Genomic DNA, 55052 nt, shown 5'->3' with positions numbered 1-55052 from the left:
CGGCCGGCATCGACAGCACGCCGCACTCGTCGTCGAGGAGGTAGCGCACGCCGAGGCGCTCGGCCTCGTCGAACAGCGCGCGGGTGTTGCCCGGCTGCGAGATCCCGACGACGACGTAGTCGAGCCTCCGTCCGGCGGCCTCCTCAGCGATCGCCATCTGCCGGAACGGCGTGCCGGAACTGGGCCGCGGCGCCACGCGAAGATCGAAGTGCGCGTCCAGGTTCAGGACGCCGAGGCGCCCGCCGTCGGCGACGATCCGCGAGTCCGCGATGCCCAGATAGCTGCCGTAGGCGACCTCGTGGCCGCCGCCGAGGACGACGGGGAGGCCGCCGTCGTCGAGGACGGACGTCACCGCGGCGCCGAGCCGCGCCTGCCCCGCCTCGAGATCGTGGTCGCCGGTGACGATCACGTCGCCGAGGTCCGTGACCGCGAGATCCGCCGCGAGAGACAGTGTTCCGAGCGCTCCGCGCAGCGCGGCGGGGCCCGCGGCGGCCCCGGGCCGACCGAGGTTGCGCACCACGCCGGCGTCGCTCGAGAAGCCGATCAGCGAGGTCGCGCCCGGGACCGGACCGGAACCCATGGCGGAGTGCCAGCGCAAGTGCTCCGGGCCGGGACCGTCGTCGCGTCCCGTCCAGGCCGACGGTGCCCGGTCCGTCATCGCCCGACTCCGGCCGAGAACACCTGGGATACCAGCGGCACGCCGGGCCGGTAGGCCAGGTGCAGGTGCGACGGGGCGTCGAGCACCGTCAGGTCGGCCCGCATGCCGACGCGCACGGCCCCGACGTCGGTGCGCCGCAACGCGGCCGCGCCGCCGGCGGTAGCGGCCCACACGGCCTCGTCCGGGCTCATGTGCATCTCCCGCACCGCGAGCGCGATGCAGAACGGGATGCTCGTGGTGTAGCTCGTGCCCGGGTTGCAGTCGGCCGCCAGGGCGACGGTGACGCCCGCGTCGAGCAGCGCCCGCGCGTCGGGGTACTTGTTGCGGGTGCTGAAGTCCGCGCCCGGCAACAGCGTCGCCACGGTGCTCCCGCCCGCGAGGGCCTCGACGTCGGCGTCGGTGGTGTAGGTGACGTGATCCACCGAGGCGGCGCCCAATTCGACCGCGAGCCGCACGCCCGCGCCGTACGAAAGCTGGTTGCCGTGCACGCGCGGCACCAGTCCCGCGGCCATGCCGGCCGTGAGCACCGCGCGGGACTGCTCCTCCGTGAAGGCGCCCTCCTCGCAGAAGACGTCGATCCACTTGGCCCGCGGCGCGCACGCCGGGATCATCTCGTCGATGACCATCGCGACGTAATCATCCTGCCGCCCCGCGTATTCGGGCGGCGCGACGTGCGCGGCGAGCAGGGTCACCTCGTCGGAGACGCCCGCCGCGACGTCCAGGCTCCGCGACTCGTCGAGCACCGTCTGGCCGTACCCGGTCTTGATCTCCAGCGTGGTCGTGCCCTGCGCCCGCGCCTCGGCCGCGAGCCGCGCGGCGTTGGCCGACAGCGCCTCGTCGGACGCGGCGCGGGTCGCGGCGATCGTGGTGCGGATGCCGCCGGCGCCGTACGCGGCACCGGTCATCCGGGCCGCGAACTCCTCCGCCCGGTCGCCACCGAAGACGGTGTGCGAGTGGCTGTCCACGAATCCCGGGAGCACGGCGCGGCCCTCGACGTCGATCCGCGTGCCGGCGGCACCGTCGGGCACGCGGGCCGACGGGCCGACCCACTGGACGGCACCGTCGCCGATGACGACGGCGGCGTCGCGGATCAGCCCGAGCCGCCCCTCCCCCGTCTCGGGGTCGTTGGTGACGAGGGAGCCGATGCCGTCGACGACGGTCCAGCCGGACGACATTAGCTCTCCTGCATGGGGATGCGGACGCCGCGCTCGCGGGCGACCTCGTTCGCGTACTCGTAGCCCGCGTCGGCGTGGCGGATCACGCCCATGCCCGGGTCGTTCGTGAGCACGCGCTCCAGCTTCTGCGCGGCGAGATCGGTGCCGTCGGCGATGCACACCTGGCCGGCGTGGATCGAGCGGCCCATGCCGACGCCGCCGCCGTGGTGGATGGACACCCAGGACGCACCCGACGACGTGTTGACCAGCGCATTGAGCAGCGGCCAGTCGGCGACGGCGTCGGTGCCGTCGGCCATGGCCTCGGTCTCGCGGTAGGGCGAGGCGACGGAGCCGGAGTCGAGGTGATCGCGGCCGATGGCCAGGGGGCCGATCTCGCCCGCGGCGACCATCTCGTTGAACTTGACGCCGGCGCGGTGCCGCTCGCCGTAGCCGAGCCAGCAGATGCGGGCGGGCAGGCCCTCGAAGTGAACCTTCTCACCGGCCATCGTGATCCACCGCTTGAGGTGCTCGTTCTCGGGGAAGAGCTCGAGGATCGCCTTGTCTGTCTTGGCGATGTCCTCCGGGTCGCCGGAGAGCGCGGCCCAGCGGAAGGGGCCGAGGCCCTCCTCGAACAGCGGCCGGATGTAGGCGGGCACGAAGCCGGGGAACTCGAAGGCGCGGTCGTAGCCGCCCTTCCGTGCCTCGTCGCGGATCGAGTTGCCGTAGTCGAAGACCTCGGCGCCGGCGTCCTTGAACCCGACCATCGCCTCGACGTGCGCGGCCATCGACTTCTGCGACTCCTCCGTGAAGTACGCGGCGTCCTTCTCCGCCATCTTCTGCCAGTCCTCGACCGCGATGCCGACGGGCAGGTAGGACAGCGGGTCGTGCGCGGAGGTCTGGTCGGTGACGATGTCGATCGGGGCCTTACGCGCGAGCAGCTCCGGGAACACCTCGGCGGCGTTGCCCACCAGGCCGATCGACAGCGGCTCGCGGGCGTCGCGCTTGGCGATCGCCAGCTCCAGCGCCTCGTCGAGGGTGGCGGCCTTGGTGTCGAGGTAGCCGTGGGCGATGCGGCGGTCGATCCGCGACTCGTCGACGTCGACGCAGATCGCGACACCGTCGTTCATGGTGACCGCGAGGGGCTGCGCGCCGCCCATGCCGCCCACGCCGGCTGTGAGGGTGATGGTGCCCGCGAGGGTGCCGCCGAAGCGCTTCTTCGCGACGGCGCCGAAGGTCTCGTAGGTGCCCTGCAGGATGCCCTGGCTGCCGATGTAGATCCACGAGCCGGCCGTCATCTGGCCGTACATCATCAGGCCCTCGGCCTCGAGGTGCCGGAAGTGCTCCCAGTTCGCCCAGTCGCCCACCAGGTTCGAGTTGGCGAGCAGGACGCGCGGCGCCCACTCGTTGGTGCGGAAGACGCCGACGGGCTTGCCGGACTGGACCAGCAGGGTCTCGTCGTCGGCGAGGGTCTTGAGGGTGGCCACGATGGCGTCGAAGGCCGCCCAGCTGCGGGCGGCGCGGCCGGTGCCGCCGTAGACCACGAGGTCGTCCGGGCGCTCCGCCACCTCGGGGTCGAGGTTGTTCATGAGCATGCGCATCGCGCCCTCCTGCTGCCAGCCGCGGCAGGAGAGCTCGAGGCCGTGCGGGGCGCGCACGGGACGGGCGCCGGCGGAGAAGTCGTGAGTCATGGAGGCGAGTCCTCTCGAGGGGACGGAAGTGCTGTCGTGATCCATGACACACGGCATCCACCCACTGCGGCCAGGCACGGCACCGTCGCGTCTCGCATCCGAGACACCATCTGCGGGGAAGCCCGCCGGGTAGTGTGCTCACCGAGGAGGTTCCACGGTGACGATTGCGGACACGGAGGTCGCTTCGCTCTATCGTGCGCAGCGGCTCCCCGGGCCGGCGTACCGCCGCCTCAAGGAGCTCGTCGTGGAGCAGATCGCCAACGGGCACTGGACAGAGGGCCAGCAACTGCCCGCCGAGACCCTGCTCGCCACGTCGCTCGGCCTGTCCCGGATGACGGTGAACCGCGCGCTGCGCGAGCTCACCGCCGAGGGCCTCGTGGTGCGCACCGCCGGCGTCGGCTCCTTCGTGGCGAAACCGAAGGCCAGTTCCGCGCTGTTCGAGGTGCACTCGATCGCCGACGAGGTGGCGGCGCGCGGGCACCGGCACCGCGCCGATGTCCTCACCCTGACAGCCGAATCCGCGGACCCCCGCGGCGCCGCGGATCTCGACGTCCCCGAGGGCGCCGAGGTCTTCCACTCGGTGCTGGTGCACTTCGAGGACGACCGCGCGATCCAGCTCGAGGACCGGCTCGTGGTCGCCGCGGAGGCCCCCGACTACCTGAGTCAGGACTTCACCCACCGCACCCCGCACGACTACCTCATGGAGATCGCACCGCTGATGCGCGGCGAGCACGTGGTCGAGGCGGTCACGCCGACCGCGGAGCAGGGCCGCCTGTTGCAGCTCGGCGAGAACGAGGCCGGCCTGATGATCCGCCGCCGCACCTGGTCCCGCGACCGCGTCGTCTCGGTCGCCCGACTCCTGCACCCCGGCACCCGGTACCGGCTCGAGGGCGTCTTCGACGCGTAGCCGCGACTACTCCGGCGCGCGCCCGGAGATCCTGGCCGTCAGCCGGGCCGCGCCCTCCCGCAGGACCTCCCCGACGGTGCCGGGCTCTGGGAGGGCGAGGTGCCGTCGCCACGTGGTGGAGAGCGCCGCGACGGGATGCCCGCTGTGGTCGAAGACCGCGGCACCCACGGACCGGAGCCCCGGCGTCACGTCCTCCACCTCATCGGACCAGCCGCGCTCCCGCGTGTCCGCGAGGAGCCGGCGCAGCTCCGCAAGCGTGCGCGGACCACGGCCGGTGCGGCTGACCAGCGCCGACGACCGCGTGTACAGGGCCGCCACCTGAGCGTCCGGGAGCGCGGCGAGGATCGCTCGGCCGTTGGCGGTGAGGTGCGCCGGGAGCCGTACACCCACGTCGGTGATGAGTGAGACTTCGGCCGCCGGACCCGAGGAGGGCCGCTCCTTGAGCAGGTACAGGGTCTCGTTGCCGTGCAGTACGCCGAGGTGCACGGCCTGCCCGAGCTGGATCGCCAGCCGGTGCAGGATCGGCTGCGCGAGCCGCTCCAGCGGGGCGTGCCGCAAGTAGGCCGAGCCGATCTCGAAGGCGGTGACGCCCAGTCCGTAACCCTGTTGCTCGGGCAGATGCACCACGAAGCCGCGGTCCTGCAGGACCGTGAGGATGTGGTACACCGACGACCGCGGCAGGTCGAGCTCCCGCGCCAGGACGGCCGCCGACACCGGCCCCGGCTTGCCGGCCAGGAGCAGCAGGATGTCGAGGGCGCGGCCCACCGCGGGCGAGGCGCTCATGCCCCGGCGCTCACTCCGCCGCCGGCCCCTCGGCGACCGGCTCCTCGGCGACCGGCTCCTCGGCCGACGGTGGCCGCACCGCGTCCGGGCCCTCCGTCAAGAGGGTGGTGAAGCCGTCCTCGTCGAGGATCTGGACGCCCAGTTGCTCCGCCTTGTCGGCCTTGGAACCGGGCGCGTCGCCGATCACGACGAAGGCCGTCTTCTTCGAGACGCTGCCCGCGGCCTTGCCGCCGCGCACCAGGATCGCCTCCTTGGCCTCGTCTCGCGAGTAGTTCTGGAGCGAGCCCGTGACCACGATGGACAGGCCCTCGAGGGTGCGCTGCACCGACTCGTCCCGCTCGTCCTCGAGGCGCACGCCGGCGGCGCGCCACTTCTCGACGATCTCGCGATGCCAATCGACGGTGAACCAGTCGATCACGGCCTCGGCGATCGTGCGCCCCACCCCGTCGACCTCGGCGAGCCGGTCGACGTCGGCCTCCGCGATCGCGTCGAGGCTGCCGAACTCCTGTGCGAGGGCCCGGGCGGCCGACGGACCCACGTGTCGGATGGACAGGCCCACGAGGACGCGCCACAGCGGCTTGTTCTTGGCCACATCGAGATTGGTGAGCAGGCGCACCGCGTTCGCCGAGAGGGTGCCGCCGTCGTTGGTGAACAGCGGGACCTGCAGCAGGTCTTCCTCGGTGAGCCCGAAGACGTCGCCCTCGTTGTGCAGCACCGGCGACGCGGTGAGCGCGGAGGCGGCCTCGTAGCCCAGCCCCTCGATGTCGAAGCACGTGCGCCCGGCGAGGTAGAAGAGCCGTTCGCGGAGCTGGGCCGGGCAGGTCTCCGTGTTGGGGCACCGGATGTCGGCGTCGCCCTCCTTCGACGGGGCGAGGGTGGCCCCGCACTCCGGGCAGGTGACGGGCATGACGAAGGCCCGCTCCGTGCCGTCGCGCAGGTCCACGACCGGGCCGAGGACCTCGGGAATCACGTCACCCGCCTTGCGGATCGTGACAGTGTCGCCGATGAGAACGCCCTTGCGCTCCACCTCGGAGGGGTTGTGCAGCGTTGCGAATTCCACCGTCGAGCCGGCGACGGTGACCGGCGCCATGTAGGCGTACGGCGTGACCCGTCCGGTGCGCCCGACGTTCACGCGGACGTCGAGCAGCTTGGTCGTCACCTCCTCCGGCGGATACTTGTAGGCGATGGCCCAGCGCGGCGCGCGGGAGGTGGCGCCGAGGCGGCGCTGCACGGAGATCTCGTCGACCTTCACCACCAGGCCGTCGATCTCGTGCTCCGGGTCGTGCCGGTGCTCGCCCCAGTAGAAGACGCGCTCCACCACTGCGTCGGCTCCCGACACCTGCTTGGTGTGCGCCGACACGGGCAGGCCCCAGGCCGCGAGCGCGCGGTAGGCGTCGTGCAGCGAGGTCGGCGACCACTCCCCCTGGATCCGCCCGAGCCCGTGGCAGATCATCCCGAGGCGGCGCCGCGAGGTGATCTGCGGATTCTTCTGGCGCAGCGACCCGGCGGCGGAGTTACGGGGATTGGCGAAGGGCGGCTTGCCCTCCGCGACGAGACCGGCGTTGAGCTCCTCGAAATCGGCGAGGCGGAAGAAGACCTCGCCGCGCACCTCGAGCACCTCGGGGATCGGGAACTCGCCCGACGGGGTGAGCACGTGCGGCACGTCCCGCAGGGTGCGCGCGTTGAGCGTGACGTCCTCGCCGGTGCGGCCGTCGCCACGGGTGGCCCCGCGCACCAGGGAGCCGTTCTCGTACACCAGGTTGAGGGCGACGCCGTCGATCTTCAGCTCGGTGAGGAAGACGACCTCGCCGCCGACGTCCTTCTGCACGCGGGCGATCCAGTCGCGGAGCTCGCCCTCGTCGAAGACGTTGTCGAGGCTCATCATCCGCTCGAGGTGGTCGACCGCGGTGAACTCCGTGGAGAAGCCGCCGCCCACCAGCTTGGTGGGCGAGTCCGCGACGGCGAGCTCCGGGAACGCCGACTCCATCTCCTGCAGGCGGCGCAGCAGCGCGTCGAACTCCCCGTCGGACAGCACGGGCGCGTCCTGCACGTAATACCGGAACTGGTGCCCGCGCACCTCCTCCGCGAGTTCCTGCCATGCGCGGCGGTCGTCCTCGGTCAGCTCCTTCGACATGCCCTGAAGATTAGTCGCTGGCACTGACGAGTCGTCGCGGCTCCACGCCGGTCGCCGGTCCCGTCGTCAGCCGGCCGCGGTCAGCCGGCCGCTGCGCCGACGGCGTCGGCCAGGCGGCGGAGGTACTCGCCGGCGGCGGCCTCGTCGGAGTCGACCGCGGGGTACAGCACGTCGGTGACTCCGGCCTCACCCCAGCGGGCCAGCCGGTCCCCGTCGGGACGGCCGTCGAGCGCGACGATGCGGGGCGCACCGTCGCGCCCGTGCTCCCGCCACACCTCGGCGAGCCGGCGGGCGGCGTCGGTGATACCCCGGTCCTGCGGGGTGGTGATCCAGCCGTCGGCGTTCTTCGCGATCCAGGTGAAGTTCTTGTCGGTGGCTCCCGCACCGACGAGCACGGGCACCGATCCGGTCGGCTTGGGCCACGCCCAACTGGGGCCGAAGGAGACGAACTCGCCGTCGTACTCCGCCTCCTCGTCGCGCCACAGCGCACGCATCGCCTCGAGGTACTCGCGGAGCATGGTCCGGCGCCGGCCCGCGGGCACGCCGTGGTCCGCGAGCTCGTCGAGGTTCCAGCCGAAGCCGACGCCGAGCGAGACCCTCCCGTTCGAGAGGTGGTCGACGGTGGCGATCGTCTTGGCGAGCGTGATCGGATCGGCCTGCACGGGAAGCGCGACGGCCGTCGCGAGCTCGATCCGCTCGGTGACCGCCGCGGCCGCCGCCAGTGTGGTCCACGGGTCGAGGGTGCGGAGGTAGCGGTCGTCGGGGAGCTCGGCCGTGCCCGTGCCCGGGTGCGCCGCATCGCGCCGGGTGGGGATGTGCCCGTGCTCCGGTACGAAGTAGGACGTGAAGCCGGCCGCCTCGATCAGCGGCGCGAGCCGCTGGGGCGTCAGGCCCCGATCTGAGGTGAACTGAACGATCCCCGTGCGTACGCCGTGTTCCCGCATCCTCGAATTAGAACATGTTTCACTCCGCGAGTGCACAGAAGTCCGATGGATTCACCACGACGACGTTCAGACTCGCCAGAGTGCCAATCGGGAGAAATCGTGACACAGATCACGCCTTGCGTTAGCGTCCCCACTGACAGCGTCTGTTGTCGCCACCAACGAACTGGGTAGTTTCAAGAACGAGGAAGCCCACATGATGATCGATAATTCACCAGCTTCGCCGACCCAGCAACCGAACCGGGCCGCCCGCCGCGCACGCCGCGTGGCTAGTCATCGGATGATTCGCCGACGGACCGGTTGGCGCACCGGGGTGGTCGCCGTCGCCGCGACCGCATCACTGGTGGGCACCGTCGGAGCGCCTGCGGCGTCCGCCGCGGAGACCCGAGCGCCGTTCGACATCACGATCGGCGGCACGAGCCTGCGCGACCTGGGCATCGACATCACCAAGCTCGACCCGTCGAACCCCGATCTGAGCGGGATCGACTTCCAGAAGGTGCTGGGGCTGCTCGACAACCCGGCGGTCGCCAAGCTCGTCGAGTCCTGCCGCACCGGCGCCCTCGGCACCGGCGGCGGCGGAGCGAACGTCGACTGCGGTGGCGCGACCGGCACCGGCGCCGCCATGATCCTCCCCGGACGCATCGATCTCGCCAGTATCGCCGATCAGGTGACGATCGACCTCGGCCCTCGCGCCGGCGCGCTGGGCTTCTACGTGCCCATGGGCGTACAGACCCCGTTCGGGATCCTCAGCGTGCTCGCGGCGAAACCCACCGGACTCGCTGCGATCGGCCTGGGGTTGGCAGGGCTGAGTGACATCGACCCGTTCGCCATGGGCCGCTACCAGACCCTGGACCAGATCAAGGCCGCGGCCGCGCTGCCGGTCGTCATGCAGGGCATCTTCATCCGGACGGACAAGAACCTGGCGGCGCGCACCGAGGCATTGAAGATCGCTAGCCTGCTCACCGGCGTCACCTACGACTACACGAAGCCCACGATCATCGACGCGGCCCTGCCGAACCTCATCGGGAAGTCGACCATCCTCGGCGACGGATTCACCTTCGCACTCGCCATGAACGGCGGCACTGCCCTGGCCCGGACCAAGAACAAGCTCGCCCTCGCGCTCGCCGGGGCCGACGGCGTCGACGCGACCTCGAACGCCTACGCCGACCTCGGCCTGGCCCTGGCGCTCAACATGAACACCAGCAAGGTGGGCCTCGACTGGTTCGGCACGCCGCTGAGCTTCGACAAGATCCAGGACTCGAAGGTCATCGAAAGGGTCCTCACCTTCGCGAAGAACCTCAATATGCTGCCCGCCGGGCTGAACATCGACGCCGCCACGATCAACGAGTTGATGGACACCGTCGACAAGCTCAAGCTGCCGGACCTGAAGGAGGTCAGCTGCCTCGGCGTGGGCACGTCCGCCTCCTCGTCCGGGCTCGGCGAATGCAGTAACACCCTGGGCCTGTTCGACTACTACAAGGACCTCCGCACCGCGAAGGACGGCCAGAGCCGCCAGACCCAGTGGGGCCTCACCGATCCGACGTCACTGTTCCTGGGCAAGGGCAACGCGCTCAGCCAGGTCCTCACCCCCGGCGTACTCCAGCTGCTCACCGCCGTCGCCGGCGGCGATCTCAGCAAGGTCCCCTTCACCGAGCTCACCGGCCTGATGGAGAACCCGTTCGTCAAGGACGCCATCGCCGCTCTCCTCTCCGAGGAGAAGCGCCTCAAGGTGACCAACGACTTCCTCCGGCTGACCAAGGACGTGCGCACCACCGAGACGTCCCACGCGGTCGTCGACGAGAACGGCGCCCCGGTCCTGGACGAGAACGGCAAGCCGCGGGTCGACGTCAGCTCGACGACGACGACCAGCTACCTACTCACCAGCGACTACGGACTGCGCTCGCCGATCACCGTGGACTGGATGGGCTACCGCCTCACCGTGTTCCCGTCCGCGGAGGTCAACGGCACCGTGCGGCCGAACTACCTCGGCCTGCCCACGATCACCAAGATCGATGGTGCCGCGCCGAGCCTGCTCCCCCGCGTCGGACTGATCGAGCTGGCCAACCCCTTCGGCCTCGGCACCATCCCGATCACGCCGCTCGCGCCGTTCACCGCCCTCGACAGCTGGATCAAGAGCGTGACCATCAAGGACGACGTCGAGCGGATCGGCACGCTCATCCCGCTGGCGCAGCAGGCGCTCGGCGGCCGGACGCCGGCCGCCGCAGAGCCCGCAGCACCCGAGGCGCCGGTCGCTGCCGCGGCGCTCGCAGCCCCGGCCGACGACGCCCCGGGGACCGTGGTGACCTCCGGCGGGGCGCCCGCAAATCCCGCCATATCGGCGGAGTCCGGGCCGACGGTCACCCCTGCCGCCGAGGCGTCCGAGACGGGTGCTCCCGACGCCCCGTCGACCGGATCCACGACGCCGCCGGAGACGGAGACGTCCCCGGAGCCCGCCGCCGAGGCCCCCGCGACGGCGGCGGAAGCCACCGTCGAGCCGGAGACGGCGGAGGCGGACACCGTCGACACCGACACCCTGGAGACCACCGACGCGGCCTGACCGGGTCCGAACACGCGGATGGGGCATGCCGCCGAGCGCTACGCTCGGCGGCATGCCCCATCCGATCATGTTCTCCGACGACGATCCGGCGCTCGCCCGGGTGCGGGAGATCGCGCTCGCGTTCCCGGAGGCGACCGAGAAGATCGCCCACGGACGCCCGACCTTCCGGTGCGGCAAGATGTTCGCGGTGTACGGCGGCGGCACGAAGAAGACCGCCACGCGGCCGCACGAGCAGCGCAACACCAGTGTGCTGTTCATCGCCGATCCCGCCGAACGCACCGCGCTCGAACAGGACGAGCGCTTCTACCTCCCCGCGTACATGGCGTCCGCGGGCTGGCTCGGCGTGGACCTGACGATCGGTGCCGTCGACTGGGACGAGGTGCGCGAGCTCGTCGACGCGAGCTTCCGGCAGATCGCGCCGAAGCGCGCGATCGCCGCCCTCGACGGGGACTGAGCCCCGGTCAGAGCCCCGGGCCCTGCTCCCGCAGGTCGTCGACGTCCTTCATGGCCTGCCGCAGCTGCCCGAGCCAGTCCTCCGTGTGCTCGCCGACGAGCCGCACGCACCAGGCCAGCGCGTCGGCGCGCGAACGCGCCACCCCGGCATCGACCAGCGTGTCCAGCACCAGGCGCTCGGGCTGCCGCAGCCGCGTCATCACCGGGATCGCCTGGTGGGTGTAGAGGATCGTCTCGGATCCGGTGTCCACGCCCCAGGAGACGCGCCGCTGGTACCGCTCCTGCGCCTCGTCGGCGATGCGCATCCGCTTCTCGCGCGTCTCCTCGCGGAACCGCGCGGCGCGGCCCTCCCGCTGCGCGGTGGAGTCCTCGCCGCCGGCCGGCAGCGCGCCGACCACGACGATCTCCTCGCGGTCGACGGTGACGGTCGGCGGACCGTCGAACCAGCCCTCCGGGAGTCGTCCGGCGAACCATTCGCCCGCGTCCTTCGCGTCCGGCACCGCTCCGCGCGGTCCTCGTCCTGCCATCATGGGAGACCTCCTCAGTCGGTCCTGATTACATGATTACATGATTACTCAGGGCGTGGCAGGCTGTCGAGGAAGATCGCCGAGAGCGGAACGCGCCTACCGGCGCGTGAGCGTGATCGAGGGCAGGCGCAGCTCGTCGCCCTGCAGCGTGGCCGTCTCGCTCGACCCGCGGCGGTCGCGGAGCACCACCTGATCCCCGTTCACCGTGTAGTTCCCACCGTAGGCGTTGACCTGGCCGCGCAGGTCCTCCTCCCACGTCCCGTCGGCGGCGAGCCGGACGACCCAGTCGCCGTTCGCGTACGTGCCGGGGACGTGCGCGGGGATCGCCGCGGCCGACTGCGGGGGCACCGAGGCGGAGGAGGACGCGGGGGCAGGGGTGGAGGCCGCGTCCGAGCCCGAGTTCGAGGAGCATCCGGCGAGCGCGCCCGCGGCGATCAGGGCAACGACGAGGGCGGTGAAACGGTGCGATCCGGTCATAGCGGCACGATACCTTTGCGGCAGCATCAGCGTCCGGGTTCGAGCCGCCCGCCGCGCACCACGTAAAAGTCGTAGGCGGACTCGGCGTGCAGGCCGTCGTCGAGGCCGTCGGCCTCGTGCTGCGGGTCGGCCCGGAGCCCGATGGTCGCCTTGAGGGCCAGTCCGATGAGGAGGGTGACCACCATCGCGTAGCCGAGGACCGCGATCACCGCGACGGCCTGCCGCCACAACTGGTCGACGCCGCCGCCGTACAGCAGGCCGTCGCGCCCGGCCGGGGCGGAGGCGCTGCCGACCAGACCGATCATGAGCATGCCGACGACGCCGCTGACCAGGTGCACGCCCACCACGTCGAGCGAGTCGTCGTAGCGCCAGCGGTACTTCAGCTCGATCGCGTACGAGCTGATCGCCCCGGCCGCGGCGCCCACCGCGAGCGCGCCGATCGGCGTCACCGCCGAGCATGACGGCGTGATCGCCACCAGCCCGGCCACCACGCCGGACGCGGCACCGAAGGACGTCGGCTTGCCGTGCCGCACCTTCTCGACCACCAGCCAGGACACCATCGACACCGCGCCGGCCCCGAGGGTGTTCACCACGATCAGCGCCGCCGCGCCGTTCGCCGCCAGCGTCGAGCCGGCGTTGAAGCCGAACCACCCGAACCACAGCAGACCCGCCCCGAGCATGACGAAGGGCAGGTTGTGGGGTCGCATCGGATCCCGCGGCCAGCCCGCGCGGCGCCCCAGCAGGAGCGCCATGACCAGCGCCGAGGCGCCGGAGTTGACCTCCACCGCGGTGCCGCCGGCGAAGTCGATCGCCTTGAGGTGTTCGACGATCCAGCCGCCGTGCTCGGCCGTGAGGCCGGGGACGGAGAACACCCAGTGCGCGACCGGGAAGTAGACCAGCGTCGCCCACAGCGCGGCGAAGACGAGCCAGGAGACGAACCGCATGCGGTCGGCCACCGCGCCGGCGATCAGGGCGACGGTGACCATGGCGAAGCCCGCCTGAAAAGCGACGAACAGCAGCGCGGGAACCTGCCCGACCAGCGGCACCGCGCCCGCGTCCGAGCCGTCGGCACCGAACGCACCGAGCAGGCCGCGCAGGCCCGCGAACGTGGTCGGGTCGCCCACGACGCCGCCCCGGTCGGGGCCGAAGGTCATCGAGTAGCCGAAGGCCACCCACAGCAGCCACACCACCGGGATGGCGGTGAGGCACATCATCATCATGTTGAGCACGCTCTTGCTACGGACCATGCCGCCGTAGAACAGGGCGAGGCCCGGGGTCATCAACAGCACGAGCGCGAACGCGGCGAGCAGCCAGGCGGTATCTGCACCATCGACTGCCCCGGTGGTCGGGAACATCGCCGAAGTGTAGCGGGCTACTCCGCCGAAGCCTCCGCCAAGACGGCGCGAATCTCCTTGCAGGCGTCGAGAATCGGTCGAATTCCGGGCGAACCGGGCGAACCGCACACGGGGGTGACGGTGGCGCGGGTGAGATCGCGGCGCGGCAGGCCGACCTCGTCGTAGAGGCGGATCGCCGGGGCGGCCAGGTCGGCGGGCGAGCGACGACGCGGCGCCGGTGTCGCCGGTGCGAGGCCGAGCCCCACGACCGTGCGCGACTCGGCGAGCTCGCCGAAGCCCTCGTAGTCGGTCGCCGTCAGGCGGGTCGCGTCGAGCAGCGCACCGTCGATGGGGACGCGCCGCACGACGTCCCAGTCGATCCGGCCGCAGAGGTGCAGAAGGACGGGCGCATCGACGGCTTCGACGACGGACGCGAGGATCTCGGCCGCCTCGGGCGCGGGGACGGCCCGCACCGGATCGAGCTTGGTGAGCGCGGGGACCGTCCCGTGCACGACCGACCACAGCGACGGCTCGTCGAGCTGCAGCACCACGTCGGCGCCGAGGCGCCGACGCAGGTCGGCGACGTGGCGGACGAGGCCCTCCGCGAGGGAGGCGGCGACGTCGCGCATCGCCCCGCGGTCCCGGGCCACGCGGTGCCCGTTCGGCAGCTCCAGCCCGGCCGCGAGGGTCAGCGGGCCCGCGACCTGGGTCTTGACCAGGCCACCACCCCGCCGCCGCGCGACCTCGTAGGCCTCCTCGAGGGCGTCCAAGTCGCGCTCCAGGTAGTCGGCGGTGAGCCGCGCGACGCGCCCGTCGGGGACGCCGATCCGGTACCCGGTGGTGGAGACGTCGAACCCGATGTCGACCAGGAGCCCGGCGCCGCGGCCGATCATGTCGGCGCCGATCCCCCGGTTCGGTAGTTCGGGCAGGAAGGGCACCTCCAGCTCGCCCACGACGGTGGCGGCCGCCTCGCGCGGGTCGGTGCCCGGTACCGAGCCGATCCCCGTCACTCCCCCGACCAGCGGCGCGAGGGGATCAGACATGCGCGGCGTCGTGCGCGGTCGAGCGGATCGTGCCCGACCCGAGGACCAGGTCGCCGCGCTCGGCGTCCGGCGCGTACAGCACCGCGGCCTGCCCGGGGGCCACGCCGCGCAGCGGCGTCGCCAGGTCCATGACCAGCCGGTCGCCGTCGGCGGACACCGTGACCGGGGCGAGCCCGCCGTGCGCGCGGACCTGCACCATCGCCTCGACGGGACCCGACGGTGCGCTCCCGGACGTCCACACGGCACCGTCGGCGACGATGCGCGTGACGTCGAGGCGCTCTCCGCGCCCCACGGTGACGTCGCCGGTGGTGGCGTCGATCGCCGTGACGTAACGGGGCTCGCCGTCGCGGGCGGGGCCGGGCAGGCCGAGGCCCTTGCGCTGGCCGATGGTGAACTCGTGGACGCCGGCGTGCTCGCCGAGGCGCTCGCCGGTCTCGCCGTCGACGACGGCGCCGGGCCGCACGCCGATGCGGGCGCCGAGGAAGGCCTGGGTGTCACCGGACGGGATGAAGCAGATGTCGTGGCTGTCGGGCTTGTCCGCCAGGGCGAGGCCGCGGCGGGCGGCCTCCTCGCGGATCAGCGGCTTCGGGGTGTCGCCGACCGGGAACAGCGCGCGGGAGAGCTGCTCGGCGGTGAGCACCGCGAGCACGTAGGACTGGTCCTTGTCGGCGTCCACGGCGCGGCGCAGCTCGCCGCCGGACAGGCGCGCGTAGTGGCCCGTGGCGACGGCGTCGAAGCCCAGCGCGTAGGCCCGCTCCGCGAGCGCGGAGAACTTGATCTTCTCGTTGCAGCGCAGGCACGGGTTCGGGGTCTCTCCCGCGGCGTAGGCGGCGACGAAGTCGTCGATCACGTCCTCGCGGAAGCGGTCGGCGAAGTCCCACACGTAGAACGGGATGCCCAGCACGTCGGCGGCGCGGCGGGCGTCGCCCGCGTCCTCCTTGGAGCAGCAGCCCCGCGAGCCGGTGCGCAGGGTGCCCGGCGCCTCCGACAGCGCGAGATGCACGCCGACCACGTCGTGACCGGCCTCGACGGCCCGCGCCGCGGCGACGGCGGAATCCACGCCGCCGCTCATCGCGGCCAGCACGCGCATCAGCTGGCCCCCGTGAAGCTGAGCCCGGCGGCGCGGGCGCGGTCGACGACCTGGCCGAGCAGGTCGAGCACCGCGTCGACATCGGTCTCCGTGTTCTCGGGGCCGAAGGAGAAGCGCAGCGAGCCCCGCGCGACGCCGGGATCGGCGCCCATGGCCTCGAGGACGTGGCTGACGCGCGCGACACCCGCGCTGCACGCGGAACCCGTGGCGCACTCGATCCCGCGGGCGTCGAGCAGCATGAGTAGGGAGTCGCCCTCACAGCCGGCGAAGGAGACGTGGGCGATGCCCGGCAGCGCGGGGATCCCGTGCGCGGCACCGCCGTTGATGACGGCGCCCTCGAATCCGCGGACGCCCGCGATGAGGCGATCGCGCAACGCGGCGCGACGCGGCGACTCCTCGTCCATCCGGCCGATCGCGACCCTGAGCGCGGCCGCCATGCCGGCGGCGCCGGCGACGTTCGGCGTGCCGGAGCGCAGGTCGCGCTCGTGGCCGCCGCCGTGGGCCAGCGGCACGAGGACCACGCTGCGGCCGATGAGCATGGTGCCCACGCCCTGGGGGCCGCCGAACTTGTGCGCGGCGTTGGTGAGCACGGCGAGACCGCTGGCGTCGAAGTCGATGGGCACGTGTCCCGTGGCCTGAGTGGCGTCGGAGTGCATCGGGACGCCGTCGCGGGCGCACTCGGCGGCCAGCTCGGCGATCGGTTGCAGCGTGCCGACCTCGTTGTTGGCCCACATGACGCTGACCAGCGCGACGGTGCCGGCAGCCTCGTCGAGCGCGGCGCGCAGGTCCGCGGGGTCGACCAGCCCGCGGTGGTCGACGGGCAGCAGGCGCACCACGGCGCCTTCGTGCTTACCGAGCCACTCGATCGCGTCGAGCACGGCGTGGTGCTCGATCGCGGAGGCGATCACGGTGACCGCGGCGGGGTTCTCGGCGCGACGGGCCCAGTACAGGCCCTTGACGGCGAGGTTCACGGCCTCGGTGCCGCCGCCGGTGAAGATCACCTCGGAGGGGCGGGCGCCCAGGTCTCGAGCGATGGACTCGCGCGATTCCTCGAGGATGCGGCGGGCCCGGCGGCCGGAGCCGTGCTGCGAGGAGGCGTTGCCCGGCCGGGCCGCGGCCTGCGCCATCGCCGCCAACGCCTCGGGCACCATCGGGGTGTCCGCGGCGTGGTCGAGGTAGACGGGGTTCTCGCGGTCGGGAGTCATCGCGTCCCAAGAATACGCGCGACGACGGCGCCACCGATATCGGCGGTCCTCCACCTCTCCGCGCTCAGGCCGCGAGCGGCAGCGGCGCGGCGGCGTTAGAGAACTCGGCGTCGGCGAAGACGGCCGCCTCGGCCCGCGCCGCGAGCGCCCCGCGGCCCGCGGGCACCCACTGACCGGCGTCGATCACCTCGGTCGCGTGCACCCGCACCGCGACGCCGCGCGCCGCGATCACGCGGGAGAGCGTGCCGATCTCGGTGTCGGACCCCACGTAGGCCGCGACCGTGCTCTGCCGCGCGCCGCGCGCGGGACCTGGCAGCCGCATCGAGTAGCGCAGCGAGACCGGCACCACGTCGGCGCGGGCGTCGATCGCCGCCTGGAAGAAGGCCGGCCGGAACTCACCGCGGTGGGCCCCGCAGTAGGTGGTGCCCTCCGGGAAGAGGGCGACGGTCCCGCCCCGTCGGAGCAGGTCCGCGACGTGATCGACGGTGGCCGGTAGCTCCCGCAGTCGCTCGCGCCGCAGCGGGATCGCGCCGAAGGCGCGCATCAGGGCCGCGATCGGCCGGACGTCGAAGATGTCGGCCTTGGCGACGAACGCGGCGGGCGCGATGGAGGCGATGGCGACGATGTCGAGCAGCGACTGGTGGTTGGCGACCACGAGGGAGCGCAGCGGCACGTTGCCCACGGGCTCGACGCGCATGCCGAGCGAGAACAACATCGCCCGCGCTCCGCCGCGAATGACGACGCGGCGGGCGGTGGCGCCGCAGGGGTACGCGAGCGCCAGCGCGAGCAGGCCGGCCACCATCACCGCGACGAGCGCGGCCCAGCGCACGGCCCGCAGCCAGGCCGCGGTTTCTTGCGGCTCCCCGGCGGAGCAGGCCCCGTCGCACGGAGACGTCTGCTGCCAGGGGTGCCGGGTCAGTTCCGCGACGGGAATCATCGCTAGAGGCTTCCCGCCGCCTGCTGCAGGCGTTCGAGGTACCGCACGTTGAACCGGGTGCGGTCGATGATCATCGGGAAGTCGGCGACGTCGAAGACCGGGTCGAAGCTCGGGGCGCCGAGGATCTCCGCGTTCATCCGCAGGTAGCCGGTGACGAGCGGCGGGAAGGTCCGGCGGGAGGCGGGCTCCGCGGTGATCTCCTCGACCGGGGTACGCGGGGTGACGACCCACTGGGCGCGATGCTTGGCGTCGACCAGCTCGCGGACCGCGCGGACCGTCGCGCCGCGGCCGTAGCCCTCGTACTGCATCGGGACGCTGACCGCGCCCATCGCGTAGCGGATGCCGCGCAGGTCGCTGTAGGCGAGCAGGCCGGCCCACATGAGACACAGGACGCCGCCGGTGCGGTGGTCGGCGCGGACGCAGGCGCGCCCCATCTCCAGCGTCTCCGGGCGGATGTGGTCGAGGGCGCCGAGCTCGAACTCGGTGGCCAGGTACAGCCCGCCGGCGGCGATCGCGCCGGGCGGCGGAAGGATCCGGTAGCAGCCGACGATCGCGTCGCTGGGCTTGTGGCGGATCACGAGGTGGTCGCAGAACTCGTCGAAGCGGTCGGCGTCGCGGCCGTCGACGACGCCGGCCATCGAGGCCTCGAAGCCCGGCTCCGAGCCGAAGACCTCGTAGCGCAGCCGCTGCACCGTGTCGACGTCGTCGGCGCGGGTGGTGAGCACCACCTCGTACTCGGCGCCGTGGATCAGGATCTCGCGTGCGGGGGTCCGGCCGGTGAGCAGTGTTCCCGGTGTACTCATGACCTCACAGTGGGCCGGTCAGGCGACCTGCCGGTGAACCGCGACCGAGCGGGTCGGTGAATCCTGTGAGAACGCGGGTGAATAGCGGGCTACGCGCCGGTGCCGGGCGCCGCCGTCAGAGCGTGGGGCGCGGGATGTTCGCCGGCATCGACGCGACGTACTCCGCGGCCTCCGCGAACTGCAGGGAGTCGATCGCGCCGCCGAGCGGCAGCTCGGGCTCGACCGGCTCGATCACGCGCTCCTCCGCGAGCAGCTCGGCGACGGTGCGGTGCTCGGCCACGGCCCGCAGCTGGGACCAGGTGGGCGGCAGCAGGAAACAGCGACCGGCGGACCAGTCCGCGAGGGCCTGCGCGGCGGTCCGCCAGCCGGCCTCCTCGACCTCGCTGGTGCGGTCGTCGGCGCGCTGGCCGGCGGGCAGGGCCGCGAGGAAGAAGCGGGTGTCGTAGCGGCGCTTCTCGTTCTTCGGCGTGATCCAGTGCGCGAACGGCCGCAGCAGGTCGGCGCGCAGCACGAGCTCCTCGTCGCGGAGGAACTGCGCGAGCGAGAGTTCTTTGGCCTCGAGCCGGGCGCGGGCGGGCGCGAGGGCCGCCACGTCGGGCGCGCCGCCGTCGGCCGCGGAGACGAGGAGGACGCCGCACTCCTCGAAGGTCTCGCGCACGGCGGCGCACACCAGCTGGCGGGCGTCGCGCTCGGTGGCGCCGAAGCGCTCGGCCCACCACGGGGCGGCCGGGCCCTGCCAGGCGAGGTCGGCCTCGCCGTCCCGCGGGTCCACGCCCCCGCCGGGGAAGACCGTCATCCCGCCGGCGAAGGCCATTTGCTGCACGCGGCGCTGCAGGAAGACCTCGATCCCGTCCGCTCCGTCGCGGACGAGAACGACGGTGGCCGCGTCCTTCGGCTGGGGCGGCGCCGCGGGAGATTCGATGTTCGAAGACATTCGCTCACCGTATCCGACCCGCCCGCGCCGATGTCCGGTTCGGTCGGGCCCGCTCAGGCGATGCCGAGTGCCCGTCCGAGGGCCTGCGCGCCGGCGGCGATGTCCCGGGTCAGGGCCGCGAGGTCCGCCGCGGCGCGCGGGTCCGACGGTGCGCCGTGGGCGGCGCTGTCGAGCCGCAGGACCGCGCGACGGAAGGGTCGCTCGAAGCCCGTGCCGTAGAGGTCGGGCGGTCCCGCGCCGCCGGACGCCGCTCCGACCGCGCCGTCGGGCGACGGCGACGGGCCCGCGCCGAGGGCGGTGGCGAGCTGCGCGATCCGGCCGATCAGGTCGTCGGTCAGCCCGCCGACGGTGCGATTCCCGGCGGGTGCCTCGAGGTCCGCCGCCGCGGCCTCCGAGAGGACGGCGACGTACTCCCGCGCGGCACGGTCCAGGTCCGCTGTGTCCATGAGGCCTCCACGTAGGTTCGAGTATCGACGGCACGGCTCTACCGTGCACCACGGTAGACGATATTCATGCACCACGGTAGAGGAAATGGAGGAATCGTGGTCACAGACGACCCCACCCCCGGCCCCGACCTCGCCGAAGCGGTCGGCGTCCTCGGGCACCGCCTGCTGGCACTGGAGGAGCCGATCCTGCGCGACACCGGGGTATCCATGTGGGAGTACGCCATCCTCACCACACTGCTCCGGGGCGGCGCGGTCTCCCAGGTCGAGCTGTCACGGCGGACAGGGCGCGACACCACCCGCCTCGGGAAGCACCTGGGCGACCTCGAGTCGCGCGGCCTCGTCGCGCGGGAACAGGCGGATGACGCGCGCCGCCGCACCGTGACCGCGACCGCCGAGGGCGCGGCGGTGCAGAGCCTGGCTCAGCAGCGGATCCGCGCCGCGGAGGACGAGCTCCTCAGCGCACGGCTGTCCGACGAGGAGGCGGCCACGCTCCGCCGCCTGCTCGCCCGGCTCCTGCCGGAGTAGCCGGACGCCCGCTACGCGGGCGGCGGCGCGAAGGTGCGGAGACGGCGGATGAGGCTGGTGAGCCGCTCGACGGTGGCGTTCTCCGGATCCGTCAGGTGCAGGCACAACAGCTCGCACGCGGTCGCGTGCACCACGCGCGCCAGGTATTCGGGATCCTCGATGCCCGGGAAGGTGTTCCGCAGGCTCAGCTCCATGAACGCGACCACGGCGTCCCGCGATTCGGCGAGGCGCTCATGCAGGGCGGGCGGCGCCCCCTCGGGCGGCAGCAGAAAGAGCCGCCACCCGGTCGGGTTCCCGTCGATGGCGCGGACCGCCCCTTCGAAGGCGGAGACGAAGGGATCGTTCCCCGAGTCCGGCGCCACCTCCGCCACGGCCTCGAGGTACTGCGCGCCGATCCGGTCGGCCTCGCGGTCGATGAGGGCGACGAAGAGCCCCGCGAGATCACCGAACTGCTGGTAGAGCACCGTCCGCGTCACGCCGGCGTCGTCGGCGATGCGCTTGGGCGTGGCCGCGTGGAAGCCCTCCGCGGCGACGATGCCGTGCGCCACGTCGAGGATCTGCTCGCGCCGCTCGGTGGCGCTCATACGAGTTCGCGTCATTCCCTTGACAGGGTAACTTACACCCTGTCATGGTCGTACTTACGGAATGAAAGTTAAGGAGCGTTCCCATGCGGCACTACCCCGGACTCGATGAGCGGGTGCGTTCCCAGGCGGCCCTGCAGCCCGGCCTGTACGGCACGATCGACTTCACCGAGGCGCCCTACCGGCACACCGCGGACCCCGAGGTCCGGTCCACCCTGCGCCCGCGGCTGGGGCGCCGCGCGCGAACGCTCGACGACGAGCGGACCGTCGAACTCATCGCGACCACCACGCTCCTCGGCGACGTGGTCGCGGATCCGTACGCCTCGCTCGAGCCGCGCTACGGCACGAAGACACTGGTGGCGATGCTGCGCCGCGCCTGCCGTGAGGGGATCGACGCCGTGCCGGACGCGCCGGAGGAGCTGCGCGCCTTCCTCGCCGCGATGGAGGACACCCCCTCCTGGGTCGACATGGACCTCGTCGAGGACGGCGCGCGCCTCGCGCGCATCGGCTCCGCCCTCACGGCGCCGTTCATCACCCGCGGGGTCTTCCTCGCCACCTTCCTCAACACCTACGCCGCGCTGCCGATGGCCCTGACCGGCGCACTCTCCGGCACCCGCGCGGCGCGCCGGATCAACGAGACCGCGAACTTCTTCGCCGTCACCACGCTGCCCGGCGCTCTGGAACGGCACCGCGAGGGTTTCGAGGCCGCCGCGATGGTGCGCCTCATGCATTCGATGGTGCGCTTCCACGCGCTGACCAGGCCGGGCGCCTGGGACCGCGAGGTGTACGGCATCCCCATCCCGCAGGTGGACCAGATGCCGGCGGGCACCGTCGGCAGCTATCTCATCGCGATCAAGGCGCTCCGCGCGAAGCGCGGCTTCGGCCCCGGCGAGCGCGCGATCGTCGAGTTCAACCGCTACCGCTGCTTCCTCCTCGGGCTCCCGGAGGAGCTGCTGCCGACCACCCCCGAGGGCATCGTCGCCGTCTTCAACGGCCGGGCCGCCCTGCTGCGCGACGACTTCGACGACAAGACCTGCGGCGCCCTCGTCCGATCGTCGATGGAGGCCTACCTCCGGCCGGGGCGCACCCCGTTCGACCGGGCCGCGGAACGGGTGGAGAAGGCCTGGAGCAAGACCGCCTTCGCGATCGCCTTCTGCGACTTCAAGCCGTCCGAGGCGGCGCGCCTGGGCGTCGACTTCTCGGCGGTCGACGTCGGCATCGTCGCACTCACCTACCCGTTCCTCGCTGGGCGCCTCCTCGTGTGCGAGCGCGGCGTGAAGGTCCCGTTCCTGCGGGACGGGATCGACCGGTATCTCACCGCGCTCGTGCGGCGGCGCCTCGCCACCTACGGTCATCCCGAGTTCGTCTCCGACGGTGCCGATTACGCGCGGGCATGATCCGCAGGGTTCCGCACGGTCGCGAAGGCGACCGCGCCGCCGATCACGCACAGCGCCGCCGAGACGAGCATCGCCCGGCCGAAGCCGCTCTCGAGTGACGGCCCGTTCGGATCGGTGATCCCCACCGCGAGCGGGAGGACCGCCACCGCGAGCAGGCTCGCGAACCGCGAGATCGCGTTGTTCGCCCCCGACGCCGCGCCGACGTATTCCGCCGGCACCGCGGCGAGCACCGTCGCCGTGAGCGGCGCGACCGTCATGGCCATGCCCAGCCCGAAGACGAGGATGCCGGGGAGCACCCCGCCCCAGTAGGTCGCGCCGGGCATGACGCGGACCAGGAGCGCTAGGCCGAGCCCGGCGACCAGAGGCCCCGCCGTCATCAGAGCGCGGGGCCCGGTCCGCTGCGCGAGCGCACCCATCCGGCCGGACAGGACCAGCATGATCGCCGTGAAGGGGACGAACGCGAGGCCGGCCTGCAGCGCGCTGTAGCCGAGGTTCGCCTGCAGGTGCAGCGACAGCAGGAACAGCGCCCCGCCGAGCCCGGTGTACACCGCGAGCGTGACGATGTTCGTCCCGCTGAACTGCGGCGAGCGGAACAGCCGCAGCGGGACGAGGGGATCCGCGGCGCGGTGCTCGATGAACGGGAACACCGCGATGGCGAGCGCCCCGACGACGAGCGCCCCCACGACGGTGGGCGTCCAGCCCTGGACCGGCGCCTCGATGAGCGCGAAGGTCACCCCGCCCAGGCCGATCGTCACGGCGGCCGCGCCGGCCACGTCGAGCGGCCCCCGCACGCGCGCGTCCCGGATCCGCGGGACGTGCCGGATCGTGAGCACCAGGGCGACCGCCGCCAGCGGGACGTTGATGAGGAAGACCCACCGCCAGGAGGCGGCGTCGACCAGCCACCCGCCGACGAAGGGCCCGATCGCGGACGAGACGCCGCTGAGCCCGGCCCAGAGCCCGATCGCGCGGCCGCGGTCCTCCGCCCGGATGACCGTCTCGATCATGGCGAGACTGCTGGGCACCAGCAGCGCGCCGCCGATGCCCTGCACGATGCGCGCCACGATCAGCACCTCCCCGGTGGGGGCGAGGCCGCACCCGACGGAGGCCACGGTGAAGACCACCAGACCGATCAGGAAGACGAGGCGCCGGTCGTACCGGTCGCCGAGCGCGCCCCCGAGCAGCAGCAGGGCGCTGAGGGTGAGCAGGTACCCGTCGAGCACCCACTGCAGCATCGACAGCCCGCCACCGAGGTCCCGTCCGATCGCCGGCAGCGCGACGTTGACGACCGAGCCGTCGAGGAAGGCGACGCCCGAGCCGAGGGCCGCGGCGGCGATCAGCCAGCGGCCGGAGGCCGACGCCAGCGCAAGGCGCGGGGCTGCGCCGTCACCGCCGGACGTCATGTCGCGCGACCGTGCACGCCGCGCTGCACCAGGGCGGCCAGGCCGAAGGACCCGGCGAGCCCACCGGCGAGCATGGCCGCCGCGCCGGGCAGCAGTCCGGCCGCGGGCCGCCGCACGCCCTCCCGCGCGAGCCGCGACGACGCCCACAGCCAGAAGGGCAGCACCGCGATCGGCGTCGTGGCGACGCCGGGCGCGTAGCCGCCGCACCGTGCCGCCATCGCCAGGTGGGAGACGCCGTGCAGGCCGTAGGCCAGCAGCGCGGCCTGGTACCAGGCCGATCGCCCGCCCGTGCGGGCGCCGTCGAGGGCGGCGGCGCCGACCGCCACGCCCATCGCACCGATCGCCGTGCGCGCCAGACCGTCCGAGACCGGCAGCCCGCGCTCGCGCGCCCAGGGGCCGATCGTGAACCACTCCTCCGCGTCGTGGATCGCCCACGCGACGAACAGGCCGGCCGTCGCCGCCACGGGCACGGTTCCCCTGCGTTCCGTCATACGACGAAACTAGACCGAGCACCGCGACTCGCGCGCGACCGGCACTGCAGAGGGTGTGGGTCAGCGAACGTCGAAGGAACCGCTACCCGGCGTGGGTGCCAGCACGACCGCCACGGTGCCGGAGCTGACGAAGCGTGCGGTGTAGGCGACCCGGCCGGTACCCGTGTTCGCCACGGCCGTGTTCGGCACCTGACCGAGAGCGAACGGCTTCACCGTGACCGATCCCCGCGCGCCGGTCCGCAGGTTGCGAAAATCGATGCGCACCAGCGACATGTACGAGTTGTAGCCGACCGAGCTGTGCGCGGCGAGTCGCACCTCGCCCGGCCGGCCGGTGGTATCGGCCCCGATCCGGGTGGTGAACGGCTGCGGGATGCCAAGGCCCGCGACCTGGGTGGCGGCCAGCGGTACCTGCGGCACGGCCAGCGGCGCGGCCTGCGCAGGCACGGCGCCGATACCGGCGACCAGGCCCGCGGTGGCGATACCCGTGACGAGCGTCTTCTTCAGCATGAGCGTCCTCCGATTCGTCCGGGCCACAGGGCGTTGCGGCGCGAAGGTTCTTCAGACGTGACGTCGGCCCCGCCCTTGCGATCGTTACACCGGAATCCCGTCGCCCGCCGCGGTCAATGCCCGCCGTGCGACCCCGCGGGCGCGGAGGCCCCGGACGACGAGGGCATGGACATCCCCGGCATCCCGGGCATCTCCAGCCGGGTGGGCGCAGTCTGCCCCTTCCCCGCCACCACGAACTGGCCCATCATGCCGCGGTCCTCGTGGTAGAGCAGGTGGCAGTGGTACATGTACGGCATCGTCAGGTCGGTGTAGTCGGTGAAGCGCATCGCGAGGGCGCAGCTGTCGCCGGGCGCGAGGTAGACGGTGTCCTTCCAGCCGCGCAGGTGCGCGGGCGGGGTCTTCCCGTTGAACGAGGCGACCTGGAACTGCACGTCGTGGATGTGGAAGTTGTGCGGCCAGTTGTCCTTGTTGCGCACCGTCCACACCTCGGTCGTGTCGACGACGGGCGCGAGGTCGATGCGGCTCATGTCCATCCGCTCGCCGTTGATCATGTACCACTGCAGGTCGAAGGCCCTCGCCGCCGGCGACGGTGCCGTCGCGCCCGCGGCGAGCGGCGCGATGGCGCCGAGGTCGCGGGGCACGGCGCCGGCCCCGGCGGCGAGGGTCTCGGCCCCGACCAGCTCGAGCACGTCCAGAGTGTCCTCCTGCCCGTACTCCCGCGCCGTCTCGCCGGAGATCCTGCCGCGCTGCGTGATCGGATAGGAGCGCAGCATCGTGCGCTCGCCGGCGGCGACGCGGACCACGATCTCGGCCCGCTCACCCGGGCTGAGCATGAGGCGATCGAGGGACACCGGCGCGGCGAGCAGCCCACCGTCGGAGGCGATCATCTCGAACCGGCGGCCGTCGGCGAAGCCGAACTCGAAGCAGCGCGCGGACGCGCCGTTGAGCAGGCGCAGCCGCATCCGGTCGCGGCGCGCCACGAGGCTCGCTCCGGCGATGCCGTTGGTGATCACGGTCGGGCCGATGAGCCCGGTCTCGCCCGGTGCCGTCTCGTCCAGTTCGCCCGCGGGCGTGAACTTCCGGTCCTGGACGACGACGGGGACGTCGTCGACGCCGTACTCGGACGGCAGGCCCAGCGCGTCCTGCGCGTCGTCGTCGACGAGGAAGAAGCCGGACAGCCCGCGGTAGACGTGCTTCTCGGTCACGCCGTGCGGATGCGGGTGGTACCAGAGCGTCGAGGCGCGCTGCCGCACCGTCCATTCCGCCTTCCACGTGGCGCCCGGCTCGACCATCTGGTGCGGGCCGCCGTCGGCACGGGCCGGGACGTGCATGCCGTGCCAATGCACGCTGGTCGCCTCCGCGAGACCGTTCCGCACCGTCACCGCGACCTTCTCGCCGTCCCGGGCGCGCAGCGTGGGGCCGAGGATGTCGCCGTTGAATCCCCACGTCGCGCTGCGCCGGCCGGCGACGATCTCCGTCGATCGGGCCTGCGTGACGAGGTCGAACCGGCGCACGCCGTCGGCGCCCACGACGGACCGCGCGAGCGGAGGGATCGGCAGGGCCCTGCGGCCGCCCGGCAGGACCGGCGCGCCGGGGCCCGACGGTGCCGCCGTCGCACGGCATCCGGCGACCGCGGCACCCGCGAGCGGGGCGGCGATCAGGGCGGTGAGGAAGCGGCGGCGGTTCGTGCCTGCGACGGTTCGTGGCCGCGCGGCGGTATCGGTGATCATGTTCTCCAGCGTCGTCGGCGGCGCCCGCGCGCGACTCCGCCCTTCGGACACGGAAACCGGGTCCGGGACTGGCCGGGAGGGGGTTGACAATCCCCTGACCCGACGCTATGTGCGCAGGTCACGGCTTCTCCCGCGGCCCCGCGGTGCCGTACGGTGCTGCCATGTCGCGCACCAGATGGACCGTCGGGGTCCGGGTCGGTCCCCTCGTGGTGGTGCCCGTGCTGCTCGCGGTGAGCGTGTACCCCGGACGCTTCCACGCCTCGCCCGCCTACATCGCCGGATCGATGCTCGCCGCCGCCCTGTTCGCCCTCGGGGGCCGCGCGCCGTTCGCCGTCTCGCTCGCCCTGTCCGTGCTGTGCGGCGGCCTCCTCTCCGCGGAGGCCTGGGGGCCGGCAGGCCTCGTCCCCTACCTCGCCGCGCTCGCCCTCGCCGAGCTCGCGGCCTCGCAGCGGCCGCGGTGGCAGGTGGTCACGGCGACGCTCGTGTGGGCGGCCTGCTACATCACCGGATCCCTGTTCGACAACGAGCAGCACACGCTGATCCGGGTGCTCGCCGAGACGCTCAGCTTCGTCGGGCTCCCCGTCGTGGGCGGGCTGTACATGCGGGAGCGGTTCGCGCAGGCGGAACGCGAGCGGCGCGCGCTCGCGGAGGAGGCGCTCCAGGCCCGCCGCGACGAGCGCGCCGCCCTCGCCCGCGAGCTGCACGACCTGATGGCCCACCACATGTCGGCGATCTCGCTGCGCGTCGGCGTCGCGCGCACCGTCTACGCCGGCATCGATCCCGGCCTCGACGAGGTGCTCGCGGACATCCACGGCACGGCGACGGACTCCCTCGCCGACATCCGGCGGCTGCTCGCCGCGATGCGGGCACGGGAACCCGTGCAGGACCGGACGATCGACGACACCGACGCCGAGCTGCGGCGGGCGGTGGAGCGCACCGTCGACGCGGGCTTCGACGTCCGCGCGCGCATCGACCTGGGCGAAGCCGGCCCCGCCGCGATCGACGCCCTGACCCTGGTGCGGGTCGTGCAGGAGGCGCTGACGAACGTCATGAAGCACGCGCCCCGCGGCGCGGCGGTCACCGTCGACGTGGGGCGCTCCGCCGGCGCCTGGGAGGCCCGGGTGGCGAGCCCGCTCCCCGCGCACGGGCACCGCGGCCACGGGTACGGCCTGACCGGGATGGCCGAACGCGCGGAGCTCGCCGGCGGGGCCGTCACGGCGGGCCCCGACGGCGATCACTGGGTGGTCGCGCTGTCGGTACCGGTCCGCGCGTCCTAGCGGGCGGAGCCGCTACCGGGACGCGAAGCGCGCCAGCTCGACCCGCGACCCGGCGCCCGTCTTCTGCCGCAGGTTCGCGATGTGCGCCTTCACGGTCGACTCGGCGACGTGCAGCCGGGCCGCGATGGCCGCGTTCGCCAAGCCCTCGGCGACGAGCGTGAGGACGTCGCGCTCGCGGTCGGTGAGCGGCACCGCGGGCTCCTCGGCCGCCGGCGCCGGGGCGGCGGACCGGGCGCGCAGGGCCTCGTCGAGCACCCGGCGCGCGGGGCCGGGCGACATCGGCACCTCCCCGCCCAGCGCGCGCCGCAGGCCGTCGAGCAGCGCCTCGGGGGCGATGTCCTTGACCAGGAAGCCCACGGCGCCCGCGGCGAGAGCGGGGTACATGTGCTCGTCGTCGTCGAAGGTGGTGAGCACGACGATCCGCGCGGACGGGTCCGCGGCGATGATCCGCTCGATGCCGTGAACCCCGTCGGCGCCGGGCATCCGCAGGTCCATGAGCACGACGTCGGGCCCGAGCTCGAGGTAGGCGCGGACGGCCTCGTCGCCGTTGGTCGCCTCCCCCGCGACGGTGAAGTCCGGCGCGGCGGTGAGCAGCATCTTCAGCCCATCGCGGATGAGCCGCTGGTCGTCGACGATCAACACACTGCTCACGACGGACGATCCTAGACGCGGACGCGCCCACCCCCGGCCCCGTCGGTGACGTCAGCCCTGCGCCTCGCGAACGGCACGCTCGATGCGTTCCCCGATCCCCTGGTCGATCCGGCGCCAGTAGTCGAAGGCGCGCTGGAGCACGGGCTCGCTCACCCCGTCGAGCAGGTGGCCCGAGACGTTCGACACCAGCCGCTCGCGCTGCGCGTCGTCCATCACGTCGCGGACCAGGGTGCCGGCCTGGCCCCAGTCGTCGTCCTCACGATGCGCGACGTACGCCGCCCGCACCAGCTCGCCGTCGGCCGCCCACTGCGGCTCGGGCTGCCCGGGGTAGTCGGCGGCGGGGCCGCCCTTGGAGTTCGGGGCGTACACCGGATCCCGGACCGGTTCGATTCGCATCGCGCCGTCCTTGGAGTAGCTGCGGACCTCGGTGCGCGGCCGGTTCACGGGGATCTGCTTGTAGTTCGCGCCGAGCCGCGCGCGGTGCGCGTCGGCGTACGCGAAGACACGACCGAGCAGCATCCTGTCCGGGCTGAATCCGATACCGGGGACGATGTTGCTGGGCTCGAACGCCGCCTGCTCGATCTGGCTGTGGTTGTCGGTGGGGTTGGTGTGCAATGTCATCCGACCGACCTCCTGCAGCGGGTAGTCGGCGTGTGGCCACACCTTGGTCAGGTCGAACGGGTTGAACCGGTAGTCGGCCGCGTCGTCGAAGGGCATCAGCTGGACCTTGAGCGTCCAGCTCGGGTGCTCGCCGCGGGCGATGGCGTCGAAGAGGTCGCGCACGTGGAAGTCACCGTCGGCCCCCGCCAGCCGATCGGCCTCGTCCTGCGTGAGCGTCTCGACGCCCTGGTCCGACACGAAGTGGTACTTGACCCAGTGCTTCACGCCCTCGGCGTTGACCCACAGGTACGTGTGCGAGCTGTAGCCGTTCATGTGCCGCCACGACTTCGGGATACCGCGATCGCCCATCAACCAGGTGACCTGGTGCGCCGACTCCGGCGACAGGGTCCAGAAGTCCCACTGCATGTCGTGATCGCGGAGGTTGTTGTCGGCGCGGCGCTTCTGCGAGCGGATGAAGTGCTGGAACTTCATCGGGTCCTTGATGAAGAACACCGGGGTGTTGTTGCCGACCATGTCGTACACGCCCGCCGAGGTGTAGAACTTCAGGGCGAAGCCCCGCGGGTCGCGCCAGGTGTCGGGGCTACCCCGCTCCCCCGCGACGGTCGAGAACCGGGCCATCATCTCCGTCTTCGCGCCGGGCGCGAACACCTCCGCGCACGTGAACCGCGAGACGTCGCCCGTCGTCTCGAACGTGCCGAAGGCGCCGCTGCCCTTGGCGTGGGGCTGGCGTTCGGCGATCCGTTCCCGGTTGAACTGCGCCATCTGCTCGATCAGGTAGTGGTCGTGCAGGGCGATGGGGCCGGCGGCGCCGACGGTCAACGAGAGCTCGTCACTCCCGGCGGGCGCTCCCGAATCGGCAGTGGTGAAGTTCGCGTTCTCGGACATGGCTGTTCTCCTCCGCGTATGTGGTTGTCGTTCAGGACCGTTCGCGCCCGTCGGACTGAACGTCGGGCGGAAGCGGGGTCCTCTCCCCACGGTAGCGAAGACGAACGAGCCCCGCCCGGACGGATCCGGACGGGGCTCGCGTACAGCGTGCTGCGATCAGCCCTTGTGAGCCTTGACGGCCGCGGTGAGCTGCGGGGCGACGTCGAACAGGTCGCCCACGATGCCGTAGTCGGCGATCTCGAAGATCGGGGCCTCTTCGTCCTTGTTGACGGCCACGATGGTCTTCGAGGTCTGCATGCCGGCGCGGTGCTGGATGGCGCCCGAGATACCCAGGGCGATGTACAGCTGCGGCGACACGGTCTTGCCGGTCTGGCCGACCTGGAACTGGCCCGGGTAGAAGCCCGAGTCGACGGCGGCACGCGAGGCGCCGACAGCGGCACCCAGCGAGTCGGCGAGCTCCTCCACGACCGAGAACTTCTCGGCCGAGCCCACGCCGCGGCCGCCGGAGACGACGATCGACGCCTCGGTGAGCTCCGGACGGTTGCCGCCCTGGATCGGCTGCTTCGAGATGACCTTCACCGCGTTCTCGGCCTCGGCCGGGACCGCGACGTCCACGATCTCACCGGCGCCGGCGACACCGTCGGCCTCGACGGCGCCGGGGCGCAGCGACGCGACGGGGGTGTCGCCACCCGCGGTGGCCTCGACGGTGAACGCGCCACCGAAGATCGAGTGGGTGGCGGTGCCACCGGGGCCGAAGGCGATCGCGTCGGCGATCAGGCCGGAGCCGAGGCGCGCGGCGACGCGGCCGGCCACCTCCTTGCCCTCGAACGTGGCGGCGGTGAGGATCGCGGCGGCGCCCTGGCTCTCGGCGAGCTCGGCGAGCACGCCGACCTTCGGGGTCACCAGGTGGGTGTCGGCCTCGGCCGACTCCGCGCGGTAGATCTTGGCGGCGCCGGCGGCCTTGAGCTGCTCGGCGACGGCGTCGGTGGTGCCGGGGGCGCCCACGACGACGGCGGCGGGCTCACCCAGCGCCTTGGCGGCGGTCAGCAGCTCAGCCGTGACCTTCTTCAGCTTCCCGTCGACCTGCTCGACGAGGACGAGTACGTCTGCCATAACGGCTTCTCTCCTTATGAGGGGATTCGAGGGGTCCTAGATGATCTTCTGGCCGATGAGGAAGGCCGCGACCTTGTCGCCGCCGTCGCCCTCGTCCACGACCTTCTCGCCCGCCTCCTTGGGCGGCTTCGGGGTGACAGCCGTCACGGTGGTGCCGGCGTTCGCGCCGCCGACCTCGTCGAGCTCCACGCCGATCTCCGCGAGGGAGAGCACGTTGATCTCCTTCTTCTTCGCGGCCATGATGCCCTTGAAGGAGGGGAAGCGGGGCTCGTTGATCTTCTCGTTGACCGAGACGATGGCCGGGAGCGAGGCCTCGAGCTCGAAGATGCCCTCGTCGGTCTCGCGCTCGCCCTTGAGCGAGTCGCCGTCGACGACCAGCGTGCGCATGTGGGTCAGCTGCGGCAGGCCCAGGTACTCGGCCAGGATGGCCGGGACGGCGCCGACGCGACCGTCGGTGGCCTCGTTACCGGCGATGACGAGCTCGACGCCCTCGATGGTGCCCAGCGCGCGGGCGATGACCCAGGAGGTCTGGATCGCGTCCGAGCCGTGCATCGCGTCGTCCTGGACGTGGACGGCCTTGTCGGCGCCCATGGACAGCGCCTTGCGGATGGCATCGGTGGCGCTAGCGGGGCCGACGGTCAGGACGGTGACCTCGCCGCCGTGGGCCTCCTTGATCTGCAGCGCGGCCTCGACGGCGCGCTCGTTGATCTCCTCGAGCCACGGGTCGATCGACCTGTCGACCGTGAAGTCATCGGACAGCTTGCGCTCGGACCCGGGATCGGGAGCCTGCTTGATCAGTACGACTACGTTCGTCATTGGTCTTCGTCGACCTCCATCGATGATCGGGATACTCGTAGGGCACATTCTCACACTGCCGCGAGGTACGGAAAATCGTCCCCACCGCAGTCTCTGCGAGTAGAACGTAGCACCGCCTCACCACACTGTTTAACGCCAGAGTAAGTTACCGGACGGTAACTGTCCATGTGGGATGGCCCACCCCCGTCGACGACTAGGCTGAGAAGAATGTGTGACCCGCTGCCCCTGACCGGCGAGCGAACCGTTCCCGGGATCCCCGAGGAGAACTACTGGTTCCGCCGGCACGAGATCGCCTACCTCGCGGTCGTCGACCGCTACGCCGGCAAGTCGGTCTTCGAGGCCGGCAGCGGCGAGGGCTACGGCGCCGCGATGCTGGCCGACGGCGGCGCGAGCGTGACGGCCCTCGACTACGACGAGGCGGCCGTCGCGCACGTGCGCGCCGCGTACCCGGCGGTGACCATGCTGCACGGCAACCTCGCGGAGCTGCCGCTGGACGACGCGTCCGTGGACGCCGTCGTCAACTTCCAAGTGATCGAGCACCTGTGGGACCAGCCGCAGTTCCTCCGCGAGGTGGCGCGCGTCCTGCGCCCGGGCGGCGAGCTCGCGATCTCGACCCCCAACCGCGTCACCTTCTCCCCCGGCCGCGACACGCCGCTCAATCCCTTCCACACCCGCGAGCTCAACTCGGCGGAGCTGGTCGAGCTGCTCGAGGACGCCGGGCTGGAGGTCACCGAGAAGCTCGGCGTGTACCACGGCGCGCGCCTGGCAGAGCTGGACCGCCGCCACGGCGGCAGCTTCATCGACGCGCAGATCGAGCGCTCGCTCGCCGGCGAGCCCTGGCCGGACGAGCTGTCGAACGACGTCGCCGCCGTCGCGGCGCAGGACTTCGACCTGCGCGCCGACGCCCCGGACAGCCTCGACCTGTTCTTCTACGCGAGGAAGCCGTGACCGCCGGGCGCGAGCCCGGGATGATCGCCTTCGTCCTGCACTCCCACCTGCCGTGGCTCGCCCACCACGGCGCGTGGCCCGTCGGCGAGGAGTGGCTGTACCAGTCGTGGGCGGCCTCCTACCTTCCGATGGCGGAGATGCTCGACCGGCTCGCTGCCGAGGGCCGCACCGACCAGCTCACGCTCGGCGTGACCCCCGTGCTCGCCGCGCAGCTCGACGACCCGTACTGCCTCGAGGCCATGCACCACTACCTCGGCAACTGGCAGCTCCGCGCCCACGAGGCCGCCCTCTCCGGCCGCCCCGCCGCGGCCGAACTCGGCGCGCGCGAGCACCGCAACGCCGCGCATGCGCTCGAGCTGTTCGAGACCCGCTGGCGCCACGGCGGCACACCCGTGCTGCGCCGGCTCGCCGACGCGGGCACCGTCGAACTCCTCGGCGGCCCCCTGGCGCACCCCTTCCAGCCTCTGCTCCACCCCCGCCTCCGCGAGCTGTCGCTACGCGAGGGCCTCGCCTACGGCACGTCCCGCCTCGGCTCCCCGGCCCGGACCGGGATCTGGGCGCCCGAGTGCGCCTACAAGCCCGGCATGGAGACCGGCTACGAGGCCGCGGGCGTCACGCACTTCATGGTCGACGGGCCCACCCTCGGGGGCGATACGGCCCTCGCGCGCCCGGTCGGCGAGTCCTCCGTCCTCGCGTTCGGCCGGGACCTGCCCGTGAGCTACCGGGTGTGGTCGCCCAAGTCCGGGTACCCCGGCCACGCCGCCTACCGCGACTTCTACGCCCACGACCACGCCACCGGCCTCAAGCCGAGCAGGGTGACCGGCAAGAACGTCGCCGAGGCCGACAAGGCCCCGTACGACCCCGCGCGCGCCGACGCCGCGATCGACAAGCACGTCGCCGACTTCGTGGACACCGTCGTGGCGCGCGTCCGCTCCGAGAGCACGCGCATCGGCCGCGACGCCCTCGTGGTCGCCGCCTTCGACACCGAGCTCTTCGGCCACTGGTGGTACGAGGGCCCGATCTGGCTCGAGCGCGTCCTGCGCGCCCTGCCGGAGGCCGGCGTCCGCGTCGGCACCCTGCGCTCCGCCGCCGAGGCCGGGTACGTGGGCGCGGCCCGCGAGATCCCGGCCAGCTCGTGGGGCTCGGGCAAGGACTGGCACGTCTGGGACGGCCCGCTCGTGCGCGAGTTCGTCGAGCTCAACGAGGAGATCACCACGACGGTGCTGCGCGTCCTGGACAAGCGGGCCGGACGCACGCGCGACGTGGTGAGTGACCAGGTACTGCAGGAGGCACTCCTGTGCCTGCAGTCCGACTGGCCGTTCATGGTCTCCAAGGACACCGCCGCGGCGTACGCCCGCGACCGTGCCTACAAGCACGCCCACGCCCTGCGGGAGATCGCCGAGGCCGCCGAGCGCGGCGACGAGGCCCGCGCCGTCGCGCTGGCCCGCACCTGGCGGCTGGCCGACGATCCGTTCCCCGGCCTCGACGCCCGGCGCCTCCCCGCGCCGCTGGGAGGGTTCTGACATGCGCGTCCTGCTCGTCTCCTGGGAGTACCCGCCCGTCGTGGTGGGCGGCCTCGGCCGCCATGTGCACCACCTCGCGCTGCAGCTGCGCGACCAGGGCCACGAGGTGGTCGTCGTCTCGCGGCAGCCCACCGGCACCGACCCGCGCAGCCACCCCACCTCGGACGCCGTGGTCGACGGGATCCGCGTCATCATGGCGGCCGAGGATCCGCTGGCCCTCGACTTCGGCACCGACATGATGCCGTGGGTGCTGTCCATGGGGCACTCCATGCTCCGGGCGGGCCTGCGGCTGGCCGGGTACAACCCGACCGCCGGCGAGGACGCCCTGCACGGCGCCGGCACCGTCGGCCGGCCCTGGGTGCCCGACGTGGTGCACGCCCACGACTGGCTCGCCGCGCACGCGGCCGTCGGCCTCGCCGAGGCATTCGACGCTCCCCTCGTCGCGACGATCCACGCCACCGAGGCGGGTCGGCACAGCGGCTGGGTCTCCGGGCCGGTGAACCGGCAGGTGCACTCCACCGAGTGGTGGCTCGCCAACGAGGCCGATGCGGTGATCACCTGCTCGCGCTCGATGTCCGACGAGGTGAACCGCCTCTTCGGACCCGGCCTCGCGCAGCTGCACACCATCGCGAACGGCATCGACGCCACCGCCTGGCGCTACCGGGACCGGTCCCGCACCGCCGCCCGACGGGGCGCGCCCCGTCTGCTGTACGTCGGCCGGCTGGAGTACGAGAAGGGCGTCCAGGACCTCATCGCCGCGCTCGCCCGGGTGCGCCGCACGCACCCCGGGACCACGCTGACGGTGGCCGGCGACGGGACGCAGGCCACGTGGCTGCGCGAGGTCGCGCGGGAGCAGCGGGTGCTGCGGGCCGTCGAGTTCACGGGCGCGCTGGACCACGAGGAGCTGGTCGCGCAGCTGCACTCGGCCGACGCCCTCGTGATCCCGTCCCGCTACGAGCCCTTCGGCATCGTCGCGCTCGAGGGTGCCGCGACGGGCATCCCCGTCATCGCGACCACCGCCGGCGGCCTGGCGGACTTCATTCGCACGGGCGAGACGGGCCTGTCGGTCGAGCCCGCCGACGTGCCCGCCCTCACTGCCGCGATCCGCGCCCTGCTCGACGATCCGGCGTCGTCGTACGCGTGGGCTGCGGCAGCGCGCGCCGAGGTGGAGGAGCTCACGTGGGAGGCCGTCGCCCGCGAGACGACGCAGGTCTACCTCGCCGCGAAGCGGCGTCCGCGCACCCCGCTGGGGCGGCGCGTGATCGACGAGCGGCCGCTCCCCGAGCGCGACCCCACGAATCCGCTCTAGTTCCGCCCGGGCTCCCGACCTGCGCGATGTGCATCATCGCGAATCCTGTGGCACGGTCGATTCATGACAGTACGACCGTTCGGCCTTCTTCCCATCCACGATCGGGGCCGGACGTGTTGATCCGTAACGAGACGCCGGAGGATCACGCCGCGGTCGCGGACGTGCACCGGAGCGCGTTCGCCCCCATGACGCCGCCCGGGCGCACGGAGCCGCTGGAGGTCGTTCTGGTCGAGGCGCTACGGCTCAGCGGTGCCTGGATCGACGAGCTCTCCTTCGTCGCCGAGGACGACGAGGGCGCCGTGATCGGCCACGTCTGCCTCACCCGTGCTGCGGTCGGCGAGACTCCAGTGCTCGCCGCGGGGCCGCTGGGCGTGCGCTCCGAGGTGCAGGCCCAGGGCACCGGCTCGGCGTTGATCCTCGCCGCGCTCGGCGCCGCCGACGCCCTCGGCGAGCGGCTCGTCGCGCTGCTCGGCCACAAGGACTACTACCCGCGCTTCGGCTTCGTCCCCGGCACCGAGGTCGGCATCGAGCCCGACGTCGCGGAGTGGTCCGGAGACTCGTTCATGGTGCGCACGCTCGGCGCGTACACCCCGGACGTGCGGGGCCGGTTCCGCTACGCCCGCCCGTTCTACGTGCTGTAGATCGTCGGTGGGCGCACCGCGTGGATCATTCCGCGGGGAGCCCGCGGGCCTCGGCCTTCTTGCGCTCGATGTCGGCGAGCGCGCGCTCGAGCTCGGCGCGCTCGGCGACGTTCGCGTCCCACATGTCCTTGCGGTTCTTGACCACCTTCGCGGGCGAGCCCACCGCGATCGAATAGGGCGGGATCTCCCCGCGCACCACGGCGTGCGCGCCGAGCACGGTGCCGTGGCCGATGAGGGTGTTGCGGGTGACGGTGACCTTGGTGCCGACCCAGGTGTCGCCGCCGATGCGGACGGGGCCCTTGACGATGCCCTGGTCCTTGATGGGGATGTGGATGTCGTCCATCTTGTGGTCGAAGTCGCAGATGTAGCACCAGTCGGCGACGAGCGAGGCGGGCCCGAACTCGATGTCGAGGTAGCAGTTCACCACGTTGTCGCGACCGAAGACCGACTTGTCGCCGATGCGCAGCGAGCCCTCGTGGCAGCGGATCTTGTTCGAGTCGCCGATGTGCACCCAGCGGCCGATCTCCATCCGGCCGAGGCCGGGCGTCGCGTGGATCTCGACGTTCTTACCGAGGAAGACCATGCCCTTGAGGACGATGTGCGGGTTCGCCACCCGGAACTTCAGAAGGCGGAAGTACCGCACCAGGTACCAGGGCGTGTACGCCTTGTTCTTGAGGACCCAGCGCAGCGATGCGGGCGTGAGGAATCGCGCCTGCTGATCGGCCTGCCGCGCGTGCCGCCACCGCGACCGATACGGGGCGTTCCACATGCTCGTCATGCCGGGGAGCCTATCCGGCGGGTGCGCCCCGCCGGTCCGGTACCGCCGCCGCGCTAGTCTGTGGGGCGATCGTGGCAGTCGATAGTCGAGGGAGACACATGCGGTTGGGTAGGCGCGCGCTCACACTGGGCGCGACGGTGGCCGCCGCCGCGGTGCTGGTCTCCTGCACGCCCGACAACACCTGGGTGTACGCCGACGACTCCGCCTCCTGGCCCGGCATGTACGGCGACTCGCGCAACAACTCCTACGCCGAGAAGGACGCCGCGTCCTCGCTGGTGCCGGCCTGGAACCGGGACCTGGTCGGCCCCAACACCGTGCAGCCCGCGATCTCCAACCGCGGCATCGTGTCCGTGACCGCCCGCACCGAGACGGGCTGCAGCACGTTCAACCTCGAGCTCACCGTGGGCCGCAAGACCTACTGCCGTCGCGACGCCGCGGGCGCCGACCTGCAGGCCCCTCTGGTGGACCAGTTCGACTACACCTACCTCGGCATCCCCGGCTGGGTGTACAGCTTCAACGCGGACAACCAGGTGCGCTGGCGCTACCCCACCGCGGGCACCCCGCTGTGGATCAAGCTCGCCGGCGACAACACCGTGCTCGCCGTGACGCACCTCGGCCAGATGGTTCTCGTCGACACCCACGACGGGGACGCCGCCGGCGCCGCGATCGGGCTGTTCCCGCAGGTCTCGGCCAACGCCAACGGCGCCGGCCTCGAGGACTGCGCGACCAACGGCCCCGGGTGCCCGGTGTCCGGGCCGCCCGCCGTCGACACGCAGGCGGAGCGCGCCTTCGTCGTCGTCGGGGCGAAGGGCGGACCGTCGAAGGTGATGGCGGTCGACTACGACAAGAACGGCGGCGACCGGCACGACCTGCGGTACGCGTGGGAGCGCGCGGACCTGCCCGACGGTGCGATCGGCTCGCCCGCGCTGTCGGCGGACCGGTCGACGCTGTACGTGAACCTGCGGGGCGAGAAGCTGGCCGCACTCGACGCGAAGACCGGCGCCACGAAGTGGACGCACGACCTCGGGTACCAGAGCACGCTGCCCCCATCGGTCTCGCCCGACGGGACGATCATCCCCGCCGCGCCCGGCCTGCACCGCGCCTCGTTCGTCGCGCTCAAGGACGAGGGCACGAGCGTGCGCGAGGCCTTCAAGCGCACCGACGTCGCGATGGTCTCCCCCGCCACGCAGATCCGCGGCGGCGTCGGCTACGCGGTGGTCCGGTCCTGGGCGGCCGTGCAGTCGCAGCTCATCGAGTTCCGCACCGACACCGGAACCACGCTGCGCACCTTCGACCTGCCGGACTCGGTGAAGTCCGCCTCGGGCGTCTCGATCGGGCCCGACGGCGAGCTGGTCACCGTCGGCGACGACGGGACCGTCTTCGCGTTCACGTCGGGTCGCCGCACGGGCGACAGCGTCGCCAAGAACTGACGCGCGCGGGCACCGTCTCACGACGGTGCCGGACGCCCGGGTCAGCGGTACGAGAGGCCGCGGTACGCGGTCAGAGCAGGGTGACCGGCAGCAGGTCCCGGAGCTCGTCGAGGCTCGTGCCGAAGGTCTCGAGCACGCGGACGCCGTCGGGTCCGGTCTCGAAGACCGCGACGTCGGTGTAGACCCGGTTGACGCAACCCAGCCCGGTGAGCGGGTAGGTGCAGGCCGGGACGAGCTTGGACTCGCCGGACTTGCTGAACAGCGACATCATCACGTACACCTGCTTCGCCCCGATCGCGAGGTCCATCGCGCCGCCGACGGCGGGGATGTCGCCCTCGCGACCGGTGTGCCAATTGGCGAGGTCGCCGCGCTCGGAGACCTGGTAGGCGCCGAGCACGCACACGTCGATGTGCCCGCCGCGCATCATGGCGAAGGAGTCGGCGTGGTGGAAGTAGGCCGCGCCGGCCTTCTCGGTGACGGGCACCTTGCCGGCGTTGGTGAGGTCCGGATCGACGGCGTCGCCCGTGGCCGTGGGCCCCATGCCGAGCATCCCGTTCTCGGTGTGGAGCACCACCTCGCGCTCGTCCGGCAGGTGGTCGGCGACCTTGGTGGGCTGGCCGATGCCGAGGTTGACGAACGCGCCCCGCGGGATGTCGCTCGCGATGCGGGCGGCCAGCCGGTCCATCGTCATGCGCTGCTGCGTGGTCATCGTGCACCCTCCACGGTGTAGTGCCGAGCGGCGACCGGAACGATCCGGTCGACGTAGATGGACGGCGTGACGACCGCCTCGGGATCGATCGCGCCGAGCGGGACGACCTCTTCGACCTGGACGATCGTGGTCGCGGCGGCCGTCGCCATGACGGGCCCGAAGTTGCGGGCGGTCTTGCGGTAGAGCAGGTTCCCCCACGGGTCGGATCGGTGGGCGGCGATGAGCGCGTAGTCGCCCCGGATCGGGAACTCGAGCAGATACGTGCGCCCGTCGATCACGCGGGACTCCTTGCCCTCGGCCAGCGGCGTGCCGACGGCCGTCGGACAGTAGAAGCCGCCGATGCCCGCGCCCGCGGCGCGCATCCGCTCGGCCAGGTTGCCCTGCGGGACGACCTCGAGGTCCACCTTTCCCGCGCGGTAGAGCTCGTCGAAGACGTAGGAGTCGCTCTGCCGGGGGAAGGAGCAGACGACCTTGCGGACGCGGCCGGCCGCGAGCAGCGCCGCGACCCCGACGTCGCCGTTGCCGGCGTTGTTGGAGACCACGGTGAGGTCGGTCGCGCCCTGCCGGATGAGGGCGTCGATGAGGTCGAAGGGCATGCCCGCCAGGCCGAAGCCGCCGATCAGGACCGTCGAACCGTCCTCGATGCCCGCGACGGCGTCGTCGACGGTTCCGTGCACCACTGCCGTGCTCATGCGTCTGCCTCCGTGTTCTCCGAGACGTTCTCCAGGACGACGGCGAGGCCCTGGCCCACGCCGATGCAGATGGCCGCGACGCCGTAGCGCTCGCCGCGCTGCCGCAGGGCCTTCGCGAGGGTGCCGAGCAGGCGTCCGCCGGACGCGCCGAGCGGGTGCCCGAGCGCGATGGCGCCGCCGTAGGGGTTGACGATCGCGGGGTCGATCCCCCACGCGTCGACGCACACCAGCGACTGCACCGCGAAGGCCTCGTTGAGTTCGACGACGCCGACCTCGTCCCAGGAGATCCCGGCGCGGGCGAGGGCCCTGTTCGCCGCCTCGACCGGGGCGTACCCGAACAGCTGGGGCTCCAGCGCCGCGGCGCCGCGGCCCGCGATCCGGGCGACGGGGTCGAGCCCGATCGTCTCCGCCGCCGCGCGCGAGCCGAGGAGGACCGCCGCAGCGCCGTCGCTGAGCGGGCTGGCGTTGCCCGCGGTGATGGTCCCGTCGGCGCGGAAGGCGGGCTTGAGCGCCCCCAGCTTCTCGGCGGTGGACCCGGGCCGGACGTTCTCGTCGCGCTCGAGCCCGTCGACGGGGACCACGAGGTCGTCGTAGAAGCCCTCCTCCCACGCCGCGTGGGCCCGACGGTGCGACAGCGCCGCGAACGCGTCCTGCCGCTCCCGGGAGACGGAATACCTCTCGCCGAGTTGCTCGTTGGCCTCGCCGAGGCTCACGGTCCACTCGGTCGGCATCGCGGGGTTGACCAGCCGCCAGCCGAGCGTGGTGGACACCGCGGTGACGTCGCCGGCGGGAAAGGGCTTGGCGCTCTTGGGCAGCACCCAGGGGGCGCGGGTCATGGACTCGACGCCGCCGGTGAGCACGACGTCGGCGTCGCCGGTCTCGATCGCGCGGCTGCCCATCATCGCGGCATCCAGGCCGGAGCCGCACAGGCGGTTCACCGTGGCCGCGGGCACGCCGACGGGGACCCCGGCGAGCAGCGCGGCCATCCGACCGACGTTGCGGTTGTCCTCCCCTGCGCCGTTGGCGTTGCCCCAGACCACCTCGTCGACCGCCGCGCCCGCGCCGAGGGCCGGCGCACGGTCGAGGACGGCGCGGATCGCGGTCGCGGCCAGGTCGTCGGGCCGGACGCCCGCGAGGGCACCCGCGAACCGCCCGAAGGGCGTGCGTGCGGCGGTGTAGACGAAAGCTTCCATGGCTTCGACCGTAGGGCGCGCCATACAGATACTGAAGTACCAAAATGATGGCTAATTGATACTCTGGCCATATGAATCTGCGCCAGCTGCAGTACTTCGTCGCGGTCGCCGAGGAGCGCCACTTCGGCCGCGCGGCGCAGCGCCTGCACATGGCGCAGCCACCGCTCTCGCACCAGATCCGTCAGCTGGAACAGGATCTGGGCGTCGAGCTGTTGCACCGCACCACCCGTCGGGTCGAGCTCACCGACGCGGGGCGGGCCTACCTCGAGCGGGCGCGGGCCGTTCTGTCCTCCGTCGACGACGCGGCGGACCACGCGCGCCGCGTGGCCGCCGGCGCCACCGGGCACCTGACCATCGGCTGCGTCGGCACCGCGACCTACAGCCTGCTGCCGCCCCTGGCCCGCCGGCTCGCGGACGAGCTGCCCGGCATCGACTTCGCGTTCCGCGGCGAGATGCTGGTGCCCGACCAGGTCGAGGCCCTGCGCACCGGCGCGATCGACATCGCGCTGCTGCGCCCGCCTGTCGCCGACCCGTCGCTGCGGGTCCGAGTCCTGCGGCGCGAGCCATGGGTGGTCGCGCTGCCCTCCGATCACGCCCTCGCGCGCCGGAAGCGGCTGCGGGTGGCCGACCTGACCGGGGAGCCGATCATCGTGCACAGCGCCGGCCGGCGATCCGCCATGTACGACCGCGTCGTGGCGCTGCTGCGCGAGGGCGGCGTGGCCCCCACGATCCGGCACGAGGTGGGCGAGACCTCGACGCTCGGGACCCTCGTCGCGGCGGGGCTGGGCATCGCGCTGGCGCCCGAGCCGATCACGGCGCTCCGGCTCGACGGCATCACGTACGTCCCGCTCGTCGGAGCCGGAGCCGGGGTCGAGCTCGCCGTCGCCCACGTGGCCGACCGCACCGATCGCCACCTCGAGCGGGTCACGGACCTCATCGCCGACCTGACGGCGGGCTAGCGGCGAGCGCTGTCGGATCGCGAACGGTGTTACGCGTGGATGACCTGCGCGGTTACCGCCCGATCACCGACTCCTCATCGCACTCCCCCGGTGTCGAGTGCGTTCGTGGACCTCTCCACCATGGTGCGATCCGTTCACCGCTCTGCGAAGGAGCTCAGCCCGATGCCCATCACCGATCGCCGGATCACCCTGCGGTTCCTGGCCGCACCCACCGACGTCGCCTCCCTCGGTGGCGGCGTCCGCGGCGGCCGCGTCCTGGAGTGGATCGACAAGGCCGCCTACGCCTGCGCCGCCGCCTGGTCGGGCGGCTACTCCGTGACCGCGTACGTCGGCAACATCGGCTTCGGCCGCGACATCGCCTCGGGCGACGTGGTCGAGGTGCGGGCCACGCTGGTCTACACGGGCCGCAGCAGCATGCACATCCGGTGCGAGGTCGCCTCCGCCGATCCGCGGGTCGGCACGTTCACCGTCGCCAGCACGTGCCTGCTCGTCTTCGTCGCGGTCGACGAGGCCGGGAAGCCGACGCCGGTGCGCCAGTGGCAGCCCGTCCTCGCCGAGGACGTACGCGCCGCGGAGGAGGCCGAGGCCCGGGCCGACGTGCGGCGGCGGATCGCCGCGGCGATGAACGGTGCCGACTACTCGCTGGCGACCGAGGCGGAACGGCGCACCACGCGCTTCCTCGCCGCACCCACCGACATCAATTGGGGCGGCAAGGCGCACGGCGGGCGGGTGATGGGCTGGATGGACGACGCCGCCTACCTCTGCGCGTCGGGCTGGAGCGGCGGCGAGGCCGTCACGGTCTACGTGGGCGGCGTGCGCTTCTACCGCCCGGTGCAGATCGGCCAGGTCATCGAGGTGACGGCGCGGCTGCTGCACACGGGCCGTCAGACGATGCACGTCTCCGTGCACCTCGCGACGTGCTGGCCGCACGAGCACGAGCCCCAGCCGGCGGCGCACGCGCTGCACGTGCTGGCCGCGCTCGACGCCGACGGGGACGCCACCGCGGTCCGCCCGTGGGCGCCGCGACTGCCGGGCGACGTGGCGCTCGACGCGCACGCCCGCGAGCTGATCGCGATCCGCGGCCGGCGCAGCGCCTCGGCCGCGACCCGGATGGTGGCGATCTGACCGGCTAAGCTGGGCGCATGGTCCGGCAGCCCCTCACCCCCGAACAGATCGCCGCGGGTCGGCGCCTGGGGGCACGGCTGCGCGCGGCCCGGGGCGATCGCCGGCCCGACGAGGTGGCCCGCGCGGCCGGGATCTCCCCGGAGACGCTGCGCAAGATCGAGACCGGCCGGATGGCGACCCCCGCGTTCGGCACCGTCGTCGCGCTGGCGGCCGTGCTGGGCGAGCCCCTCGACGGGCTGGCGGCGGAGTACCTGGACGCGGAACGATTCAGCCCCACCGGTTAGTGCGTGGTATTTTAATACCATGATGGAGCTCAAGACCCCCGCCGAGATCGCGAAGATGCGCACCACCGGCATCTTCATCGCCGAGCTCCTCGAGGAGCTCACCACGATGGCCGAGCCCGGGATGAACCTCATGGAGCTCGAGTACCGCGCGCGAAAGATGATCGAGGATCGCGGCGCCGTCTCCTGCTACTGGGACTACGCGCCGTCCTTCGGCAGCGGCCCGTTCCGCAACGTGACCTGCCTGTCAGTCAACGACGCCTGCCTGCACGGACTTCCGCACGAGTACGTCTTCGAGGACGGCGACCTGCTGACCGTGGACATCGCGGTGTCGATCGACGGCTGGGTCGCCGACGCCGCCCGCAGCGTGAGCGTGGGCACCGCACGCGAGGAGGACACGCGGCTCATCCTGGCCACGCGCGAGGCCCTCGACGCCGCGATCGATCACATGCGCCCGGGCACCAAGCTGGGCACGGTCTCGGCCTCCATCGGCGAGGTCGCGAAGAAGTACGGCTACCCGGTGAACACGCAGTTCGGCGGACACGGCCTGGGCCGGACGATGCACGAGGACCCGCACGTGCCGAACACCGGCAAGGCCCGCAAGGGCATGCTCCTGCAGACCGGCACGACACTGGCCCTGGAGCCCTGGTTCTGCGCCACCACCGACAAGATCATCTTCGATCCGGACGGCTGGACCCTGCGCTCCGCCGACGGTTCCCGCGCCGCCCACAGCGAGCACACCGTCGCCATCACGGAGGACGGTCCGCTCGTCCTCACCGCCCCGGCGTAGCCGCTCGCTGCGAGGCGATGAGGACCCTCGCCGCATCGCGGGCCCCGTCGACGACGCCATCCGGGCCCAGAATGGCGGCGGTGGTGAGCGCGCCCTCGGTGAGCAGCCCGATCTGGATCGCCACGCGTTCCGGCAGACCCGCCTCGGCGACGAGTGCGGCGAGTTCGTCCTGGTAGCAGGACTTGTTGTGCTGCGCGGCCTCGGCGACCGCGGATGAGGTCGCGCCCAACTCGCCGTAGCTGTTGATGAACGAGCAGCCGCGGAAGTCGTTCTCGGCGAACATCTCGTCGAGCCAGTCGAAGACGGCGAGAACCTTTTCGTCCGGCGCGCTCGCCCGGTCGACGTACTTGTGCAGCCCGTCGTTCCAGCGCCGGTCGCGGATGGTCAGCACCTCGGCGACGAGCGCATCCTTCGAGGGGAAGAGTTTGTAGATCGCCTTGAGGGAGACGCCTGCGGCGGTACGGATCTCGTCCATGCCGACGGCCTGGATCCCCTTGCCGTAGAACAGTTTCTCCGCCGCCTCCAGCACGGCGGCGCGCTGCTGGTCCGCATCCATTTCCCTCAACCCCTTGACACGAGAACGATCGTTCCCCTACTGTAGCACTCAGCGCGAGAACGTCCGTTCTCCGCGAAGTCGACAAGGAGCAGATCATGAGCAAGACCGTCCTCGAGCCCGCCGCCCAGGCCTTCTCCGACGCCACCGCGAATCCGCCCTACCTGTTCGACCTCGGCCCCGTCGAGGGCCGCAAGACCGTCGACGAGGTCCAGTCCGGCGAGGGCGTCACCTTCCCCGAGGTCGACGAGGAGTGGATCACCGTGCCCGGCGGCCCCACCGGCGAGGTCCGCACCCGCATCGTCCGCCCGAAGGGCGCCACCGGCGTCCTGCCCGTCATCCTCTACGTCCACGGCGCGGGCTGGGTCTTCGGCAATGCCCACACGCACGACCGCCTGGTCCGCGAGTTCGCCGTCGGAACCGGTGCGGCCGTCGTCTTCCCCGAGTACGACCTCTCCCCCGAGGCGCGCTACCCGATCGCGATCGAGCAGAACTACGCCGTGGCGCAGTGGGTCGTGAGCTCCGGTGCCGAGAAGAACCTCGACGGCACCCGCATCGCCGTCTCGGGCGACTCGGTCGGCGGCGACATGGCTGCCGTCCTCGCCCTGCAGGCCAAGGCCCGCGGCGACGTGCGGCTGGCCGCGCAGGTACTCCTGTACCCGGTGGTCGACGCGGACTTCGAGACCGGCTCGTACCACAAGTTCGCCGAGGGCTACTTCCTGCGCCGCGACGCCATGCAGTGGTTCTGGGACCAGTACACGACCGACCCCGCGCAGCGCGCCGAGATCTTCGCCTCGCCGCTGAACGCCACCGTCGAGCAGCTGCAGGACCTGCCGCCCGCCACCGTCATCACCGCCGAGGCCGACGTGCTTCGCGACGCCGGCGAGGCCTACGCCGCCAAGCTCCGCGAGGCCGGCAACCAGGTGACCGCCGTGCGCGTGGGCGGCGTCATCCACGACTTCATGATGCTCAACGCGCTGCGCGAGACCCACGGCGCGCAGGCCGGATTCGACCTCGCCATCGCCGCGTTCCGCCGCGCGCTCGCCTGAACCCCGCACCACACCGCGACGGCCCCGGGCAGCAGCAGCCCGGGGCCGTCGCCCGCGTTCGATCAGTCGTGGATGATCACGCCGCGGATGTTCTTGCCCTCGCGCAGGTCCGCGTAGCCCTGGTTCACGTCCTCCAGCGAGTACCGGGTGGTGATCAGCTCGTCGAGCTTGAGCTCCCCCGCGTCGTAGAGGCGCAGCAGCCGGACGATGTCGTACTGCGGGTTCATCGATCCGAACAGCGTGCCCATGATCGTCTTCTGGTTCAACGTGAGATCGGTGCCGGAGACGTGCACGGTGAGCTTCTCCGGGTCGGCGAGGCCGGTGATCACGACCTTGCCGCCCTTGCCGATCGCCGCGGTCGCGTCCTGGACCACCTTCTCGTCGACGGTGCCCACCAGGATCAGCGCGGCGTCGGCGCCCTGCCCCCAGGTCAGCTCGGTCACCTTCTCCTGCGCCTCCTCCGCGGTCGCGAAGGCGTGCGTCGCACCGAACTTCAGCGCCGTGTCGCGTTTGAGCGCGACGGGGTCGACCACGACCACGTACTTGCAGCCCGCCGACACGGCGCCCTGCACGGCGTTGATGCCGAGGCCGCCGATGCCGTAGATCACGGCGGTGTCGCCGGGGCGCAGGCCGCCGGCCGAGACCGCGGTCCCCCAGCCCGACGGGACGCCGCAGCCCACGAGGACGGCCGTCTCGAGCGGGAGCCAGTCGTCGACCGAGTGCTGGCTGATGGTGGCGCGCTCGGCGAACGTGCCGAGCATGCACATGGCGCCGAAATCCTGCCCGCCGCCGTGGAACCGGAAGGTCCCGTCGGGCATGGAGCCCTCGAGGATGGTGGCACCGAGATCGCACAGGTTCTGGCGGCCCGTCGAGCAGTAGCGGCAGGTGCCGCAGTTCGGGATGAAGCTGCAGACCACGTGATCGCCGGGCTTGACCTTGGTGACGCCGGGGCCGACCTCCTCGATGATCCCGGAGCCCTCGTGGCCGCCCACGATGGGGTACCGCGGCGGGAGGTCACCGTCGGTCAGGTGCAGATCCGAGTGGCACAGGCCGGCTGCGGTGTACTTGATGAGCACCTCGCCCGGGCCGGGACCGTCGAGCTCGAGTTCCATTATCTCGAAGGGCTTTCCGGCTTCGAGCAGCACTGCGGCTTTGGTCTTCATGATGTTCCCTTCCGCGTCAGAGCGCGATGTTGACGGACTTGGTCTGGGTGTAGAGGTCGATCGCGGAGTCGCCGAGCTCGCGGCCCCAGCCGGACTGCTTGAAGCCGCCGAAGGGCAGCGCCGTGTCGAAGCCGTTGTACTGGTTGACCCACACCGATCCGGCCTTGACGGCGGCGGCGGTGCGGTGCGCCTTGGAGACGTCCTTGGTCCAGATCCCCGCCGCGAGGCCGTAGATCGAGTCGTTGGCGGCGCGCACCACGTCGTCCTCGTCGTCGAAGGGCAGGGCCGCGACGACCGGGCCGAAGATCTCCTCCTCGACGATGGAGAAGCCGGGCTCGACGTCCACGAAGACGGTGGGCTCGATGAAGTAGCCCTCGTCGCCCCAGCGCTTGCCGCCCGTGAGGGCCCGCGCACCGTCGGCCAGACCCTGCTGGATGTACCCGTTGACGCGGTCGAACTGCTCCTGCGAGACGAGCGGGCCGAGCTCGGTGGTCGGATCCAGCCCGGGGCCGATCTTGGCGGCGGCCGCGGCGTCGGCGACGGCCTGGGTGAACTCGTCGAAGATGGACCGCTGCACGAACATCCGGGTGCCGGCGACGCAGCACTGGCCGTGGTTGAAGGTCCACGCGGCGACCGAGCCGGCCACGGCGGCCTCCAGGTCGGCGTCCGCGAAGACGATGTTGGGGCTCTTGCCGCCCAGCTCCAGCGACACCTTCTTGAGGTTGCCGGTGGCGGCGGAGACGATCTTCTTGCCCACCTCGGTGGAGCCGGTGAAGGCCACCTTGTCGACGTCGGGGTGACCCGACAGCGCGGCGCCGGCGTCGCCGAAGCCGGGGACGATGTTCACCACGCCCGGCGGGAAGCCCGCCTCCTCGAAGACCTCGCCGAGCATCAGCGCCGTGAGCGGGGTCTGCTCGGCGGGCTTGAGCACCACCGTGTTCCCGGCGGCGAGCGCGGGTGCCAGCTTCCACGTGGCCATGAGGATCGGGAAGTTCCACGGCACGATCTGGCCGCACACGCCGAGCGACTCGCGGCGGGTGTACGCGTGGAACTCGCCGCCGGGGGCGAAGGGCATCGACGGGGTGACCGCGGCGCCGCGGATCTTCGTGACGAGGCCGGCGTTGTAACGCCAGACGTCGGCCGACCAGCCCACGTCGACGCCGGTGGCGATGGCGACCGACTTGCCGTTGTCGAGCGCCTCGAGCTGACCGAAGATCTCGGCACGCTCGGAGAGGATGTCGCCGACCTTCCAGATCAGGCGCTCCCGCTCGTTCGGCTTCATCCGCGACCACGGTCCCTCGTAGGCGGCGCGGGCGGCGGCGACGGCGCGGTCGACGTCGGGGGCCTCGCCGTGCGCGACCCGGGTGATCACCTGGCCGGTCGCCGGGTCGTGGGTGTCGAAGGTGCGGCCGGACAGGGCGTCGACCCACTGCCCGCCGATCAGCATCCTCCGATCCCGGGAGACGAAATCGGCGACGGCGGGAAGCAGATCGGGCACGGCGATGGTGGTCATCGGATTCTCCTTGCGAACCGTGGGTGTGATGCACGCCACGTGGCGTCACCTACTGTTCTCGCACGGAGCGGGCGGGCGGCCGTGTTCGGAAAATGGACACTCCGAGTGGACGGTCACCGGGCGGCTTGGGGCCGCGCACCCTTCCCACCAGCGGAAACGGTCCGGTCAGCCCCGGATGCCGAGCGCCCGGATGCGGGCGTACAGGGTGGTGCGGCTGATCCCGAGCTCCGTCGCCGCGCGGCTCTTGTTGCCGTCGGCGGACGCGAGCGCGGCGAGGATCGCCTGGCGTTCCGCCTGCTCCATCCCCCGCAGCCGGGCCGCACGGGTCGAGCCGCGGTACTCGGCCGGCAGGTCCGCGGCGGTGACGGTGCGCCCGCCCCGCGCGAGGACGGCGTCCGCCGCCTCGGTGAGCACCATCGACAGCTCCGCGAGGTTGCCCGGCCACTCCTGCGACAGCAGGGCGTCCGCGGTGTCGGCGCCGAGCTCGAGGCCGGGGTCCACCGCGGCCACGAGCCCCTGGCCGAGGGAGGCGATCTCGGTGGTCCGCTCCCGCAGCGGCGGCAGCACGATCCGCCGCCGGCAGCAGGCGACCAGCGCGCCGACGGCGGGCGAGAGCGACTCGGCCGGCCCCGTCACCACCACGATCGAGACCGCGGGGCCCGCCGCCGGGTTCGCGACGGCCGCGTGCAGCAGCCTCGCCGAGCGCTCGTCGAGCAGGTCCGCCCCGTCGACGACGAGGCCCCGGCCCGCCTCCCGGCACGCGCGCAGCACGGCGGGCACGTCCGGCTCGCGGCCCGCGAGGATCACGCCGGCCACGTCGAGGACGGTGTGCGCTTCCTCGGCGACACAGGTCAGGGCGCGCGTGCTCCGGCCGGTGCCGGGCTCCCCGCTGACGGCGACCGTCGGCGCGGACGCGGGACGCGGGGCGGCGACCGGCGCGGACGGCCCGCCGGGGCGCGGGCGGAGCCGGAAGACCGCGGCGTGCGGCGCACCGTCGGGCCTGCTGACCACGACGTCGGCGACGACGCCCGAGACGAGCGTGAGCACGGCCGTGCGCGGCGCGCCGTCGGCGAGCAGCAGGCGGAGCGTGCCGAAGTCGCCGGGCGCCAGCAGCTCCGCGGCGGCGGCGTTGGTGAGCTGGAGGTCGTCGCCGATCGCTGCCACGGCGACGTCCCGGCGCCTGGCGAGGCGCTGGTAGGCCGCGATGACCGCGCGGTGCGAGGCGTGGGAGCGGTCGAGCAGTCGGCCCGAGATGTCGTCGACCAGGCCGCGGACCAGCGGGATCGACAACGGGTTGATGCGATCCGCGATCTCCGCCATGCAGATGACGCCGGCGAGGCGCCGCGTCGCCGGATGGATGATCGGGCGCCCGAAGCAGCTCAGCGTGCGGAACTGCTCGAGGTAGTGCTCCGCGCCGTTGATCGCCACGTCGCCCCGGACCTCGAGCGGCGTGCCCAGCGCCGTCGTGCCCATCTCCTCCTCGCCGAAGCCCGCGCCCGCGATGGCGCCGAGTCCCTCCAGGCGGCGCTCCAGCGTCAGGTCGGCCGTCACCCTCGAGACGAGCCGGGAGCGGTGGTCCACCAGCAGGAGCGCGGTGTTCGACCCGCTGAGCGCGGTGGCGGCCCGGGCGAGCACCGGCCGGGCGGCGTCGAGCAGGGTGTCGGCGGCCTCGATGGCGCCGATCTCGGGGTCGGGATGCGCGTCGGGGCGCAGGCCCGCGCGGTCCGACCGCAGCCATGAGGCCGCGATCACCGGGCGGTGCGGGGAGGTCTCCACCGTCCCAGTGTGACATGGATCACCAGATATGACACTCAGTGTCGGAACACGGGCCGCAGGCGGTGCAGCGCCTCCTCGATCTCGGCGGTCGCGCCGGCGAAGCTGAGCCGGATGGTCCGGCGGCCGCGCACGGTGTCGAAGTCCAGGCCGGGCGTGATCGCGACGCCGGTCTCGTCGAGCACTCGCGCGCACCAGGCGAGGGAGTCGTCGGTGAGGTGGCCGATGTCGGCATAGGCGTAGAAGGCGCCGTCGGGCGGCGCGACCTCGGTGACCCCCAGCTCCCGCAGCCCGGCGAGGACCACCTCGCGGTTGCGCGCGTACCCGGCGACGTGCGCGTCCAGCTCGACCCGCGCCTCGTCGGAGAACGCGGCGACCGCCGCGTGCTGGCTGATGGCGGGCGGGCAGATGGTCATGTTCGCGGTGAGCCGCTCGACGGGCCGCCGCAGGTACTCGGGCAGCAGCATCCAGCCGAGCCGCCAGCCGGTCATCGCGAAGTACTTCGACACCGAGCCCATGACGACCTGCTCGCGGGAGGTCTCCCACGCGCACGACGTGGGCCGGCCGTAGCTCACGCCGTGGTAGATCTCGTCGGAGATGAGCAGCGTGCCGTGCGCCTCGCACCAGTGCGCCAGGGCCGCGAGCTCCGACGGTGCCAGGATCGTCCCGGTCGGGTTCGCCGGGCTCGCGACGATGAGTCCCTTGGGCGGCGTGTCGAGCGCTTCCAGCATCGCGACGGTCGGCTGGAACCTGGTGTCCGCGCCGCAGTCCAGCTCGACGACCTCACAGCCCAGCGCCTTCAGCGTGTTCCGGTAGGCGGGGTAGCCGGGCCGGGCCATGACGACGGTGTCGCCCGCGTCGAAGGCTGCGAGGAAGACCAGCGTGAACGCGCCCGACGAGCCGGTGGTCACGGCCACTGCCTCCGGCGGGACGTCGAGGCCGTAGGCGCGACCGTAGTGCGCGGCGATGGTCTCGCGCAGCGGCGCGATGCCCATCGACTCGGTGTAGCCGAGCGGCCCGGCGTCCAGCGCTGCGTGCGCGGCGGCGAGCACCGGCTTCGGCGCCCCGGCGCTGGGCTGGCCCGCGGCCAGCGAGATCACGTCGCCGTGGGTCTCCCGGCGCCGCGCCGCCGCGGCCAACACGTCCATGACGTGGAACATCTCGACATCGGACCGGCGGGATTCCTGCATGTGCTCCATCGTTTCACGCCCGGCCGTGTCCGAAACCGGCCTCGTACTCGGTCACGACGCGAATACGTCGGCCCGGCCCAGAAATCAGGCGGTTTCGGACGACGATCAGCGGGTCGGGCGGGTCAGGAACGCCACGACCTGACGGCCGATGCGGGTGATCACCACGGTCATCGGCTGTGAGCCCTGGAGTTTGAGCCGCTTGCGCAGGACGTCGGGGTCGACGCCGGCGCCGCGGGTGAGGATCTCCACGGCGCCGACGTCACGCGCCCGCAGCTCCGCGCGCAGCGCCTTCTCGGAGAACTTCAGCTCCTCGAGGATCTCGAAGCCGCGCTCCCCCGCGGGCACGGCGTCGCCGCTGAGGTAGGCGATGTGCTCGTCGAGCTGCCACAACCCGTGCCGCGCGGCGTAGTGCCGCACCAGGCCGGCGCGGATCACTGCACCGTCGGGTTCGACGAGGTACTTCCCCGCGGGCTCCGGGTCCACGTCGTGCGGGTCGGTCGAGAACACCTCGTAGCCCCCCGCGCCGGAACCGTGCAGCACCGTCGCCCGGGTCAGCCCCGGGACGGCGACGGGGCCGGACCACAGGCAGGCCTCGCGGACGCCGCCGTCGAGGGAGACGATCTCGACCTCCCCGTCGAAGTCGCCGCGCCGCCGCAGGCCGTCGTAGTCGATGCCGGGTGCGGTCTTCACCGCCAGCGACCGCCCGGCGTACGCGGCCCGCAGGGCCGAGAGCGCGGGCGACATCTGTTCGGGATCGACGATGCGCCGCCCGCCCGCCCGGCGCGCCGGGTCGGCGATGACGACGTCGGCGGTGGACGTGGGGGTCAGCGCGTCGGCCACGTAGACCAGCGCGCGGGGCACGTTGTGCGCGGCCATCCGGGCGCGCATCGGGTCCAGGTCGCTGCCGACCACGCGCGGGCAGACCTGCACCAGCGCGCGGAGTTCCGCGCCGATGGAGCAGGTCACGTCGTGCACCGAGAGCCACGCCAGGCGGCGGGCGCGGTGCTCCGCGACCGCCGACGGGGTGGCCTGCTGCACCGCCTCGTCGGTGAGCAGCCAGCCGTCGACGTCGCCGAGCTTGGCGGCCGCGCGGCGACGGGCGCGCACCTGCTCGATGACGGCGGGAGCGTGCGCACCGGCGAGGCCGCGCACGATCCCGACGTCCGCCAGGAGGGTGGCGTCGGTCAGCGCGAGCCGGTCCGCCGCGGCGACGGCGGCGGCGCCGTCAGCCGTGCGGAGATAGGCGAGATCGGCCCCGTCCAAACCCGGCGAGCCCGGACTACTCGGGCTTGGTGCCCGTGATGGCCAGGTTGTAGAAGAACTTGCGCGGCACGACGCGGCGCATCACGGCCTCGTCGAGCGCGGAGAGCTTCTTCCAGCCGCCGAACGCGAACCCGGCCCAGCCGAAACCGAGCTTCTCCGGGGGCACGGCCGCCTCGAAGGTGCGCACGGGCCAGCCCAGGAAGGCGGCGGTGAACTCGTCGGTGCTGGCCTCGACGTTGACGGCGCCGGCGCGGGCGGCCATCGCCTCCATCGCGTCCGGATCGAAGGTGTGGATGTCGACGACGGCCTCGAGCGCCGCGGCGCGCGAGGACTCGTCGAGCTCCTCCTGCGGGCGACGCCAGTCGGCGAGGAAGGGCAGCTTGGTCGCCTTGGTGGTGATGCCCCAGGTGATGCGGCCCAGCCAGCGGGCGTAGAAGTCGCCGATGGTGGTCGGCTCGCCCGCGAAGACGAACCGGCCGCCCGGCTTGAGCACGCGCAGCACCTCGCGCAGCGACTGCTCCACATCGGGGATGTGGTGCAGCACGGCGTGCCCGACGACGAGGTCGAAGGTGTTGTCCTCGTACGGGATGGTCTCCGCGTCGGCGACGCGGCCGTCGACGGTGTGGCCGAGGGCCTCGCCGTTGCGCAGCGCCACCTTGACCATGCCGGGCGAGAGGTCGGTGACCGAGCCGGTCTCCGCGACTCCCGCGGACATCAGGTTGAGCAGGAAGAAGCCGGTGCCGCAGCCCAGCTCCAGGGCGCGGCCGTAGGGCTTCTCGTTCTCCCCGCCGGTGGCGGCCTCGAAGCGGTCGCGGGCGTAGTCGATGCACCGCTCGTCGAAGCTGATGTGCCACTTCTCGTCGTACGTCTCGGCTTCCCAGTCGTGGTAGAGCACCTGGGCGAGCTTCGTGTCGGAGAATGCGGCCTCAACCTCGTCCGCCGTGGCGTGCGGGTTGGGGGCCGGCTGCTGGTCGGTCATGAAGGCCTTTCGAGAAGATTGTTCCCGTCAGGTTACCGCCCGGTCAGATCACCGCCAACCCGCGTGATGGAACACGTTCTGCCCCGCGGGCGGCCCGGACCACCGGCGCCCGCGGGGCGTGCGGGCTACTTGCCGACGAACTTCGCCTTGCCCGGCCCGTTCTCGATGAACGAGGTCATGCCGATGGTGCGGTCCTCGGTGGCGAACAGCCCGGCGAACAGGTGCCGCTCGATGGCGAGGCCGGTGTTCAGGTCGGTGTCGAGGCCCTGGTCGATGGCCTGCTTGGCGGCGCGCAGCGCCTGCGAGGCGGCGCCCGAGAACTGCTTCGCCCAGGTCAGCGCGGCGTTGTAGACCTCGTCGGGGGCGACGACCTCGTCGACCAGACCGATCTGCAGGGCTTCCTCGGCACCGACGAAGCGGCCGGTGAAGACCATGTCCTTGGCCTTGGCGGGGCCGACCAGGCGGGCGAGGCGCTGGGTGCCGCCGCCGCCGGGGATCACGCCGAGCAGGATCTCGGGCACGCCCACCTTGGCGTTGTCGCCGACGATGCGGCGGTCGGCGCCGAGCGCGACCTCGAGGCCACCGCCGAGGGCGTAGCCGGTGATGGCGGCGACGGTCGGCTTCGTGATCGACGCGATCGCCGACAGGCCGCCCTGCAGCCGGGCGATGGCCTCGCTCATGTCCGCGTAGCCCATCGCCTGCATCTCCTTGATGTCGGCGCCGGCCGCGAAGACCTTCGGCCCGCCGTAGACCACGACGGCCTTGATGTCGTCGCGCGTGTTCACCTCGGCGGCGAGGGCGATGAGCTCGTCCTGGACCTGCGAGTTGATGGCGTTCATCGGCGGGCGGTTCAGGCGGATCGTGCCGATGCCGGGGTGCTCGTCGGAGGTCTCGAGGGTCACGAATTCAGTCATGACCCCAGAGGCTACCGGGTGCCGGAAAATTTAGTTGGACGTCCACGTAAATCCGGTGGGCGCCACGGTCAGTAGATCGTCGAGCCCGCGGCGTACTCCGCCCAGCCCGGGAACCGTCGCTCCTCGCGGGTCATCCCATCGACGATGGCGACGGGCGTGAGGTCCGCCGCCTCGGCGGCCCAGCCCAGCACGTCTTCCGCGGTGTCGAAGGG

The 55052-nt window shown here is 72.3% G+C and carries 54 protein-coding genes (2 of these 54 running past the window's edge); 16 read left to right on the top strand and 38 right to left on the bottom strand.

The genetic code is table 11. The annotated features are described in order from the left end of the window. The 3 genes in view from hutG to hutU are tightly spaced (each overlapping or abutting the next) and all read right to left on the bottom strand, a layout consistent with a single transcriptional unit that may run on beyond the window. Nucleotides 1-658, bottom strand: partial view of a formimidoylglutamase gene (hutG, locus tag ACM9LD_RS02175; protein ID WP_415675156.1) — the 5' portion only. It extends 275 nt beyond the left edge of the window; 658 of the gene's 933 nt are visible here — the first part of the coding sequence; the start codon lies at nucleotides 656-658; the stop codon falls past the left edge of the window. Continuing rightward, nucleotides 655-1833, bottom strand: a complete 1179-nt coding sequence (gene hutI, locus ACM9LD_RS02170; RefSeq protein WP_415675155.1) for an imidazolonepropionase — start codon at nucleotides 1831-1833, stop codon at nucleotides 655-657. Before hutI ends, hutG begins: the two co-directional genes overlap by 4 nt. Further along, nucleotides 1833-3500, bottom strand: coding sequence for a urocanate hydratase (gene hutU, locus ACM9LD_RS02165; RefSeq protein ID WP_415675154.1), 1668 nt, complete (start codon nucleotides 3498-3500; stop codon nucleotides 1833-1835). Before hutU ends, hutI begins: the two co-directional genes overlap by 1 nt. A gap of 157 nt (nucleotides 3501-3657) precedes the next feature. Here hutU and hutC point away from each other — a divergent pair, with 157 nt between their 5' ends. Then, nucleotides 3658-4407 (top strand): histidine utilization repressor, encoded by a 750-nt coding sequence (gene hutC, locus ACM9LD_RS02160; protein WP_415675153.1) that lies wholly within the window; start codon nucleotides 3658-3660, stop codon nucleotides 4405-4407. Nucleotides 4408-4413: 6 nt separating this feature from the next. On the opposite strand, the gene ACM9LD_RS02155 is transcribed toward hutC, so the two are convergent. The 3 genes from ACM9LD_RS02155 to ACM9LD_RS02145 form a co-directional block, all read right to left on the bottom strand. Next, the gene (locus ACM9LD_RS02155; RefSeq protein WP_415675152.1) at nucleotides 4414-5190 is read right to left on the bottom strand and encodes an IclR family transcriptional regulator; all 777 of its coding nucleotides are present in this window, start codon (nucleotides 5188-5190) and stop codon (nucleotides 4414-4416) included. A gap of 10 nt (nucleotides 5191-5200) precedes the next feature. Then, a complete protein-coding gene (ligA, locus tag ACM9LD_RS02150) occupies nucleotides 5201-7324 on the bottom strand; it encodes an NAD-dependent DNA ligase LigA (protein ID WP_415675151.1) in 2124 nt (707 codons plus the stop codon). 80 nt (nucleotides 7325-7404) lie between these two features. Continuing rightward, nucleotides 7405-8268 carry a TIGR03619 family F420-dependent LLM class oxidoreductase gene (locus ACM9LD_RS02145; RefSeq protein WP_415675150.1) on the bottom strand — a complete coding sequence of 288 codons (864 nt, stop codon included), beginning with the start codon at nucleotides 8266-8268 and terminating at the stop codon, nucleotides 7405-7407. A gap of 277 nt (nucleotides 8269-8545) precedes the next feature. On the opposite strand from ACM9LD_RS02145, the gene ACM9LD_RS02140 reads away from it, so the two are divergent. Next, nucleotides 8546-10822 (top strand): hypothetical protein, encoded by a 2277-nt coding sequence (locus tag ACM9LD_RS02140; protein WP_415675149.1) that lies wholly within the window; start codon nucleotides 8546-8548, stop codon nucleotides 10820-10822. 52 nt (nucleotides 10823-10874) lie between these two features. After that, on the top strand, nucleotides 10875-11276 hold the full coding sequence (locus ACM9LD_RS02135; RefSeq protein ID WP_415675148.1) for an MmcQ/YjbR family DNA-binding protein: 402 nt from the start codon (nucleotides 10875-10877) through the stop codon (nucleotides 11274-11276). A 7-nt stretch (nucleotides 11277-11283) separates the two neighbouring features. Here the strand turns inward: ACM9LD_RS02135 and ACM9LD_RS02130 are convergent, their stop codons facing one another. The 10 genes from ACM9LD_RS02130 to ACM9LD_RS02085 form a co-directional block, all read right to left on the bottom strand. Continuing rightward, nucleotides 11284-11805: a hypothetical protein gene (locus ACM9LD_RS02130; RefSeq protein ID WP_415675147.1), complete on the bottom strand. Its 522-nt coding sequence runs from the start codon at nucleotides 11803-11805 to the stop codon at nucleotides 11284-11286. Nucleotides 11806-11898: 93 nt separating this feature from the next. Beyond that, on the bottom strand, nucleotides 11899-12279 hold the full coding sequence (locus tag ACM9LD_RS02125) for a hypothetical protein (protein WP_415675146.1): 381 nt from the start codon (nucleotides 12277-12279) through the stop codon (nucleotides 11899-11901). A 26-nt stretch (nucleotides 12280-12305) separates the two neighbouring features. Continuing rightward, nucleotides 12306-13634: an ammonium transporter gene (locus ACM9LD_RS02120; protein WP_415675145.1), complete on the bottom strand. Its 1329-nt coding sequence runs from the start codon at nucleotides 13632-13634 to the stop codon at nucleotides 12306-12308. Between the two features lie 17 nt (nucleotides 13635-13651). After that, nucleotides 13652-14656 (bottom strand): uroporphyrinogen decarboxylase/cobalamine-independent methonine synthase family protein, encoded by a 1005-nt coding sequence (locus ACM9LD_RS02115; protein ID WP_415675144.1) that lies wholly within the window; start codon nucleotides 14654-14656, stop codon nucleotides 13652-13654. Beyond that, nucleotides 14649-15746: a tRNA 2-thiouridine(34) synthase MnmA gene (gene mnmA, locus ACM9LD_RS02110; protein WP_415675143.1), complete on the bottom strand. Its 1098-nt coding sequence runs from the start codon at nucleotides 15744-15746 to the stop codon at nucleotides 14649-14651. Before mnmA ends, ACM9LD_RS02115 begins: the two co-directional genes overlap by 8 nt. Beyond that, entirely contained in the window at nucleotides 15746-16951 is a 1206-nt protein-coding gene (locus ACM9LD_RS02105; RefSeq protein WP_415675142.1) for a cysteine desulfurase family protein, read from the bottom strand. The genes mnmA and ACM9LD_RS02105 overlap by 1 nt, the downstream gene beginning before the upstream one ends. Before the next feature lie 64 nt (nucleotides 16952-17015). Continuing rightward, nucleotides 17016-17888 (bottom strand): lysophospholipid acyltransferase family protein, encoded by an 873-nt coding sequence (locus ACM9LD_RS02100; protein ID WP_415675141.1) that lies wholly within the window; start codon nucleotides 17886-17888, stop codon nucleotides 17016-17018. Between the two features lie 2 nt (nucleotides 17889-17890). Then, nucleotides 17891-18691: a GNAT family N-acetyltransferase gene (locus tag ACM9LD_RS02095; RefSeq protein ID WP_415675140.1), complete on the bottom strand. Its 801-nt coding sequence runs from the start codon at nucleotides 18689-18691 to the stop codon at nucleotides 17891-17893. Nucleotides 18692-18806: 115 nt separating this feature from the next. Beyond that, nucleotides 18807-19625: an NUDIX hydrolase gene (locus ACM9LD_RS02090; RefSeq protein WP_415675139.1), complete on the bottom strand. Its 819-nt coding sequence runs from the start codon at nucleotides 19623-19625 to the stop codon at nucleotides 18807-18809. Nucleotides 19626-19678: 53 nt separating this feature from the next. Beyond that, nucleotides 19679-20071: a hypothetical protein gene (locus ACM9LD_RS02085; RefSeq protein ID WP_415675138.1), complete on the bottom strand. Its 393-nt coding sequence runs from the start codon at nucleotides 20069-20071 to the stop codon at nucleotides 19679-19681. Nucleotides 20072-20167: 96 nt separating this feature from the next. On the opposite strand from ACM9LD_RS02085, the gene ACM9LD_RS02080 reads away from it, so the two are divergent. Next, entirely contained in the window at nucleotides 20168-20596 is a 429-nt protein-coding gene (locus ACM9LD_RS02080; protein ID WP_415675137.1) for a MarR family winged helix-turn-helix transcriptional regulator, read from the top strand. A gap of 11 nt (nucleotides 20597-20607) precedes the next feature. On the opposite strand, the gene ACM9LD_RS02075 is transcribed toward ACM9LD_RS02080, so the two are convergent. Further along, nucleotides 20608-21180, bottom strand: coding sequence for a TetR/AcrR family transcriptional regulator (locus ACM9LD_RS02075; RefSeq protein WP_415675136.1), 573 nt, complete (start codon nucleotides 21178-21180; stop codon nucleotides 20608-20610). An 83-nt stretch (nucleotides 21181-21263) separates the two neighbouring features. Here ACM9LD_RS02075 and ACM9LD_RS02070 point away from each other — a divergent pair, with 83 nt between their 5' ends. Beyond that, entirely contained in the window at nucleotides 21264-22574 is a 1311-nt protein-coding gene (locus tag ACM9LD_RS02070; RefSeq protein ID WP_415675135.1) for an oxygenase MpaB family protein, read from the top strand. Here ACM9LD_RS02070 and ACM9LD_RS02065 read toward each other — a convergent pair. From ACM9LD_RS02065 to ACM9LD_RS02050, 4 genes are all read right to left on the bottom strand, one after another. Then, nucleotides 22559-23974 (bottom strand): MFS transporter, encoded by a 1416-nt coding sequence (locus tag ACM9LD_RS02065; RefSeq protein ID WP_415675134.1) that lies wholly within the window; start codon nucleotides 23972-23974, stop codon nucleotides 22559-22561. The genes ACM9LD_RS02070 and ACM9LD_RS02065 overlap by 16 nt on opposite strands. After that, nucleotides 23971-24465 carry an HXXEE domain-containing protein gene (locus ACM9LD_RS02060; RefSeq protein ID WP_415675133.1) on the bottom strand — a complete coding sequence of 165 codons (495 nt, stop codon included), beginning with the start codon at nucleotides 24463-24465 and terminating at the stop codon, nucleotides 23971-23973. The genes ACM9LD_RS02065 and ACM9LD_RS02060 overlap by 4 nt, the downstream gene beginning before the upstream one ends. Before the next feature lie 60 nt (nucleotides 24466-24525). Beyond that, the gene (locus tag ACM9LD_RS02055) at nucleotides 24526-24972 is read right to left on the bottom strand and encodes a hypothetical protein (protein WP_415675132.1); all 447 of its coding nucleotides are present in this window, start codon (nucleotides 24970-24972) and stop codon (nucleotides 24526-24528) included. A 113-nt stretch (nucleotides 24973-25085) separates the two neighbouring features. Continuing rightward, a complete protein-coding gene (locus ACM9LD_RS02050; RefSeq protein WP_415675131.1) occupies nucleotides 25086-26702 on the bottom strand; it encodes a multicopper oxidase family protein in 1617 nt (538 codons plus the stop codon). Nucleotides 26703-26863: 161 nt separating this feature from the next. Here ACM9LD_RS02050 and ACM9LD_RS02045 point away from each other — a divergent pair, with 161 nt between their 5' ends. After that, entirely contained in the window at nucleotides 26864-27979 is a 1116-nt protein-coding gene (locus tag ACM9LD_RS02045) for a sensor histidine kinase (RefSeq protein ID WP_415675130.1), read from the top strand. 12 nt (nucleotides 27980-27991) lie between these two features. Here the strand turns inward: ACM9LD_RS02045 and ACM9LD_RS02040 are convergent, their stop codons facing one another. The 4 genes from ACM9LD_RS02040 to ACM9LD_RS02025 all read right to left on the bottom strand — a co-directional run bounded on the left by ACM9LD_RS02040 (nucleotide 27992) and on the right by ACM9LD_RS02025 (nucleotide 32065). Beyond that, nucleotides 27992-28630 carry a response regulator gene (locus ACM9LD_RS02040; RefSeq protein WP_415675129.1) on the bottom strand — a complete coding sequence of 213 codons (639 nt, stop codon included), beginning with the start codon at nucleotides 28628-28630 and terminating at the stop codon, nucleotides 27992-27994. 51 nt (nucleotides 28631-28681) lie between these two features. After that, nucleotides 28682-30136 (bottom strand): catalase, encoded by a 1455-nt coding sequence (locus ACM9LD_RS02035; protein WP_415675128.1) that lies wholly within the window; start codon nucleotides 30134-30136, stop codon nucleotides 28682-28684. 156 nt (nucleotides 30137-30292) lie between these two features. Beyond that, nucleotides 30293-31249, bottom strand: coding sequence for an electron transfer flavoprotein subunit alpha/FixB family protein (locus ACM9LD_RS02030; RefSeq protein ID WP_259142582.1), 957 nt, complete (start codon nucleotides 31247-31249; stop codon nucleotides 30293-30295). Nucleotides 31250-31285: 36 nt separating this feature from the next. Beyond that, entirely contained in the window at nucleotides 31286-32065 is a 780-nt protein-coding gene (locus ACM9LD_RS02025) for an electron transfer flavoprotein subunit beta/FixA family protein (protein ID WP_415675127.1), read from the bottom strand. Between the two features lie 207 nt (nucleotides 32066-32272). Between ACM9LD_RS02025 and ACM9LD_RS02020 the strand changes: the two genes are divergently transcribed. The 4 genes from ACM9LD_RS02020 (at nucleotide 32273) to ACM9LD_RS02005 (ending at nucleotide 36486) form a co-directional block, all read left to right on the top strand. Continuing rightward, complete coding sequence (locus ACM9LD_RS02020) at nucleotides 32273-33013, top strand: class I SAM-dependent methyltransferase (protein ID WP_415675126.1); 741 nt, start codon at nucleotides 32273-32275, stop codon at nucleotides 33011-33013. Nucleotides 33014-33033: 20 nt separating this feature from the next. Further along, complete coding sequence (locus tag ACM9LD_RS02015) at nucleotides 33034-34536, top strand: 1,4-alpha-glucan branching protein domain-containing protein (RefSeq protein WP_415675234.1); 1503 nt, start codon at nucleotides 33034-33036, stop codon at nucleotides 34534-34536. A gap of 1 nt (nucleotide 34537) precedes the next feature. Then, nucleotides 34538-35845, top strand: a complete 1308-nt coding sequence (locus tag ACM9LD_RS02010; protein WP_415675125.1) for a glycosyltransferase family 4 protein — start codon at nucleotides 34538-34540, stop codon at nucleotides 35843-35845. 113 nt (nucleotides 35846-35958) lie between these two features. Then, nucleotides 35959-36486 carry a GNAT family N-acetyltransferase gene (locus ACM9LD_RS02005; RefSeq protein WP_415675124.1) on the top strand — a complete coding sequence of 176 codons (528 nt, stop codon included), beginning with the start codon at nucleotides 35959-35961 and terminating at the stop codon, nucleotides 36484-36486. Nucleotides 36487-36511: 25 nt separating this feature from the next. Here the strand turns inward: ACM9LD_RS02005 and ACM9LD_RS02000 are convergent, their stop codons facing one another. Next, the gene (locus ACM9LD_RS02000) at nucleotides 36512-37264 is read right to left on the bottom strand and encodes an acyltransferase (RefSeq protein ID WP_415675123.1); all 753 of its coding nucleotides are present in this window, start codon (nucleotides 37262-37264) and stop codon (nucleotides 36512-36514) included. Nucleotides 37265-37362: 98 nt separating this feature from the next. On the opposite strand from ACM9LD_RS02000, the gene ACM9LD_RS01995 reads away from it, so the two are divergent. Continuing rightward, nucleotides 37363-38694: a PQQ-binding-like beta-propeller repeat protein gene (locus ACM9LD_RS01995; protein ID WP_415675122.1), complete on the top strand. Its 1332-nt coding sequence runs from the start codon at nucleotides 37363-37365 to the stop codon at nucleotides 38692-38694. A 70-nt stretch (nucleotides 38695-38764) separates the two neighbouring features. Here ACM9LD_RS01995 and ACM9LD_RS01990 read toward each other — a convergent pair whose 3' ends face one another. From ACM9LD_RS01990 to ACM9LD_RS01980, 3 genes are read right to left on the bottom strand one after another with little or no spacing between them, the layout of a single operon-like run. Then, nucleotides 38765-39403 (bottom strand): 3-oxoacid CoA-transferase subunit B, encoded by a 639-nt coding sequence (locus tag ACM9LD_RS01990; RefSeq protein ID WP_415675121.1) that lies wholly within the window; start codon nucleotides 39401-39403, stop codon nucleotides 38765-38767. Next, nucleotides 39400-40095 (bottom strand): 3-oxoacid CoA-transferase subunit A, encoded by a 696-nt coding sequence (locus ACM9LD_RS01985; RefSeq protein ID WP_415675120.1) that lies wholly within the window; start codon nucleotides 40093-40095, stop codon nucleotides 39400-39402. The genes ACM9LD_RS01990 and ACM9LD_RS01985 overlap by 4 nt, the downstream gene beginning before the upstream one ends. Then, a complete protein-coding gene (locus tag ACM9LD_RS01980) occupies nucleotides 40092-41288 on the bottom strand; it encodes a thiolase family protein (protein ID WP_415675119.1) in 1197 nt (398 codons plus the stop codon). The genes ACM9LD_RS01985 and ACM9LD_RS01980 overlap by 4 nt, the downstream gene beginning before the upstream one ends. A gap of 71 nt (nucleotides 41289-41359) precedes the next feature. Between ACM9LD_RS01980 and ACM9LD_RS01975 the strand changes: the two genes are divergently transcribed. From ACM9LD_RS01975 to map, 4 genes are all read left to right on the top strand, one after another. Next, nucleotides 41360-42247: a LysR substrate-binding domain-containing protein gene (locus ACM9LD_RS01975; protein WP_415675118.1), complete on the top strand. Its 888-nt coding sequence runs from the start codon at nucleotides 41360-41362 to the stop codon at nucleotides 42245-42247. Nucleotides 42248-42409: 162 nt separating this feature from the next. Further along, entirely contained in the window at nucleotides 42410-43372 is a 963-nt protein-coding gene (locus ACM9LD_RS01970) for an acyl-CoA thioesterase (RefSeq protein ID WP_415675117.1), read from the top strand. Between the two features lie 17 nt (nucleotides 43373-43389). Then, nucleotides 43390-43656, top strand: coding sequence for a helix-turn-helix domain-containing protein (locus ACM9LD_RS01965; protein WP_224648390.1), 267 nt, complete (start codon nucleotides 43390-43392; stop codon nucleotides 43654-43656). A 19-nt stretch (nucleotides 43657-43675) separates the two neighbouring features. Continuing rightward, a complete protein-coding gene (gene map, locus ACM9LD_RS01960; protein ID WP_415675116.1) occupies nucleotides 43676-44443 on the top strand; it encodes a type I methionyl aminopeptidase in 768 nt (255 codons plus the stop codon). On the opposite strand, the gene ACM9LD_RS01955 is transcribed toward map, so the two are convergent. Further along, nucleotides 44427-44999: a TetR/AcrR family transcriptional regulator gene (locus tag ACM9LD_RS01955; protein WP_415675115.1), complete on the bottom strand. Its 573-nt coding sequence runs from the start codon at nucleotides 44997-44999 to the stop codon at nucleotides 44427-44429. The genes map and ACM9LD_RS01955 overlap by 17 nt on opposite strands. A gap of 95 nt (nucleotides 45000-45094) precedes the next feature. On the opposite strand from ACM9LD_RS01955, the gene ACM9LD_RS01950 reads away from it, so the two are divergent. Beyond that, entirely contained in the window at nucleotides 45095-46045 is a 951-nt protein-coding gene (locus tag ACM9LD_RS01950) for an alpha/beta hydrolase (protein WP_415675114.1), read from the top strand. A gap of 62 nt (nucleotides 46046-46107) precedes the next feature. Here the strand turns inward: ACM9LD_RS01950 and ACM9LD_RS01945 are convergent, their stop codons facing one another. The 8 genes from ACM9LD_RS01945 to ACM9LD_RS01910 all read right to left on the bottom strand — a co-directional run. Beyond that, nucleotides 46108-47208: an NDMA-dependent alcohol dehydrogenase gene (locus ACM9LD_RS01945; protein WP_415675113.1), complete on the bottom strand. Its 1101-nt coding sequence runs from the start codon at nucleotides 47206-47208 to the stop codon at nucleotides 46108-46110. A gap of 16 nt (nucleotides 47209-47224) precedes the next feature. Continuing rightward, nucleotides 47225-48721, bottom strand: coding sequence for an aldehyde dehydrogenase family protein (locus tag ACM9LD_RS01940; protein ID WP_415675112.1), 1497 nt, complete (start codon nucleotides 48719-48721; stop codon nucleotides 47225-47227). Between the two features lie 165 nt (nucleotides 48722-48886). After that, nucleotides 48887-50497, bottom strand: coding sequence for a sigma-54-dependent Fis family transcriptional regulator (locus ACM9LD_RS01935; RefSeq protein WP_415675111.1), 1611 nt, complete (start codon nucleotides 50495-50497; stop codon nucleotides 48887-48889). 35 nt (nucleotides 50498-50532) lie between these two features. Further along, complete coding sequence (locus ACM9LD_RS01930; RefSeq protein ID WP_415675110.1) at nucleotides 50533-51693, bottom strand: pyridoxal phosphate-dependent aminotransferase; 1161 nt, start codon at nucleotides 51691-51693, stop codon at nucleotides 50533-50535. A gap of 96 nt (nucleotides 51694-51789) precedes the next feature. Beyond that, the gene (locus tag ACM9LD_RS01925; RefSeq protein WP_415675109.1) at nucleotides 51790-52947 is read right to left on the bottom strand and encodes a class I SAM-dependent methyltransferase; all 1158 of its coding nucleotides are present in this window, start codon (nucleotides 52945-52947) and stop codon (nucleotides 51790-51792) included. A 16-nt stretch (nucleotides 52948-52963) separates the two neighbouring features. Next, complete coding sequence (locus ACM9LD_RS01920) at nucleotides 52964-53926, bottom strand: class I SAM-dependent methyltransferase (protein WP_415675108.1); 963 nt, start codon at nucleotides 53924-53926, stop codon at nucleotides 52964-52966. A 125-nt stretch (nucleotides 53927-54051) separates the two neighbouring features. Beyond that, the gene (locus tag ACM9LD_RS01915) at nucleotides 54052-54840 is read right to left on the bottom strand and encodes an enoyl-CoA hydratase/isomerase family protein (RefSeq protein ID WP_415675107.1); all 789 of its coding nucleotides are present in this window, start codon (nucleotides 54838-54840) and stop codon (nucleotides 54052-54054) included. Nucleotides 54841-54908: 68 nt separating this feature from the next. After that, on the bottom strand, nucleotides 54909-55052 hold the end of the coding sequence (locus ACM9LD_RS01910) for an NUDIX hydrolase (protein ID WP_415675106.1). Its footprint extends 504 nt past the window's final position; the window shows 144 of its 648 coding nt (coding positions 505-648); its start codon lies off the right edge, out of view; its stop codon occupies nucleotides 54909-54911.

Origin of the sequence: Tsukamurella hominis, assembly GCF_965137015.1 — a bacterium.
Lineage (GTDB): Bacteria > Actinomycetota > Actinomycetes > Mycobacteriales > Mycobacteriaceae > Tsukamurella > Tsukamurella hominis.
Note: the sequence above shows the minus strand (reverse complement) of the source record. Positions and strands in the feature narration are given on the sequence as shown.

Coding starts and splice junctions, on each gene's coding strand:
- hutI (WP_415675155.1), bottom strand. CDS start 1,833: ATGTCGTCCGGCTGGACCGTCGTCGACGGCATCGGCTCCCTCGTCACC.
- hutU (WP_415675154.1), bottom strand. CDS start 3,500: ATGACTCACGACTTCTCCGCCGGCGCCCGTCCCGTGCGCGCCCCGCAC.
- ACM9LD_RS02155 (WP_415675152.1), bottom strand. CDS start 5,190: ATGAGCGCCTCGCCCGCGGTGGGCCGCGCCCTCGACATCCTGCTGCTC.
- ligA (WP_415675151.1), bottom strand. CDS start 7,324: ATGTCGAAGGAGCTGACCGAGGACGACCGCCGCGCATGGCAGGAACTC.
- ACM9LD_RS02145 (WP_415675150.1), bottom strand. CDS start 8,268: ATGCGGGAACACGGCGTACGCACGGGGATCGTTCAGTTCACCTCAGAT.
- ACM9LD_RS02140 (WP_415675149.1), top strand. CDS start 8,546: ATGATTCGCCGACGGACCGGTTGGCGCACCGGGGTGGTCGCCGTCGCC.
- ACM9LD_RS02135 (WP_415675148.1), top strand. CDS start 10,875: ATGCCCCATCCGATCATGTTCTCCGACGACGATCCGGCGCTCGCCCGG.
- ACM9LD_RS02130 (WP_415675147.1), bottom strand. CDS start 11,805: ATGATGGCAGGACGAGGACCGCGCGGAGCGGTGCCGGACGCGAAGGAC.
- ACM9LD_RS02125 (WP_415675146.1), bottom strand. CDS start 12,279: ATGACCGGATCGCACCGTTTCACCGCCCTCGTCGTTGCCCTGATCGCC.
- ACM9LD_RS02120 (WP_415675145.1), bottom strand. CDS start 13,634: ATGTTCCCGACCACCGGGGCAGTCGATGGTGCAGATACCGCCTGGCTG.
- ACM9LD_RS02115 (WP_415675144.1), bottom strand. CDS start 14,656: ATGTCTGATCCCCTCGCGCCGCTGGTCGGGGGAGTGACGGGGATCGGC.
- mnmA (WP_415675143.1), bottom strand. CDS start 15,746: ATGCGCGTGCTGGCCGCGATGAGCGGCGGCGTGGATTCCGCCGTCGCC.
- ACM9LD_RS02105 (WP_415675142.1), bottom strand. CDS start 16,951: ATGACTCCCGACCGCGAGAACCCCGTCTACCTCGACCACGCCGCGGAC.
- ACM9LD_RS02100 (WP_415675141.1), bottom strand. CDS start 17,888: ATGATTCCCGTCGCGGAACTGACCCGGCACCCCTGGCAGCAGACGTCT.
- ACM9LD_RS02095 (WP_415675140.1), bottom strand. CDS start 18,691: ATGAGTACACCGGGAACACTGCTCACCGGCCGGACCCCCGCACGCGAG.
- ACM9LD_RS02090 (WP_415675139.1), bottom strand. CDS start 19,625: ATGTCTTCGAACATCGAATCTCCCGCGGCGCCGCCCCAGCCGAAGGAC.
- ACM9LD_RS02085 (WP_415675138.1), bottom strand. CDS start 20,071: ATGGACACAGCGGACCTGGACCGTGCCGCGCGGGAGTACGTCGCCGTC.
- ACM9LD_RS02075 (WP_415675136.1), bottom strand. CDS start 21,180: ATGAGCGCCACCGAGCGGCGCGAGCAGATCCTCGACGTGGCGCACGGC.
- ACM9LD_RS02070 (WP_415675135.1), top strand. CDS start 21,264: ATGCGGCACTACCCCGGACTCGATGAGCGGGTGCGTTCCCAGGCGGCC.
- ACM9LD_RS02065 (WP_415675134.1), bottom strand. CDS start 23,974: ATGACGTCCGGCGGTGACGGCGCAGCCCCGCGCCTTGCGCTGGCGTCG.
- ACM9LD_RS02060 (WP_415675133.1), bottom strand. CDS start 24,465: ATGACGGAACGCAGGGGAACCGTGCCCGTGGCGGCGACGGCCGGCCTG.
- ACM9LD_RS02055 (WP_415675132.1), bottom strand. CDS start 24,972: ATGCTGAAGAAGACGCTCGTCACGGGTATCGCCACCGCGGGCCTGGTC.
- ACM9LD_RS02050 (WP_415675131.1), bottom strand. CDS start 26,702: ATGATCACCGATACCGCCGCGCGGCCACGAACCGTCGCAGGCACGAAC.
- ACM9LD_RS02045 (WP_415675130.1), top strand. CDS start 26,864: ATGTCGCGCACCAGATGGACCGTCGGGGTCCGGGTCGGTCCCCTCGTG.
- ACM9LD_RS02035 (WP_415675128.1), bottom strand. CDS start 30,136: ATGTCCGAGAACGCGAACTTCACCACTGCCGATTCGGGAGCGCCCGCC.
- ACM9LD_RS02030 (WP_259142582.1), bottom strand. CDS start 31,249: ATGGCAGACGTACTCGTCCTCGTCGAGCAGGTCGACGGGAAGCTGAAG.
- ACM9LD_RS02025 (WP_415675127.1), bottom strand. CDS start 32,065: ATGACGAACGTAGTCGTACTGATCAAGCAGGCTCCCGATCCCGGGTCC.
- ACM9LD_RS02020 (WP_415675126.1), top strand. CDS start 32,273: ATGTGTGACCCGCTGCCCCTGACCGGCGAGCGAACCGTTCCCGGGATC.
- ACM9LD_RS02015 (WP_415675234.1), top strand. CDS start 33,034: ATGATCGCCTTCGTCCTGCACTCCCACCTGCCGTGGCTCGCCCACCAC.
- ACM9LD_RS02010 (WP_415675125.1), top strand. CDS start 34,538: ATGCGCGTCCTGCTCGTCTCCTGGGAGTACCCGCCCGTCGTGGTGGGC.
- ACM9LD_RS02000 (WP_415675123.1), bottom strand. CDS start 37,264: ATGACGAGCATGTGGAACGCCCCGTATCGGTCGCGGTGGCGGCACGCG.
- ACM9LD_RS01995 (WP_415675122.1), top strand. CDS start 37,363: ATGCGGTTGGGTAGGCGCGCGCTCACACTGGGCGCGACGGTGGCCGCC.
- ACM9LD_RS01990 (WP_415675121.1), bottom strand. CDS start 39,403: ATGACCACGCAGCAGCGCATGACGATGGACCGGCTGGCCGCCCGCATC.
- ACM9LD_RS01985 (WP_415675120.1), bottom strand. CDS start 40,095: ATGAGCACGGCAGTGGTGCACGGAACCGTCGACGACGCCGTCGCGGGC.
- ACM9LD_RS01980 (WP_415675119.1), bottom strand. CDS start 41,288: ATGGAAGCTTTCGTCTACACCGCCGCACGCACGCCCTTCGGGCGGTTC.
- ACM9LD_RS01975 (WP_415675118.1), top strand. CDS start 41,360: ATGAATCTGCGCCAGCTGCAGTACTTCGTCGCGGTCGCCGAGGAGCGC.
- ACM9LD_RS01970 (WP_415675117.1), top strand. CDS start 42,410: ATGCCCATCACCGATCGCCGGATCACCCTGCGGTTCCTGGCCGCACCC.
- ACM9LD_RS01965 (WP_224648390.1), top strand. CDS start 43,390: ATGGTCCGGCAGCCCCTCACCCCCGAACAGATCGCCGCGGGTCGGCGC.
- map (WP_415675116.1), top strand. CDS start 43,676: ATGATGGAGCTCAAGACCCCCGCCGAGATCGCGAAGATGCGCACCACC.
- ACM9LD_RS01955 (WP_415675115.1), bottom strand. CDS start 44,999: ATGGATGCGGACCAGCAGCGCGCCGCCGTGCTGGAGGCGGCGGAGAAA.
- ACM9LD_RS01950 (WP_415675114.1), top strand. CDS start 45,095: ATGAGCAAGACCGTCCTCGAGCCCGCCGCCCAGGCCTTCTCCGACGCC.
- ACM9LD_RS01945 (WP_415675113.1), bottom strand. CDS start 47,208: ATGAAGACCAAAGCCGCAGTGCTGCTCGAAGCCGGAAAGCCCTTCGAG.
- ACM9LD_RS01940 (WP_415675112.1), bottom strand. CDS start 48,721: ATGACCACCATCGCCGTGCCCGATCTGCTTCCCGCCGTCGCCGATTTC.
- ACM9LD_RS01930 (WP_415675110.1), bottom strand. CDS start 51,693: ATGGAGCACATGCAGGAATCCCGCCGGTCCGATGTCGAGATGTTCCAC.
- ACM9LD_RS01920 (WP_415675108.1), bottom strand. CDS start 53,926: ATGACCGACCAGCAGCCGGCCCCCAACCCGCACGCCACGGCGGACGAG.
- ACM9LD_RS01915 (WP_415675107.1), bottom strand. CDS start 54,840: ATGACTGAATTCGTGACCCTCGAGACCTCCGACGAGCACCCCGGCATC.